Raw genomic sequence first — 55390 nt, forward strand, 5'->3', positions numbered from 1 at the left:
ACTGCGGGTCAGTCGACCGGATCGAGAAAGGCGCTCACCAGCTTCACCCAGTAGCTGGCGCCGTAAGGCAGGCAGGCGTCATTGAAGTCATAGGCCGGGTTATGCAACAGGCAGCCGCCCGCCGTCCCTTCGCCGTTGCCCATGATCAGGTAGCTGCCGGGACAGGCTTGCAGCATGAAAGAGAAATCCTCGCTGCAGGTCATCGGCTGCATATCGGCGACCAGCCCCTCCTCGCCCAGCCACTCCAGGGCCACCGTCCGGGCCAGGGCGGTTTCCCGCGGGTGGTTGTAGAGCACCGGGAACGCGTTGGCGCTGACCGTGACCTCGGCAGTCGCGCCGAATGCCTGGGCCTGGGCGTGGGCCAGCGCCTCGATGCGCTGTAGCAACAGCTCACGGGTCGCCTCTTTCAATGCCCTGACCGTCACCGCCAGCTCGACGCGGGTGGGAACCACTGACGAACTGCTGCCGCCGTGAATCGCCCCGACCCCGACCACGCCCATTTCCAGGGGCGGCAGGTTGCGCGCCACCACGGTCTGCAACGCCATGACCAGCGAGGCCGCGGCGACTATCGGGTCGACCGTGTCCTGGGGCATGGCGCCGTGACCGCCACGGCCGTTGATGCCAATCGTCACGGTGTCGGCCGAGGCCATGAACGGCCCGGGGAGAAAACCGAACTTACCCACCGGCAACCCCGGCCAATTGTGCATGGCAAAGACCGCATCGCAGGGAAACAGCTGAAACAGCCCATCCTCGATCATCTTTCGCGCGCCCACATGCCCTTCCTCGGCGGGCTGGAAGATCAGGCGCACGGTGCCATCGAAGTCGATGCTCTGGGCCAGGCACTGGCCGGCGGCCAGCAGCATCGCGGTATGCCCGTCATGGCCACAGGCATGCATCTTGCCGTCATGCCGGCTGGCATAGGGCAAGCCGCTGGTTTCCAGGATCGGCAAGGCGTCCATGTCCGCGCGCAGGCCGATGACCCGGTTGCCCCGGCCCTTGCGCAACGACGCCACGACGCCGGTGCCGGCCAGCCCGTGGTGAACCTCATAACCCCAGCCGCGCAGCTTGTCGGCGACCAGGCGGCTGGTTTCGAACTCCTCGTAGCTCAGTTCAGGATGGGCGTGCAGATGCTGGCGCAGCGCAACCATGGGCGTCGTCAGCTCGCGTATCTCAGGCAGGATCGTTGGGCTCGGCATGGGTTTCTCCTCAGCAGTGATAGATGGCCTGATCGTCGGCTGAGACGCTGTCAGGCTCTTGTAGGTCTTTCAGGCAGATCAGGCTGGCGGCCAGATCTGTGGGAACCAGTCCTGGCGCAGGCGCTGGCCTGCTTGCATGCCGTGGTCAGGGTACGGCGGCGAGGTCCTGCCAGGGCGCTCGGCATAACGCACGTCCTCGCCCAGCCAGCGCAGCGACAGCACGCGCCGGCGGGCCTGGCTGAGATTGCCGCGTGCGCCGTGCACGGTGCGGAAGTCGAACAGCACCGCGTCCCCCGGCTCCATCTGCCACTCCAGCACCTGCATGCCGGGTTCGACATCCGGGTCCGGCACCGGCCGATAGCGGCTGACATCCTCGTAAAAGCTGCTGTCGTCCTTCCAGCGCAGCGGCAGCACCCATTGCGGCCAGAGGTGGGAGCCGGCGATCAGGCGCAAGGTCGCCTCGCGCACCGGGTCCACCGGGATCCACAGGCTGACGGTCTGCTCGCCATCGAGAAAGTAATAGGGAATGTCCTGGTGCCAGGGCGTCGGCTTCTGGGTGCCCGGCTCCTTGACCAGTACATGATCGTGAAAGAACTGCGCACTGGGCGACTGCATCACCGCTGCCGCAATCGCCGCCGCGGGCGACTCACGGACCATGGCAACGAATTCGGGAATGCGCTCCCAGTTGCAGTAATCGTCGAAAAACCCACCCGGCTCGCCGGCCGCCACCACGTTGGTGGCATAGGGGCCCGGCTCGCGCTGGTTACGCTCGATACCTGCGGCGATCGACCCGACCCAGTCCTTGAACACACCACGTAGACAAATGGCGCCATCGCGTTGAAAAGCTGCGATATCCGCCGCTGATACCAAAGGGCTGACTGACCTGTTCATAGGGGCTCCTGCGTGACGGCCGCCATGATCGCGGCGACCACGGCCAGACTATTGCCCCAGGCTCATCCAAAAATAAAATAATATGATCCGATCTGGCTCCTCGGAATTTCTTATGAAGATCAGTCTGCGCCACCTGCGCTGCGCCCTGGCGGTCACCCGCCACGGCAACATCACTCAGGCCGCCGAGCACCTGAACGTATCGCAGCCGGCGGTCTCCGCCGCCCTCAGCGAACTGGAAGGACACCTGGGGCAAGTGCTGTTCATTCGCCAGCGCGGACAGGGAGTGACGCTGACGCCGTTCGGCCGCCTGGCGATGGACAAGGCCCAGCAGATAGTGGCCGGCGTGCATGAGCTGGAACGCCTGGCGGACCACGACGACACCTTGTCCGGCGAACTGATGCTGGCCTGCTTCGAGGACCTGGCGCCCTATTGCCTGCCGCAGCTGTTGCGCGGCCTCAAGGAACGCCACCCGGCGATCGAGGTGACGATTCGCGAATACGGCTTCGACCAGATCGGCAAGCAACTGAGCAACGGCAGCCTGGACGCCGCGCTGAGCTATGACCTGGGCTTGCCGGATGGGGTACAGAGCACGGTGCTGTGCGAACTGTCGGCCCATGCGCTATTGCCGGCCGAGCATCCCCTGGCCGGTCACCGCGAGGTCAGCCTGCGCCAGCTCTGCGATTATCCCCTGGTGCTGACCGAACAGGCCTACAGCTGGCAGCATTTCCTCGACCTGTTCCGCTTCCATGGCTTGCAGCCGCAGAACTTCAGCAAGACCTATTCTTTCGAACTGCAGCGCGGGCTGGTGGCCAACGGCTTTGGCGTGGCCGTGGCCTATACCCGGCCTTTCGGCGACCACAGCTATGACGGGCGGCCGCTGGCGATCCGGCCGATTGCCGAACCGCTGCCGCTGCAACGCATCGTGCTCGCCCAGTCCCGGGCCCGCAGCCATTCGCCGCTGGTCAACGCCCTGCGGGAACAGGCCCTGCAATGGTTCGGCGAAAGCCCGGGGTTTGGCTGGCACCCATAAGCGGCGCCGCGGCTCGACGGCGTTCCACACAACACTCGATCGTTCACACACAAGGAGTCCCAATGGACCGGCTGGCAGCCATGCAAACCTTCGTTCATGTGGTGGAAAGCGGGTCCTTTTCCGCCGCCGCCCGGCTTCTGGATATCGGCCAGCCGGCCGTATCGAAAACCATCGCCCAGCTCGAGGCGCGGCTGGCGGTACGGCTGTTGCTGCGCTCGACCCGCGGCCTGACGCCCACCGAGGCCGGCATGGCGTTTTTCGAGCGGGCCAGACGGGCCCTCGAAGAGGCCGACGAAGCCGATCTCGCGGCGCGCGGGGCCGGTACAGGGCTGCGCGGCACGCTGCGAGTCTGCGCCGCGGTGACCTTCGCCCGCCTGCACATCGTGCCGCACCTGGGGACCTTTCTCGAGCGCCACCCCGAGCTCGACATCGACGTGGTGCTGGATGACCGCAATATCAATCTGGTGGAGGCCGGCATCGACGTCGCCCTGCGCATGGGCCCCTTGAGCGACTCCAGGCTGACCGCGCGGCGGATCGGTGAATGCCGGCGCGTGGTATTGGCCACCCCGGACTACTTCGCCCGCCACGGCGAACCCGCCTGCCCCGCTGACCTGAGCAAGCACCAGGCGATCGTCTACAGCCTCGGCGGCGGTGCCCACTGGCGCTTCGAACGGGGCGACGAACAGCAATCGGTGACGGTCCGCGGGCGGATTCGCATCAGCGCCGCGGAGGGGTTGCGCGAGTCGGTGCTGGCCCACCAGGGGCTGACCATGGCCTCGCAATGGATGTTCGCCCCCGAGCTGGCCAGTGGCACGGTGCGCGAAGTGATGTCGGACTGGACGCTGCCCCGCCAGGAGCTATGGGCGGTGTTCCCTACCGGGCGGCTGACCAGCGCCAAGGCCCGGGCCTTCGTCGACTTTGTCCAGCAGCTGCTGGCGCGCCCGGATGCCACTCAAGGTTGAGCGACGTCAGATTCGCCCACGTATCAGCACTTCAACCTTGGCCGCCTCGCCCCAGCGTTGGATCCGTTCGATCAGCGCAGGGTCGGTTTCGCCCACCAGATACAAGGTTTCGATCGATTGGGCAGCCGCCCACTCGACAAACCCGCACTGCTCGAAGGTGTCGATAGCCGCCAGCTGGAACTCGTTTTCGTAGAAGCCGGGCACCACGGCGACCTGGGCATCGACGGCACTGACTTCAGGCAGGAACGGACAGGCCAGGTGCACCACGTCCCACTTCGCCACGCGCCAGTTACTCAGCGCTTCGTCGAAGCGGCTGCGGGCGCCGCGGACAAACCCCAGGCCATCGATCACCATGCGCCGGTTGATGATCATCCACACCTTGCGCTTGCGCGGGGCCTTGAGCAGCACCTCGCCGGTGACCTTCGAGGCACGCAGGGCCAGGGCGAACACCAGCAATACTGGAACGAAGTAGCGATAAACGGTCTCGGCGTTGGTGGCGCGGGTCAGCTCATACAGCCTGGAAACCTCGCCCCGGGCCTTGCGCTGGTCGCCCAGGGTTTCATCGAGGCGGCCGAGCCAGGCCAATATGGGCGGCGCCGAATACCGGGCGCGAAGCTCATCCAGCGCCTGGACCACCGTCCCCACCGAGAGCGCCGTCAGCCGCCCCTGCGCCGTTCTCTCTAGCGTGGCAAAACGCTGACAGAGCTCGCTCACCTGCGCGGCATCGGCGGCGCTATAGAGAGTCGCGGCGGCACGGCAATGATCCGGGCCCAGCAGATCGTCGATCTCGGCCTTGAGGCGACTCTGGGTCGCGGCTTCATGGGATTCGGCCAGCCGATAGTCGCTCTGGAACCATTCGGTCCTGACGCTCTGGGTCTCGCCGATCAGCGCCAGCGACGCCAGCAACAGCCAGCCGTAGTCCACGCGCTTCCAGCCGATCTCGCCCAGGGGAAAGACCGAGATGAAGCTCCAGCAGAAGAAGTAGTAGAGGAAGATAAACAGCACCAGCAAATACACCGGTGCCAGGGAGAAGTAGATCAGCTGCGGCACTTCGACATCGGCGAAGCCATGCAGGGCGAGCAGCACAGCGACAACACAGAGCCAGAAGGCCATGGGCGCAAAATAGGGTTTGTTCAGGCTTTTCTTCATCGGGCGCTCGGATGGCGATACTCAGGAACACCCTGGGGTATCGGCCATCCAACCGGCTGCTTGAACCGGACCCGCCCGCGGTCCGCTCAGTGGTAAACGCTTCCTGGTAACTGTTTACTGGAACTGGCGCCCCAGGCCCGACGGCACACCGTGGATATCGGTCTCTTCCCATGGCCCGTCGGGGCTGATGGAGCGGCTCCAGCCGTTGTTCCAGCGATAGTAGGTGCGCTGGCGGTAGAAGGTGTTGGTCTGGTTATCCAGCACATAGACGCCCAGGCGCGGATCCCAGTGGCTGTTGCCGCCCGGTGGCGGCGCGAAGCTCGCGGAAGTGCGCGGCAACGGCTTGGCCGGCTTGATCGGCGTGGCGGGTTTGCTCGGGGTGCCGGGCGTCGGCTTGGTAGTGGGTTGCGCGGGCGGAATCGGTGGCAGCGTCTCGGGCGGCGTCGGCTGCTGGACCGCACAGGCGCTCAACCCCAGGACCAGTGTTAACAGGGTGATGCGGGCAATGGCGGTCATGGCGGCTTCTCTTATTTATCCGGGCTGTCGATGGTCAGTTGTTGCGGCGCGGTGGTGCTGCTGGCCAGGGGCTTGCTGCGACCGACCCACTCGCCGGCAGTCGGTTGGCCGGCGCGGGAAATGCGTGCAACCAGTTGGACTTCCGGGAAGTTCGACAGTTTCAACTGCGGCATCATCGCGTCGGCATCCCCCAGCTCCACCGTCACCGGCAGGTCGGCCACGGTCAGGCGCTTGGCCGCCAGCGGCGCCGGCGGCCCGGAAGTGGCACGGGCAAAGATGAACACGCTGTCGCCCGGCTGTACCTTGGCTTTCAGCTCGGCGGCCAGGTCGACACGCACCTTGAGCAGCGCGGCGGCCTTGGGCGCGGGCGCCTGGGCCACTTTGCCGCCGCTGGCCAGCAGCTTCTCGGTGGCCCGGTCGATACCGCCCTGCAGCGCGGCGCGCGAGTTGTCGTCCGCCGGCAATTGCGCCAGCAGGCGGTTCCAGTAATCGATGGCTTCTTGATAACGCTCGCCTTCGAAGGCGGCGATGCCCAGCAGGCCGAGACTGGTGACTTCCTTCGGATCGGCATTCAGCGCTTCGTCGGTCAGGGCCTGGACCTTGTCCGACCACCGCTTGCCGTCGGCGAAATACTGCGCCTGGGCCCACTGGCCGAGCAGTTCTGGCTGGCGCCCGGCCAGGGCCACGGTGCGCTCGAAGATCTTCGCCGCGTCCGCCGGGCGGTCCTGGGCCATGTAGGTACGGCCGAGGAAGTACAGGCCCTCGGCGGAATCCGGCTGGGCGGCGACCGCGCGCTCGAGGCGGCGGGTCATCTCTTCCATGGATTGCGGGGCCTGGGCGAATTCACGGGTCAGCTCGACCTTGTCGCTGGCGCCGAAATGCAGGTACAGGCCCAGGCCCAATAGCGGCACCAGCAGCGCCGCTAGCAACGGCAGCGGCTTGCCCAGGCGCGATACCCCAGCCAGTTCCGCGCCCTCGGTGTCGGCCAGCAGTTCGCGCGCGGCTTCGGCGCGGCCGCTGTCCATCTGCTCGGCGCTGAGCACGCCTTCGGCCTGCTGGCCTTGCAGCTCGGCCACGCGTTCTTGATAAAGCGCCACGTTCAGCGCGGTACGATCCTCTTCACGCTGGGCACGACGGCCGCGTAGAACCGGGATCAGCAGAAAACTCAGGGCTACCAGGAGCAGCAGGCCTGCGGCGAGCCAGAAATCAATCATTCGCGGTCTTTATCCAACAGTTGGTCGAGGCGCTGACGCTCCTCGGCGGAAAGTGTGCTCGGGCTGTCGCTGCGCTGCACGCGCCGACGCCGGACGATCACGGCGATGATCACCACGCCCCCCAACAGCAGGCCGGCGGGGCCGAACCAGAGCAAGGCGGTCTTGCCGGTCAGCGCCGGCTTGTAGCGCACGAAGTCGCCATAGCGGTCGACCATGAAGTCGATGATCTGCTGGTTGTCCTTGCCTTCGCCGAGCATGCGGAAGATCTCCTTGCGCAAGTCCGCGGCGATCGGCGCATTGGAGTCGGCGATGTCCTGGTTCTGGCACTTGGGGCACCGCAGCTCTTTGGTCAACTCGCGAAAGCGCTCGCGCTCGGCGTCGTTGGCGAATTCGTAGGTATCGATCGCGGCGTGGGCCACGCCAGCGATACTCAGGCCCAGGACGGCCGCGGCCAGCCAACGCTTCATGGCTTGGCCTCGTCGGCCAGGGCCTGATACTTGGCGGCCAGCTTCTCGCGCCACACCGTTTCGTCGATCACCCCGACGTATTTGTCGCGGATGATGCCCTTGGCGTCGATGAAGAAGGTTTCCGGCGCGCCGTACACCCCGAGGTTCAGGCCCAGGGTGCCCTCCTCGTCGCGAATATCCAGCTGGTAAGGGTTGTGGAATTCGACCAGCCACTTCAGGGCGTCGGCGTTGACGTCCTTGTAGTTGACGCCGTAGATGGTCACGCCCTGCTGCGCCAGCTTGTTCAGCACCGGGTGCTCGACCCGGCAGGAAATGCACCAGGTGCCCCAGACGTTGACCAGCGCCGGCTTGCCCAGCAGGTCGGCACGGGTCAGGGTCTTGTCGCCCTGCACCGACGGCAGGGAGAACTCCGGGAACGGCTTGCCGATCATCGCCGACGGCAGCTCGGCCGGGTCCAGGTACAACCCGCGGTACAGGAACACCGCCACCAGCAGGAACAGCGCCAGCGGCAACAACATTATCCAGCGTCTCATGCAGTGGCTCCTGTCATGCCCAGGGCTTCGCGCACCCGGGTCTTCACCTTGACCCGGTAACGCCGGTCGAGGGCCGCCAGCAGGCCGCCGAAACCGGTGAGCAGGCCGCCGAACCAGATCCAGCGCACGAACGGCTTCACGTGCACCCGCACGGCCCAGGCGCCATCGCCCAGCGGCTCGCCGAGGGCGACGTAGAGGTCACGGGTGAAACCGGCGTCGATGCCGGCTTCGGTCATCACCGAGTTCTGTACCGTGTAGAGGCGTTTTTCCGGGTGCAGCACAGCAACCTCCTTGCCGTCGCGGACCACTCGCACCGTGCCCTTGTCGGAGGTGAAGTTGGGGCCTTCGAAATGCTTGGCGCCCTCGAAGATGAAGTGATAACCGGCCAGGTCCATGGACTCGCCCGGCTCCAGGCGCAGGTCGCGCTCGGCGCTGTTCTGGCTCGACAGCACCACGCCCAGGGCGCAGACCGCGATGCCCAGGTGCGCCAGTTGCATGCCCCAGTAGCTGCGGGTCAGGCCCGGCAGGCCCTTGACCAGGCCTTTGTGGCGGGTCTTGTCGAAGATGTCGCGGACCCCGGCGAGCAACACCCAGGCCGCCAGCATGAAGGTCGCCAGCACTGCCCAGTTGAAGTCGCCGTAGACGATACCGGCCACCACCGCCAGCGCGGCGCTGCCCAGCAGCACCGGGGTCAGCATGCTCACCAGCCATTTCACCGGAGTGTCTTTCCAACGCACCACCACGCCCACCGCCATCACCACCATCAGCAGCGCCATCAGTGGAATGAACAGCGCATTGAAGTACGGCGGGCCGACCGACAGCTTGGCCCCGGTCAGGGCGTCCAGTACCAGCGGGTACAGGGTACCCAGCAGGATCATCGAGGCCGCCACCACCAGCACCAGGTTGTTGCCCAGCAGCAGGGTTTCCCGCGACCACAGGTTGAAGCCGACCTGACTCTTGACCACCGGCGCGCGCAGGGCGAACAGGGTCAGCGAACCGCCGACCACGAACAGCAAGAAGATCAGGATGAACACGCCGCGCTCGGGGTCCGAGGCGAAGGCGTGGACCGAGGTCAGCACCCCGGAACGCACCAGGAAGGTCCCCAGCAGGCTCAGGGAGAACGCGGCGATGGCCAGCAGCACGGTCCAGCTCTTGAACACGCCGCGCTTTTCGGTGACCGCCAGCGAGTGGATCAACGCGGTGCCCACCAGCCACGGCATGAACGAGGCGTTTTCCACTGGGTCCCAGAACCACCAGCCACCCCAGCCGAGTTCGTAGTAGGCCCACCAGGAGCCGAGGGTGATACCGATGCCGAGGAATGCCCAGGCGACTATGGTCCAGGGCCGCGACCAGCGCGCCCAGGCCGCGTCCAGGCGACCGCCGAGCAAGGCTGCGATGGCGAAGGCGAAAGCCACGGAGAAACCGACATAGCCCATGTAGAGCATCGGCGGGTGCACGATCAGGCCGATGTCCTGCAGCAGCGGGTTGAGGTCGCGGCCGTCGCCGGGCACCTGCGGCAGAATCCGCGCGAAGGGGTTGGAGGTAACGATCAGGAACAGCAGGAAGCCGGTGCTGATCATGCCCATCACCGCCAGCACCCGCGCCAGCATCACTTGCGGCAACTGCCGGGAGAACACCGACACGGCGAAGGTCCAGCCCCCGAGGATCAGCGCCCAGAGCAGCAACGAGCCCTCGTGGGCACCCCATACCGCGCTGAACTTGTAGTACCAGGGCAAGGCGCTGTTGGAGTTGCTGGCGACATAGGCCACCGAGAAATCATCGACCATGAAGGCGTAGGTCAGGCAGCCGAAGGCAAATGCGAGAAAGGTAAACTGCCCCCAGGCCGCGGGCTGCGCCAGGCCCATCCACAGACGGTCGCCGCGCCAGGCGCCGAGCAGCGGCACCACGGCCTGGACCAGGGCAAAACACAGGGCCAGGATCATCGCCAGATGGCCGAGTTCGGGAATGAAGAGTGCGGATGTCATCGCTCAGCCCTCCTTGGCCGGAGCCGGCGCCATTTGCCCACTGTCTTTCAGGGCCTTGGTCACTTCCGGCGGCATGTACTTCTCATCGTGCTTGGCCAGCACTTCGTCGGCCACCACCACGCCGTCGGCGTTGAGCTTGCCCAGGGCGACGATGCCCTGCCCTTCACGGAACAGGTCCGGGAGGATGCCGCGGTAAGTGATGGTCACGGCCTTGTTGAAGTCGGTGACCACGAAGCGCACGTCCAGCGAATCCGCCGAGCGTTGCAGCGAGCCCATCTGCACCATGCCGCCGGCGCGGATCCGCGTGTCATGGGGGGCTTCGCCGTTGGCGATCTGGGTCGGGGTGTAGAACAGATTGATGTTCTGTTGCAGGGCGCTCAGCGCCAGGCCGACGGCAACGCCCACGCCGCCCAGCACACCGAGGATGATCAACAGACGCTTTTTACGCAGCGGATTCACTGATTGTTCTCCCGGCGCAGACGACGCGCCTCTTGTTGCAGGTAACGCTTGCGGGCCAGCAACGGCACCGCCACGTTGAGGATCAGCACCACCAGGCAGATGCCGTAGGCTGACCAGACATACAGGCCATGATGGCCCATGGCGAGAAAGTCGGCGAAGGAAGAAAAACTCATGATGCCGCCTCCAGGCTGTTCTGCACTTCGGCCCTGACCCAGCTGGCGCGGGCTTCGCGCTTGAGCACTTCGAGACGCATGCGCAGCAACAGCACGGCGCCGAAGAAACAATAGAAGCCCAGCACCGTCAGCAACAGCGGCAGCCACATCTCGACGGGCATCGCCGGCTTTTCGGTGAGGGTGAAGGTCGCGCCCTGGTGCAGGGTGTTCCACCACTCCACCGAGTATTTGATGATCGGGATGTTGATCACCCCGACGATGGCCAGCACCGCGCAGGCCTTGGCCGCACTGTCGCGATTGCTGATGGCGTTGCCCAGGGCAATCAGGCCGAAATACAGGAACAGCAGGATCAGCATGGAGGTCAGGCGCGCGTCCCAGACCCACCACGAGCCCCAGGTCGGCTTGCCCCAGATGGCCCCGGTGACCAGCGCCACGGCGGTCATCCAGGCCCCGATGGGCGCCGCGCATTGCAGGGCGACGTCGGCCAGTTTCATCTTCCACACCAGGCCCACCACCCCGCACACCGCCAGCATCACGTAGATGGACTGGGCCAACATGGCGGCGGGAACGTGGATGTAGATGATGCGAAAGCTGTTGCCTTGCTGATAGTCCGGCGGCGCGAAGGCCAGGCCCCAAACGACGCCGACGGTGATCAGCAGCAAGGCTGCGATGCTCAGCCAGGGCAACAGCTTGCTGCTGATGCCGTAAAACCACTTGGGCGAGCCGAGCTTATGAAACCAGGTCCAGTTCATACTGTTTCCATCACGGGTGCCGTGCGTTGTCACGCACAGCCAGGGTCTTTACTGATCAAAATTTGATCAGACCTCATTATTCGCCGACGCTGATCTTCAGGCCAGCCGCTATTGCAAAAGGTGTCAGCGTTACTGCCAGGGCGGTCAGGCTCCCAAGCCACAGCAGGTAACCGGTCGCCGGCATCCCCTGCAAGGCCGCCTGCAAGGCGCCGCTGCCGAGAATCAATACCGGGATGTACAAAGGCAGGATCAGCAGCGCCAGCAACAGGCCGCCACGCTTGAGTCCCACCGTCAACGCCGCGCCCACCGCTCCCAGCAGGCTGAGCACCGGAGTGCCCAACAGAAGGGACAGCAACAGCACCGGCAGACAGGCTGTGGGCAGACCGAGCATCAGTGCCAACAGGGGCGCAAGCAATACCAGTGCCAGGCCGGAAAAGGCCCAGTGTGCCAGCACCTTGGCCAGAACCAGAAGAGGCAGGGGGTGCGGCGAAAGGACCCACTGCTCCAGGGATCCGTCCTCGAAATCACTGCGAAAAAGCCCGTCCAGCGAGAGCAAAACCGATAATAAAGCCGCTACCCAGACTAGCCCTGGAGACAAGGTTTGCAACAATTGTGTCTCAGGTCCCACCGCCAATGGGAACAGTGAGACAACGATGGCGAAAAACACCAGCGGGTTGGCCAGTTCGGCGGGACGGCGGAACAGCAGCCGGGATTCGCGGGCAACCAGCAGTCCGAAAACACTCATACGGCCCAATGCCCCAGATCGATGTCGCGATAGCCGGCCGGCAGGCGGCTCAGTGTGTGGTGGGTGGTGAGGATCACCATGCCGCCGCGTTCGCAGTGGCCGGCCAGGTGTTCTTCCAGTTGCGCCACGCCCTGTTTGTCCAGGGCGGTGAAGGGTTCGTCGAGAATCCACAGCGGCGGACTGTCCAGGTACAGCCGGGCCAGCGCCACCCGGCGCTGCTGGCCGGCGGACAGGGTGTGACAGGGCACATCCTCGAAACCGCGCAGGCCGACCGCCGCCAGGGCCTGCCAGATCGCCTCGCGATCGGCAGGCTGATGCAGGGCGCAGAGCCAGCTGAGGTTTTCCTCGGGGGTCAACAGGTCCTTGATCCCCGCCGCATGGCCGATCCACAACAGGTTGCGCGCCAGCTCCGCGCGCTGGGCGTTGAGCGGCTGACCGTTGAGCAGCACCTGGCCGCTGGTCGGCTGCATCAGCCCTGCCAGCAGGCGCAACAGGCTGGTCTTGCCGCTGCCGTTGGGACCGCTGATCTGCAACATGTCGCCGCTGGCCAGACGCAGTTCGAGCTTTTCGAAGAGCAGCCGCAGGTCGCGCTCACAGGCAAGCGCTACGGCTTCTAGAAGAGGACTGGTCAAATGATCGCGGGCCTTTACGGTTCAAGTCGGCGGTGGAGCAGCCGTTAAAGAGATGCAGAATAAACGCATCGGCGGCCTGTTCCAGAGAGCTGCGTCAAACTTTTGCGATGTTTTCGCCACGCTCCCCGAAGACGGGCGGCATTATACATGCGATGCCCTACTCTCAAGAGGGCTTATTTCTCCACAGGTTGTGTCCAGATGACAGGCGAAATCACCCTTCCTCCGCTGCCCCAACTGACGCCGGGAACCGTGCGCGCGCTGCCGATCAGCGGTGAGCTGCTCAAGTTGCTGCAGCCCCTGGAAGGCCTGATCGCCGCCGGCCAATCGGCCAAGGCCGAAGTACTGTCGCTCAAGCAGGCGGACCAGACGTTCCAACTGTTGCTCAAGCTGACCCTCGACAGCGGCCGGCAGACCACCGTCCAGGCCACCAGCAACCAGCCGCTGCCCCTGGGCACCAGCCTGGCGGTGACCCAACCCTCGGCCGGCAACCTGGCCATCACCGTGCAGCAGGCGATTGCCGCCAGCGTCGCCACCCTGACCCGCCTCGACACCGCACAGCTTCCCGTGGGCACCCTGCTGCAGGGCAAGGTGCTGACCACCCAGCTACAACCCCAGGCAGCCGGACAACCGGCGGTCTACCGCTCGCTGGTGAGCCTGCTCAACACCGCCCTGAGCGGCAGCACCCTGAGCATCGACAGCCCGCAACCCCTGCGCATCGGCAGCCTGCTGAGCGCCCTGGTGCAAGGCTCGCAGAGCTTGAGCTTCGTGCCGCTGAGCGGGCGCCAGGAGCAACTGGCGATCGCCCAGCAACTGGCCGCCCAGCAAAGCCGCCAAGCCTCGCTGACGGGCCTGATCAATGCGTTGCAGAACCTGCCGCCCTCCGACGACACCTCCAGCGAACTGCGCGCCACGGTGGACAAGCTGCTCGCCGGCCTGCCCGACCTGCAGCAACTGAGCAATCCCAAGGCGCTGGCCCAGGCCCTGGGCAACAGCGGCGCCTTCCTCGAGTCGCGGCTGCTGGCCGGCGACAATCCGGCCCTGGCGGCTGACCTGAAAGGCAACCTGCTGCGCCTGATCGCCCAGATGACGCCGGGCCTGCCGGCCAGCACCAGCTTCAACGCGATCATTGCCGCCAACACCCTGGCCCAGGTGCTGCCGAGCTTCGTGCGCAGCGCCCTGGGGACCCTCGGCCAGGTCAGCGCCAAGCCCCAGCCCGGTGGCTTCCCCCTGCCCTCGCGGCTGCTGCAAAGCCTTGAGGAGGAAGGCGACCTGGAACACCTGCTGCGCCTGGCCGCGGCCGCTGTTTCACGCCTGCAGAGCCACCAGTTGGCGAGCCTGGAACAGAGCGGCCTGACCGATGACGGGCGGCTGCTGACCACCTGGCAACTGGAGATCCCGATGCGCACGATGCAGGATGTCGTGCCCCTGCAGGTCAAGTTCCAGCGCGAAGACCCGGCGGAAAAACCGCCCGAGGAAAAACGCGAGGAACGCGAACCGAAACAGCAGCTGTGGCGCGTCGAACTGGCGTTCGACCTCGAGCCCCTGGGCCCGCTGCAAGTGCAGGCGCAATTGCTCAAGGGCCGCCTGTCCAGCCAGCTCTGGGCGCAGCGGCCATTTACCGCGAGCCTGATCGAAAGCCATCTGGGCAGCCTGCGTGAACGGCTGCTGGCGTCCGGCCTGGATGTGGGCGATCTGGACTGCCATCTCGGCACACCGCCGCAGGGCCCGAAAACCCGACTGGAACAACGCTGGGTCGATGAAACCGCATGAATAATCCCAACCCGCCACGCCAGGCCATCGCCCTCAAGTACGACGGCCAGCACGCCCCCACGCTGACCGCCAAGGGCGACGACGAACTGGCCGAAGCCATCCTGAAAATCGCCCGCGACTGTGAAGTGCCGATCTATGAGAACGCCGAGCTGGTGAAACTGCTGGCGCGCATGGAACTGGGCGACAGCATTCCCGAGGAGTTGTACCGGACCATTGCCGAAATCATCGCCTTCGCCTGGAACCTCAAGGGCAAGTTCCCGGCCGGGCATGAGCCGCAGGAAGCGGCGCTGGAGAAGGATGTGACGGAAAGCGGGGAGGATTACTGAAGAGCTACAAGCTACAAGCTACAAGCTACAAGATTCCAGCTTGAAGCTTGCGGCTTGTAGCTTGCAGCTAGCTTCTATGTAACTTACTCATCAACTCAGCCTCGGCCTGGGTCAAGCCGCAGGACTGAGTCAGTTCGTCGACGCTGGCGCCCATGCCCACCAGGCGCGCGGCCTGGGCGAAGGACAAGCTCGACGGATCGCGCTGCTCCAACTGGGCCAGCTTGTCCGGCAACGGGCCGACCACCGCGCGCAGCTCATGCAGGTCTTCGCCCATGCGCACCGTACCGTTCTGGTAATCGTCGACGCGCTTGGCCAGGTCCTTGATGCGCTGATCGCGCAGCGCATCGCCCTGGGCCTGCTGGGCGGCGATCTGCCGCTGAGCGCGGATATAGGCCAGGAACATCGCCAGTGTGCCTGCCCAAAAGAGGAACAGGACAATAACCGCAACCTCGAGAATCAATCAGATACTCTCCAGTTCCGACCACTCTTCTTCGCTCATCATCTTGTCCAGCTCAACCAGAATCAGCAGCTCGCCGTTCTTGTTGCACACGCCCTGGATGAACTTGGCCGACTCTTCGTTACCGACATTCGGCGCGGTCTCGACTTCCGACTGACGCAGGTAAACCACTTCCGCCACGCTGTCGACCATGATCCCGACCACTTGCTTGTCGGCTTCGATGATCACGATACGGGTGTTGTCATTGACCTCGGTGGGCACCAGGCCAAAACGCTGGCGGGTGTCGATCACGGTCACCACGTTGCCGCGCAGGTTGATGATGCCCAGCACGTAGCTCGGGGCACCCGGTACCGGTGCGATCTCGGTGTAGCGCAAGACTTCCTGCACGCGCATCACGTTGATGCCGTAGGACTCGTTATCCAGCTTGAAGGTTACCCATTGCAGGATCGGATCTTCGGAACTCTGTGCAGACGACGACTTATTCATACCCCTGACCCCTTAAAAAACCGTTGGAAACGGTGTGTGTTCTGTGTGACCGCGCCGTCGGCGCAGCCTGTTGTTGGTCTATATCGGCTTCGGCGCCGGTTTACTGATAGCCATATGTTTCGCACCGCCGCTGGCGATCAGCTCGGCCAGCTCGGAAACGTCCAGCAGCGCGCACATATGCTCGATGACCGTGCCCGCGAGCCATGGCCGCTGGCCACGGTGGCTGCGCCATTTGATTTCGTTCGGGTCCAGGCGCAACGAGCGGCTGACCTGATGCACCGCCAGCCCCCACTCGTAGCCTTGGACCGAGATCACGTATTGCAGGCCCTGGCGGAAGTCGTCGCGGTAGCGGTCCGGCATCACCCAGCGCGCGGTATCCAGCACCTTCAGGTTGCCGGCCTGGCTCGGCAGGATCCCGAGGAACCACTCCGGCTGACCGAACAGCGGCGTCAGTTCATGCCCCGCCAGGGAGTAGATCGACCCCAGGCAGACCAGCGGCACCGCCAGGGTCAACCCGGCGACATCGAACAGCAGGCACTCGAAGGGTTCCGCCGCCCAGCTCGGCCGGTCGTCACCCGCCACCGGTGGCGGCGTGCTGCTGGGTGGCCGATGCACTTCGACCACCGGTTCGACCAGGCCCTGCAGCAAGGGCGCAACGGTCGACAAGGTGGCCGGCAATGGCGCGGGCGCCTCCAGCACGGGAGCGACCACCGCTTCCTCGACCCGCACTACCGGCGCGACAACCGCAGCCGGCGCACGCTGGACCTGGGCATCGCGAGCCTGTTCTTCGAGCACCGCGGCCTGGAACTCATCCAGGACCTCGCTCGACACCACCACTTCTGCAACGGCTGCCTGAACCTGCGGCAGCGCCTCGGGAACCGCGAATTCTTCTTCGGTGGCGTCCTGCAGCAACGCGTCCAGGTAGGACTGCAGCGCCAACTGCGGCCGGGACGTGACGTCGACAGGACGGTTCATAAGGATGCCCACGGATAAAGCCCAGCACAGTGACCTGTAGGGTTTATCGGCCAGACCGGCAGCAGACTTGAATGCTCCGCCACGTCAGGCCACCTGCGGGACAAGTTGCTGGGCCAGCAGGTGCTTGAGCAAGGCGCGATAGGCCAGTACGCCGCGGCTCTTGCCGTCGAATTGCGAAGGCGTCAACCCGGCCCGGCTGGCATCGCGCAGGCGCGTGTCGACCGGGATGTAGCCCTGCCAGATCTCATCCGGGAACTTGTCGCGCAGCACCCGCAAGGTGCCCAGGGACGCCTGGGTGCGGCGGTCGAACAGGGTCGGCACGATGCTGAACGGCAGCGCCTGTTTGCGCGAGCGGTTGATCATCGCCAAGGTATTGACCATGCGCTCCAGGCCCTTGACCGCCAGGTGCTCGGTCTGCACCGGGATCACCAGTTGCTGGCTCGCCGCCAAGGCATTGACCATCAGCACGCCAAGCAATGGCGGGCTGTCGATCACCGCATAGTCGAAATCCTGCCACAGCTGCGCCAGGCTCTTGGCGATCACCAGGCCCAGGCCGCTCTGCCCCGGCGACTGGCGCTCCAGGGTAGCCAGCGCGGTACTCGAGGGCAGCAGGGAAATACGTTCGTCGCTGGTCGACAGCAGCAACTGCCCGGGCAAGCCCTCGGGGACGCTGCCCTTGTGCAGGAACAGGTCGTAGTTACTGTGTTCCAGGCTGTCGGGGTCATAGCCGAAGTAGCTGGTCATGGAGCCGTGGGGGTCGAGATCGACCACGACCACGCGCTTGCCCGCCTCGGCCAGCAACCCGGCTAAAGCGATGGAACTGGTGGTCTTACCGACGCCACCCTTTTGATTGGCAACTGCCCAGACTCTCATTCAGATTGTTCCTCCCGGCAGGCACGGGCCCACCGAGAAATAGCACCCAGTTATAAAGCCGGTGACGGAGAATTGACGGCACTCTCGCGTCCCGGCGTCTTGACTGACGTAGGTGCAGTTTGTGTGCCAGCCCGCTTCAATGCCGCATCCGGTGTCGCATGAGCGGTGCCGGTGCCTGTCAGGCTGCGGCGTACGTCGAGATTGCGCGACACCACCAGCACCACCCGACGGTTGCGGGCACGGCCATCGGCCGTCGCGTTATTGGCTACCGGCTGGAACTCGCCGTAGCCCACCGATGCCAGGCGCTGCGGATTGACCCCCTGCATCGCCAACATCCGCACGATGCTCGCCGAGCGGGCCGACGACAGCTCCCAGTTGGTCGGATACTGCGCGGTCTGGATCGGCTGGTTGTCGGTAAAGCCCTCGACGTGAATCGGGTTGTCGAAGGGTTTGAGGATCGCCGCCACCTTGTCGATGATGTTGAACGCCAGGTCGCTGGGCATGGCATCGCCGCTGCCGAACAACAGGCTGGAGTTGAGTTCGATCTCGACCCACAGCTCGTTGCCGCGCACGGTCATCTGGTTGGAACTGATCAGGTCGCCAAAAGCCGCGCTGATATCGTCGGCGATGCTTTTCAGCGGATCGCTGGCACCGGCGATACCGGCGTCGGTCTGCTCGCTGTCCTTGACCAGCGGCTTGGCCGGGGTCACGGTCTGGGGCCGCTCCTCACCGATGGGAATCGGCTTGAGGGCGCGGTCCGAATCGGTGAACACGCCGATCAGCGCTTCGGAAATGACCTTGTACTTGCCCTCGTTGATCGAGGAGATCGAGTACATGACCACGAAAAAGGCGAACAGCAAGGTGATGAAGTCCGCGTAGGACACTAGCCAACGCTCGTGGTTGACGTGTTCTTCATGCCGGCGACGACGGGACATAGTCCATTACCCCCATCAATCCATGAAGCCTTGCAGCTTCAACTCAATGGAACGAGGGTTTTCACCTTCGGCAATCGACAGGATTCCTTCAAGCAACATTTCGCGATAACGCGACTGGCGCAAGGCTATGGACTTAAGCTTGGCGGCGATCGGCAGCAACACCAGGTTGGCGCTGGCCACGCCGTAGATGGTCGCGACGAAGGCCACGGCGATACCGCTGCCCAGCTGCGAAGGGTCGGCCAGGTTGCCCATCACATGGATCAGGCCCATGACCGCACCGATAATACCGATGGTCGGCGCGTAGCCGCCCATGCTTTCAAAGACCTTGGCCGCCTCAATGTCGCGGCTTTCCTGGGTGTAGAAATCCACCTCCAGGATACTGCGGATGGATTCCGGCTCGGCACCGTCCACCAGCAGTTGCAGGCCCTTGCGCGAATAGGTGTCGGGCTCGGCATCGGCCACGCCTTCCAGGCCCAGCAGGCCTTCCTTGCGGGCGGTCAGGCTCCAGTTGACGACACGGTCGATGCCCCCGGGCAGGTCGACCCGCGGCGGAAACAGGATCCAGCCGAGGATCTGCATGGCGCGCTTGAAGGCGCTCAGCGGCGATTGCAGCAACGCCGCACCGATGGTCCCACCCAGCACGATCAGCGCCGCCGGACCATTGGCCAGGGCCGACAGATGACCGCCTTCCAGGTAGTTGCCACCGATGATGGCGACGAACGCCATGATGATCCCGATGAGGCTTAGAACATCCATCAGAGACAGGCCTCGACCAGATGCTTGCCGATGTCGTCCAGGCCGTACACCGCATCCGCCAGCTCCGCCTTGACGATCGCCATCGGCATCCCGTAGATCACACAGCTCGCCTCATCCTGGGCCCAGACCGCGCTACCGCCCTGTTTGAGCAGGCGCGCGCCTTCGCGACCGTCGGCGCCCATGCCGGTGAGGACCACCGCCAGAACTTTGTCGCCGTAGGACTTGGCCGCCGAACCGAAGGTGATGTCCACGCACGGCTTGTAGTTCAGGCGCTCGTCGCCCGGGAGGATTTTCACCGCGCCACGGCCGTCGACCATCATCTGCTTGCCGCCCGGTGCCAGCAGCGCCAGGCCCGGACGCAGGATGTCGCCGTCCTCGGCTTCCTTGACGCTGATCCGGCAAAGCTTGTCCAGGCGCTCGGCGAACGCCTTGGTGAAGGCCGCCGGCATGTGCTGGATCAGCACGATCGGCGCCGGGAAGTTGCCCGGCAACTGGGTCAGCACCCGCTGCAGCGCCACCGGACCACCGGTGGAGGTACCGATGGCCACCAGTTTGTAGGCCTTGCGCTTGGGCGCCGGCGACGACGCGCCAGCGGCCGGCGTACGGGCGGGAATCGGCGTTGCAGCAGGGCGCGCCGGGGCCGTGCCGCCGAAACTGCTGGTGCTCGTTGGCGCAGGCTTCGGTGCCGCCGCCGGTTGTGGCGCAGGCACACTGTAGCTGCTGAAACGACGGTTACTGCGCGAGATGCTATGGACCTTCTCGCACAGCAGTTGCTTGACCTTCTCGGGATTGCGCGAGATGTCTTCGAAGTTCTTCGGCAGGAAATCCACCGCGCCGGCATCCAGCGCATCCAGGGTTACCCGGGCGCCTTCATGGGTCAGCGAGGAAAACATCAATACCGGCGTCGGGCAGCGCTGCATGATGTGCCGCACGGCCGTGATGCCATCCATCATCGGCATCTCGTAGTCCATGGTGATCACGTCCGGCTTGAGCGCCAGCGCCTGATCGATCGCCTCTTTGCCGTTGGTCGCGGTACCGACGACCTGGATATTGATATCCGCTGAAAGAATTTCCGAGACGCGGCGGCGGAAAAAACCCGAATCATCCACCACCAGGACCTTGACTGCCATAAACACTCCGTTAGGCGGGGCAAGGCAAATGGCCCCGCCCCTCCGGTATTCAAATACGCCGTGCGGCGTAACGCTTGAGCATGCTCGGAACATCGAGAATCAGGGCGATGCGGCCGTCACCGGTAATGGTGGCGCCCGACATGCCTGGAGTCCCCTGGAGCATCTTGCCCAATGGCTTGATGACGACTTCTTCCTGGCCGACCAGTTGATCGACGACGAAGCCGATCCGCTGGGTGCCGACCGAAAGGATCACCACATGGCCTTCGCGCTGCTCTTCGTGAGCGGCGGAACTGACCAGCCAGCGCTTGAGGTAGAACAGTGGCAGCGCCTTGTCGCGGACGATCACCACCTCCTGGCCGTCGACCACGTTGGTGCGCGACAGGTCCAGGTGGAAGATTTCGTTGACGTTGACCAGCGGGAAGGCGAATGCCTGGTTGCCCAGCATCACCATCAGGGTCGGCATGATCGCCAGGGTCAGCGGCACCTTGATGACGATCTTCGAACCCTGGCCCTTGGTCGAGTAGATGTTGATCGAACCGTTGAGCTGGGAAATCTTGGTCTTCACCACGTCCATGCCCACGCCGCGGCCGGACACGTCGGAGATCTCGGTCTTGGTCGAGAAGCCCGGGGCGAAGATCAGGTTGTAGCACTCGGTGTCGCTCAGGCGATCGGCGGCATCCTTGTCCATAACCCCACGCTTGACCGCAATCGCGCGCAGGACGTTCGGGTCCATGCCTTTGCCGTCGTCGGAGATCGACAGCAGGATATGGTCGCCTTCCTGCTCGGCCGCCAGCACCACCTTGCCGCCACGGGACTTGCCCGCTTCCTCGCGCTCTTCCGGCGACTCGATACCGTGGTCGACGGCGTTGCGCACCAAGTGCACCAGCGGGTCGGCCAGGGCCTCGACGAGGTTCTTGTCGAGGTCGGTCTCTTCGCCGACCAGCTCCAGGTTGATCTCTTTCTTGAGCTGGCGGGCCAGGTCGCGAACCAGGCGCGGGAAGCGCCCGAAGACCTTCTTGATCGGCTGCATCCGGGTCTTCATCACCGCGGTCTGCAAGTCGGCCGTGACCACGTCGAGGTTCGACACGGCCTTGGACATGGCTTCGTCGCCGCTGTTGAGCCCCAGGCGCACCAGGCGGTTACGCACCAGCACCAGCTCGCCGACCATGTTCATGATTTCGTCCAGCCGCGCGGTATCGACCCGCACGGTGGTTTCGGCTTCGCTGACCGGTTTTTCCGCCGGGGCGGCAGCCGGAGCACGAGCAGGCGCCGGAGCAGCGGCCGGAGCCGGTTTTGGCGTTTCGGCCTTGGCTTCGGGCTTCTTCACCGCTGGCTTGGCGACGGCGGCAGGCGACGGAGCCGTGGCGGCCGTTGCGCTACCCACGGTCGCCGCGGCAGCGGGCACTTCAGAGAACTTGCCCTTGCCATGCAGCTCGTCGAGCAGGGATTCGAATTCCTGGTCGGTGATCAGGTCGCCACCGGCGGCGGCCGCGCTTGGCGCAGCCGGCGGTACCGCCGCTGCCACCGCGGAGTCCAGCGCATCGACCGCAAAGTTGCCTTTGCCATGCAGCTGATCCAGCAGGGCTTCGAATTCGTCATCGGTGATTTCGTCGCTGGCCGCGGCTTTTTCCGCAGCCGGCGCCGTGGCCGAAGGGGCCACCGCATCCGGTGCGAACTGGCCCTTGCCGTGCAATTGATCGAGCAACGACTCGAACTCGGCATCGGTGATTTCGTCGCTGGCCGCTTCGCTGCCGGCGGTGGGCGCCGCGGGAGCAACAGCAGCCGGGGCTTCGGCCTCGGCCTTGGCGGCATTGAGCGAATCGAGCAGCTGCTCGAACTCGCTGTCGGTGATATCGCCGGACTCGCTTTCGGTCGACTCGGCGACCGGCTCGGCAACGGCTTCAACAACTGCCTCAGCGTCGGCCACCGGCGCGGCGACCTCCTCGGCCCCCGCAGGCTCGGCCAGGCGGGCCAGGGCAGCCAGCAGCTCCGGAGTGGCGGCGGTGATCTCGGTACGCTCGCGCACCTGGCCGAACATGCCGTTCACCGCGTCCAGCGCTTCGAGCACTACGTCCATCAGTTCCGCGTCGACGCGACGCTCACCCTTGCGCAGGATGTCGAACACGTTCTCGGCGATGTGGCAGCACTCCACCAGCTCGTTGAGCTGGAGGAAGCCGGCGCCCCCTTTTACAGTGTGAAAACCGCGAAAAATTGCGTTGAGCAGATCCGCATCGTCCGGCCGGCTTTCCAGCTCGACCAGTTGTTCGGACAGTTGCTCTAGAATCTCGCCGGCCTCAACCAGAAAATCCTGAAGGATTTCTTCATCGGCGCCGAAGCTCATGTATGGGTGCTCCTAGAATCCAAGGCTGGAAAGCAAATCGTCGACATCGTCCTGACCGGATACAACGTCTTCACGTTTATCGGCATGAATCTGCGGACCTTCACCCTTGGCCAGATGTTTTTGCGGATCTTTTTCAGCGAGGATCGATTCACGGTCATGTTCGATGCCGGCAAAACGATCGACCTGGCTGGCCATCAGGACCAGTTTGAGCAGGTTGCTCTCGACTTCGGTGACCAACTGGGTCACGCGCTTGATCACCTGACCGGTCAGGTCCTGGTAGTCCTGCGCCAACAGAATGTCGTTGAGATTGCTCGATACCGCGCGCGTGTCTTGCTCGCTGCGGGTCAGGAAACCGTCCACCCGGCGGGCCAGGTCGCGGAACTCCTCGGCGCCCAGTTCGCGGCGCATGAAACGCCCCCAATCGGCGCTCAGGGCCTGGGCTTCGCTGCTCAGGCCATTGACCAGCGGGGTGGCGCTCTCGACCAGATCCATGGTGCGGTTGGCCGCGGCCTCGGTCAGCCTGACCACATAGGACAGGCGCTCGGTGGCATCCGTGATCTGTGAAACTTCCTCGGCTTGCGGCATATGCGGGTCAATCTGGAAATTGACGATGGCGCTATGCAGCTCGCGGGTGAGCTTGCCGACCTCCTGGTACAGGCCGCGGTCACGGGTCTGGTTGAGCTCATGGATCAGTTGCACGGCTTCGCCGAACTTGCCTTTTTCAAGGCTGTCGACCAGTTCGAGTGCGTGTTTTTTCAGGGTCGATTCGAAATCGCCCAATGAAGATTCGTTGTGCTCCATAGCTCCCCCGTGGCGGAATGATTCCACTCTCAACCGATGCGTTCGAAGATCTTCTCGATCTTCTCTTTCAACGCCTGGGCCGTGAAGGGCTTGACCACATAACCGTTTACGCCGGCCTGGGCAGCTTCGATGATCTGTTCGCGCTTGGCTTCAGCAGTCACCATGAGTACCGGCAGGTGCTTGAGTTTTTCATCGGCGCGCACATGGCGCAGCAGATCGATACCGGTCATGCCGGGCATGTTCCAGTCCGTTACCAGAAAGTCGATGCTCCCACTGTTGAGGACCGGAATGGCGGTGGTGCCATCGTCAGCCTCGACCGTGTTGGTGAAACCCAGGTCACGCAACAGGTTTTTTATGATCCGCCGCATCGTTGAGAAGTCATCAACGATGAGGATTTTCATGTTCTTGTCCAATTCGACCTCCAAGCAGTCTTAAACGCGTCCAGCACCTGAACGCGCCATTCAATCAATCAGGCAGAGCACTCAACGACTGCATGGAATACACACCGCAAGTCCGGCCACGTCGTGCCAGTCTCGCCCGCAGTGTCCCCCACACTGCCTGTCAGCGCGCTCGCCACTCTCCCAAACGCCCCCGCAAACGGGCCGCGCACTGGCTGTGTAACTGGCTGACCCGCGATTCGCTGACCCCCAGGACCTCACCGATTTCCTTGAGGTTCAGCTCTTCGTCGTAGTACAGCGCCAAGACCAGTCGCTCACGCTCCGGCAAATTGGCAATCGCGTCCGCCAGCGCGGCCTGGAAACGTTCGTCCTCCAGGTCGCGCGACGGCTCGAGATGAGCACTCGCGCCATCCTCATGCAGCCCTTCATGCTCGCCGTCCTGCAACAGGTCGTCGAAGCTGAACAGGCGACTGCCCAAGGTGTCGTTCAAAATCCCGTAATAATCGTCGAGACTCAATTGAAGTTCGGCCGCAACTTCATGATCTTTAGCGTCACGACCGGTTTTAGCTTCAATTGCGCGAATGGCATCGCTCACCATCCGGGTATTGCGATGTACCGAACGCGGCGCCCAGTCACCTTTACGGACCTCATCGAGCATCGCACCACGGATACGGATACCCGCGTAGGTCTCGAAACTCGCGCCCTTGCTCGCGTCGTACTTGGTCGACACTTCGAGCAGACCGATCATCCCGGCCTGGATCAGGTCTTCGACCTGGACACTGGCCGGCAGGCGCGCCAGCAAGTGATAGGCAATACGCTTGACCAGCGGCGCATAGCGCTCGATCAATTCGTACTGGCTGTCACGTGCCGACTTTTTGTAAAGGTTGTAGCCGCTGGCGCTCATAGCACCGGTCCCGCTGTCTGATGCACGAGCCGCTCGACGAAAAATTCCAGATGTCCACGTGGGTTGGCCGGCAACGGCCAGGTATCGACCTTCTGCGCGATGGCCTTGAACGCCAGCGCGCATTTCGAACGCGGAAACGCCTCATAGACCGCACGCTGCTTTTGCACGGCCTTGCGCACGCATTCGTCGTAAGGCACGGCGCCGACATATTGTAGGGCCACATCCAGGAAGCGATCCGTGACCTTGGTCAACTTGGCGAACAGATTGCGCCCTTCCTGCGGGCTCTGCGCCATGTTGGCGAGCACGCGGAAGCGGTTCATGCCGTAGTCGCGGTTGAGCAGCTTGATCAGCGCGTAGGCGTCGGTGATCGAGGTCGGCTCGTCGCAGACCACCAGCAACACTTCCTGGGCCGCGCGGACGAAGCTGACCACCGAGTCGCCGATGCCGGCGGCGGTGTCGATCACCAGCACATCGAGGTTGTCGCCGATGTCGCTGAAAGCCTGGATCAGGCCGGCATGCTGCGCCGGGCTCAGATGAACCATGCTCTGGGTGCCGGACGCCGCCGGCACGATACGGATTCCACCCGGCCCCTGCAGCAGCACATCGCGCAGCTCGCAGCGGCCTTCGATCACGTCGGCGAGGGTCCGTTTGGGGGTCAGCCCCAATAGCACGTCGACGTTGGCCAGGCCCAGGTCGGCGTCCAGCAGCATGACGCGCCGGCCGAGCTCCGCTAGGGCCAGGGACAAGTTCACTGACACGTTAGTCTTGCCGACGCCACCTTTGCCGCCGGTCACCGCGATCACCTGTACGGGATGCATGCTGCCCATGTTCGTTCTTTACCTTGTCTTACTTAGACGGGGCCACATAACTGGCTGCGCGTTCACCAACGGAACAATGCCTGGCAGACCATCGATGTAGGTACATTGCAATCTTTTCATGATTCCCTCAGCCAACCCGCTTGGTCGGGTTGTGGTAGAGGTCAGCGAACATGTCAGCCATGGCTTCTTCGCTGGGTTCTTCCTGCATCTGCACGCTCACCGCACGACTGACCAGCTGGTGACGGCGCGGCAAGTGCAGATCGTCCGGAATCCGCGGGCCATCGGTCAGATAGGCAACGGGGAGTTCATGACTGATCGCCAGGCTCAACACCTCACCAAGGCTGGCGGTTTCATCCAGTTTAGTCAGGATGCAGCCGGCCAGCCCGCAACGCTTGTAGCTGTGGTATGCGGCGGTTAGAACCTGTTTCTGGCTGGTGGTTGCCAAGACCAGATAATTTTTTGCCCGGATGCCACGTCCGGCCAGGCTTTCCAGCTGCATGCGCAGGGCCGGGTCGCTGGCTTGCAGGCCGGCGGTGTCGATCAGCACCACACGCTTGCGCAGCAGCGGATCGAGGGCTTGCGCCAGGGACTGGCCCGGGTCGACATGGGTCACCGAGACGTTGAGGATCCGGCCCAGGGTCTTGAGCTGTTCCTGGGCGCCGATGCGGTAGCTGTCCATGCTCACCAGCGCGATGTTCTGCGCGCCGTACTTGAGTACATAACGCGCGGCCAGCTTGGCCAGGGTGGTGGTCTTGCCCATGCCGGCGGGGCCGACCATGGCGATCACACCGCCCTCCTCCAGTGGCTCGACTTCCGGGGTCACGATCATCCGCGCCAGGTGGGCCAGGAGCATGCGCCAGGCCTGGCGGGGTTCGTCGATTTCAGTGATCAGCGCCAGCAGGTCGCGGGCCAGCGGACCGGACAAGCCGATACGCTGCAGGCGCCGCCACAGGTTGGCCTGTTCGGGCCGGCTGCCTTGCAGCTGGCTCCAGGCCAGGGAGCCGAGCTGGACTTCCAGCAGCTCGCGCAGGCCGTTGAGTTCAAAACGCATCGAGTCCAGTGCCCGCTGATCGACAGCCGGTGCGGCGACTACCGGGACCGGGCGCTGGGGCTCGTTGAATGTAGGTTCGATCAGCGGCTCGGCGGCGGTCAGCGGCAGGCCGGCGAACAGCTGGCGATTGGTGCTGGCATCGCCGTCGCCACGCAGGCTCAGCTCGGCCTGGGCGGTGACGATGCGCGACTGAGTCTTGCGCAGTTCGTCCTCGAGCTCCATGTTCGGCACCCGCGGCGCCAGCGCCGATAGCTTGTAATCCAGGGCAGCCGTCAGCTCGACACCGCCGGCGATGCGGCGATTGCCAATGATGGCAGCGTCGGCGCCCAGCTCATCACGAACCAGCTTCATGGCCTGACGCATATCGGCGGCGAAAAAACGCTTAACTTGCATAACCCACTACCTCAGCCGTTGGGCCCTACTGTCGCAACGATGGTCACTTGCTTGTTGTCAGGGATTTCCTGGTACGCCAACACGTGCAAGCCCGGGACCGCCAGGCGTCCGAACCGCGAGAGCATCGCGCGGACCGGACCGGCTACCAGCAGAATCACCGGTTGACCTTGCATTTCCTGGCGCTGCGCGGCTTCGATCAACGAACGCTGCAGCTTCTCAGCCATGCTTGGCTCCAACAGGACACCCTCTTCCGAGCCTTGTCCTGCCTTCTGCAGACTATTGAGCAAAATCTGTTCCAACCTGGGTTCCAAGGTGATCACAGGCAGCTCGGACTCAGTGCCTACAATGCTTTGCACGATGGCGCGCGACAATCCGACACGCACCGCGGCCACCAAAGCGGCAGTATCTTGACTCTTGGCGGCATTGTTCGCGATGGCCTCGGCAATGCTGCGGATATCGCGCACCGGCACCTGTTCGGCCAGCAGCGCCTGCAGCACCTTGAGCAGTTGGGACAACGAAAGCACGCCCGGCACCAGCTCTTCCGCCAGCTTCGGCGAACCCTTGGCCAGCAATTGCAAGAGCTGCTGGACTTCTTCGTGACCGATCAGCTCGCTGGAGTGCTTGTACAGAATCTGGTTGAGGTGGGTGGCGACCACGGTGCTGGCGTCGACCACGGTGTAGCCCAGCGACTGCGCCTGGGCGCGCTGGCTGATCTCGATCCACACCGCCTCCAGGCCGAAGGCCGGATCTTTGGCGTTGATGCCGTTGAGCGTGCCATAGACCTGCCCCGGGTTGATCGCCAGCTCGCGATCCGGGTAAATCTCGGCCTCGGCCAGGATCACCCCCATCAGCGTCAGCCGGTAGGCGCTGGGCGCCAGGTCGAGGTTGTCGCGAATATGCACGGTGGGCATGAGGAAGCCCAGGTCCTGGGACAGCTTCTTGCGCACGCCCTTGATCCGCGCCAGCAATTGCCCACCCTGGTTGCGGTCCACCAGGGGAATCAGGCGGTAACCGACTTCCAGGCCGATCATGTCGATCTGGGTCACGTCGTCCCAGCCCAGCTCCTTGGTTTCCAGGGCGCGGGCCGGCGAAGGCAGCAGTTCCTGCTGGCGCTTGACCTCTTCCAGCGCCTTGACCTTGACCACGTTCTGGCGCTTCCAGAACAGGTATGCGGCGCCGGCCGCCAGGGCCGCCATGCTCAGGAAGGAAAAGTGCGGCATGCCCGGCACCAGGCCCATCACCGCCATCAGGCCAGCGGCGACAGCCAGGGCCCGGGGCGAAGCGAACATCTGCCGGTTGATCTGCTTGCCCATGTCTTCGGAACCGGAAGCACGGGTCACCATGATCGCGGCCGCGGTGGACAGCAGCAGCGATGGCAATTGCGCCACCAAACCGTCACCGATGGTCAGCAAGGCGTAGACCCGGCCGGCATCGCCGAAGGACATGTGGTGCTGGAAGATACCGACCGCCATGCCGCCGATCAGGTTGATGAACAGGATCAGCAGGCCGGCGATGGCGTCACCGCGGACGAACTTGCTGGCACCGTCCATGGAACCGTAGAACTCGGCCTCCTGGGCCACTTCCGAGCGGCGGGCCTTGGCCTGGGCCTGGTCGATCAGGCCGGCGTTGAGGTCGGCGTCGATGGCCATCTGCTTGCCCGGCATCGCATCGAGGGTGAAACGTGCGCTCACCTCGGAAATCCGCCCGGCACCCTTGGTCACCACCACGAAGTTGATGATCATCAGGATCGCGAACACCACGATACCGACCACATAGTTACCGCCGATAACCACCTCGCCGAAGGCCTGGATCACTTTACCGGCGGCGGCGTGACCGTCCTGGCCGTGGAGCATCACCACCCGCGTGGAGGCCACGTTCAGCGCCAGGCGCAATAGGGTCGCCACCAGCAGGATGGTCGGGAACACCGCGAAATCCAGCGGCCGCAGGGCATACACGCAGACCAGCAGCACGACGATCGACAGAGCGATGTTGAAGGTGAAGAACACGTCCAGCAGGAACGGCGGCACCGGCAGCATCATCATGGCCAGCATGACCAGCAGCAACAGCGGCACCCCCAGGTTCCCTCGACTGAGGTCGGCCAGGTTAGTGCGAGCCGTACTGATTAACTGAGAGCGATCCACCGGTATTCCCCGTTCCCTTGAAGCAAACTTTTGACGCCTGGAGGCGGCGCAGGGCGGGTATTGCAAGAAGCCTTCCAACTTTGGCCTGGAAGGCAAACTGATTTATGGCGTTGCGCCATCACCGGCTAACAAGGGTGACTCCAGCGCCATCGACGCCAAGGCGCAGATCAAGAATCGCGACGCAAATCCGGCGGAATCGGCAGATCCTTGAGCGGATCGGGACGCTTGCCCTTGCCAGCCTGGTGCTGGCGAATCTGATAGACATACGCCAGCACCTGGGCCACCGCCAGATAAAGCCCGGCGGGGATTTCCTGCTCCAGCTCGGTGGAGTAGTAGATCGAACGCGCCAGCGCCGGCGACTCCAGCAACAGCACCTCGTTGGCCACGGCGATCTCGCGGATCTTCAGCGCCAGGAAATCGCTGCCCTTGGCCAGCAACACCGGCGCCCCGCCCTTCTCGGCGTCGTACTTGAGCGCCACGGCGTAGTGGGTCGGGTTGGTGATCACCACATCCGCCTCGGGAATCGCCGCCATCATCCGCCGCTGCGACATCTCGCGCTGGACCTGGCGAATCCGCTGCTTGACCTCCGGACGCCCCTCCTGATCCTTGTGCTCGTCACGCACTTCCTGCTTGGTCATCAGCAGCTTCTTGTAGCTCTGGTACAGCTGCACCGGCACGTCCACTGCGGCGATCAGGATCAGCCCGCAAGCCATCCACAAGGTGCTCCAGGCCACCACTTGCACACTGTGGATAATCGCCTGCTCCAGCGGCTCGTGGGCGATCCGCAGCAGGTCGTCGATGTCCGAAGACAGCACCGACAAGGCCACGATCAGGATCACCACGAACTTGGCGAAGGCCTTGAGCAACTCGATCAGCGAAGTCGGGGACACCATGCGCTTCATGCCGCTGAGCGGGTTCATGCGGCTGAACTTGGGCGCCAGGCTCTTGGTGGAAAACAGCCAGCCGCCCAGGGAGATCGGACCGATCAGCGCCGCCAGCACCAGGGGCAGCAGGATCGGCATCGCGGCGATAATCGCGATCTTGCCCGAATGCAGCAGGTACAGGCCCATGGCACCGGGGCTGAGCAGCACCTCGCGCGGCAGGGAGAAGTTCAGGCGCATGATTTCCAGCAGGTCCCGGGCCACTCCCGCGCCGTAGATCAGCAGGCCGGCGGCGCCGATCATGGTGATCGCCAGGGTATTGAGTTCCTTGGAGCGGGCAATCTCGCCCTTTTCCCGGGAGTCCTTCTTGCGTTTCTCCGTGGGGTCTTCTGTCTTGTCCTGACCGCTCTCACTCTCAGCCATGGTTCAACGCGCCTGCGCCAGGTTGCGCAGCAACTGCAAGGCCTCGACGGCCAGCGGTTGGTACTGGTTGAGAATGTCGCCCAGGCTGACCCAGAAAATCACCAGGCCCAGCACCAGGGTCAGCGGAAAGCCGATGGAGAAAATGTTCAACTGCGGCGCCGCGCGGGTCATCACGCCAAAGGCGATGTTCACCACCAGCAACGCGGTGATCGCCGGCAATACCAGCAACAGCGCGGCGCCCAGCACCCAACCCAGCTTGCCGGCGATGTCCCAGAAATGGTTGACCAGCAGCGCGCTGCCCACCGGCAAGGTGGTGAAGCTCTCGGTCAGCACCTCGAAGACCACCAGATGCCCATTCATGCCGAGGAACAGCAAGGTCACCAGCATGGTCAGGAACTGCCCGATCACCGCCGCCGAAACACCGTTGGTGGGGTCGACCATGGACGCGAAGCCCATGCCCATCTGCGTCGAAACAATCTGCCCAGCGATCACGAAAGCCTGAAAGAACAACTGCAGGGAGAAACCGAACAAGGCACCGATGATGATCTGCTCGGCAATCAGCAGCAGCCCGCCGAGATCCAGTGCATTGACCGCCGGCATGGGCGGCAGCCCCGGCACCACCACGACCGTGATGGCCAGGGTGAAATACAGGCGGATACGGGTCGGCACCAGGGTCGTGCCGAAGACCGGCATGGTCATCAACACGGCGCCGATACGAAACAGCGGCAGCATGAAGCTCGCGACCCAGGTGCTGATCTGCGTATCGGTAAGCGCCAGCAGAGACATGATTCAGCCGATCAACTGCGGAATACTGCCGTACAACTGCAGGATGTATTCCATGAAGGTCTGCACCAGCCAGGGACCGGCGACGATCAGCGTCACCAGCATCACCAGCAGGCGCGGCAGGAAGCTCAGGGTCTGTTCGTTGATCTGGGTGGCAGCCTGGAACATCGCCACCAGCAAGCCCACCAGCAGGCTGGGGATCACCAGGATGGCGACCATCATGGTGGTCAGCCACAGCGCTTCGCGAAACAGGTCTACCGCGACTTCAGGCGTCATAACGCGTCACCCGCCAACAAGGTTCTAAACACCACCGAAACTGCCCGCCAGGGTGCCGATGATCAGGGCCCAGCCATCCACCAGCACGAACAGCATGATCTTGAACGGCAGAGAAATGATCAGTGGCGACAGCATCATCATGCCCATGGCCATCAGCACACTGGCGACCACCAGGTCGATGATCAGGAACGGAATGAAGATCATGAAACCGATCTGGAACGCGGTCTTCAGCTCCGAGGTGACGAAGGCCGGCACCAGGATCGTCAGCGGCGCCTGGTCCGGCGTCGCGATATCAGTGCGTTTGGACAGGCGCATGAACAGCTCCAGGTCGCTGCTGCGAGTCTGGGCCAGCATGAAATCCTTGATCGGCACCTGGGCCTTGGCCACCGCGTCCTGGGCGCTGAGCTTCTCCGCCAGGTACGGCTGCAGGGCATCCTGGTTCACCCGGTCGAACACCGGGGCCATGATGAACATCGTCAGGAACAGCGCCATGCCGGTGAGGATCTGGTTCGACGGCGTCTGCTGCAGGCCCAGGGCCTGACGCAGGATCGAGAACACGATGATGATCCGGGTAAAGCTGGTCATCAGCATGACGAACGCCGGAATGAAGCTCAGCGCGGTCATGATCAACAGGATCTGCAGGCTGACCGAGTATTCCTGCTGGCCGTCGGCATTGGTGCCGAGGGTGATCGCCGGGATCGACAACGGGTCGGCCGCCAGCGCCAGCGGCGCCGCCAGCATCAGGGCCAACATCAAGAGGAGGCGCAACGGCATTACTTCTTATCCTTCTGATCCTTGCCCAGCAGCTCCATCAGGCGCTGGGCAAACTCCGGAGTCGCCTGCTCGGTGCTCGGCACCTGCACCGGCTCCTTGAGCACATGCAACGCAGTGATGGTGCCCGGCGTCAGGCCGAGCAGAATCTGTTCGTTGCCAACCTGCACCAGCACCAGCCGGTCCCGCGGGCCAAGCGCCCGCGAACCGATCAGCTCGATGACCTGCCCCTTGCCGGCCGGTCCGGCCTGCTGCACCCGGCGCAACAGCCAGGCGAGGAAGAAGATCAGCCCCACCACCAGCAACAGGCCCAGCACCAGCTGGGTCAGCTGCCCGGCCACGCCGCTGCTGCCAACCGCTGGCGCGGCGGTACCGGCCACCGGCTCGGCGGCCAGGGCCCAGAGCGGCCAGGCCAGGAACAGCGCGAGTGCCTTTCTCACTTAGCGCAGCTTCTTGATGCGTTCGCTCGGGCTGATCACGTCGGTCAGGCGGATGCCGAACTTCTCGTTGACCACCACCACTTCGCCATGGGCGATCAGCGTGCCGTTGACCAGCACGTCCAGCGGCTCGCCGGCCAGGCGATCGAGTTCGATTACCGACCCCTGGTTGAGTTGCAGCAAGTTGCGAATATTGATGTCGGTGCTGCCGACCTCCATGGAGATCGATACCGGGATATCCAGGATCACGTCCAGGTTCGGACCGTCGAGGGTCACCGGCTCGTTGTTCTTCGGCACGCTGCCGAACTCTTCCATCGGCAGGCGATTGGACGCCGGCGCGCTGGCCGCATCGGCCGCCAGCAAGGCATCAATATCGTCTTGCCCGGCGTCGCCGGTTTCCTGCAGGGCAGCCACCCACTCATCAGCCAGGGCCTGGTCTTCTGCGGAAGTCATTTCGTGTTCGTCAGCCATGTTGTCCTCGGCGGGCAAAAAATCATTAACAAAGCGAATTCATAACAACGCCGCTCAACGGCGCTCGATCGGCTCGATCACTTGCAGGGCCAGGTTGCCCTTGTGCGAACCGAGCTTGACCTTGAACGCCGGTACGCCGTTGGCGCGCATGATCATGTCTTCAGGCAGCTCCACCGGGATCACATCCCCTGGCTGCATGTGCAGGATGTCGCGCAGGCGCAACTGCCGGCGGGCGACCGTGGCGCTCAAAGGCACATCCACGTCCAGCACGTCTTCGCGCAGGGCCTTGCTCCAGCGCTCGTCCTGGTCGTCCAGGTCCGACTGGAAGCCGGCGTCGAGCATTTCCCGCACCGGCTCGATCATCGAGTACGGCATGGTCACGTGCAGGTCGCCGCCACCGCCATCGAGCTCGATGTGGAAGGTCGAGACCACGATCGCTTCGCTCGGGCCGACGATGTTGGCCATGGCCGGGTTCACTTCGGAGTTGATGTACTCGAAGTTGACTTCCATGATCGCCTGCCAGGCTTCCTTCAGGTCGACGAAAGCCTGCTCCAGCACCATGCGCACCACGCGCAATTCGGTCGGGGTGAATTCACGACCTTCGATCTTGGCGTGACGACCGTCGCCGCCGAAGAAGTTGTCCACCAGCTTGAACACCAGCTTGGCGTCGAGGATGAACAGCGCGGTACCGCGCAGCGGCTTGATCTTCACCAGGTTGAGGCTGGTCGGCACGTACAGCGAGTGCACGTATTCGCCGAACTTCATCACCTGCACGCCGCCCACCGCCACGTCCGCCGAACGGCGCAGCATGTTGAACATGCTGATACGGGTGTAGCGGGCAAAGCGCTCGTTGATCATCTCCAGGGTCGGCATGCGTCCGCGGACGATGCGATCCTGGCTGGTCAGGTCGTAGCTTTTGACGCTGCCGGGCTCGGCGGCGTGTTCGGTCTGTACCAGACCGTCATCGACGCCATGCAGCAGCGCGTCGATCTCATCCTGGGACAGCAGGTCCTGCACGGCCATGTCGTGTTCCTACTGCAGTACGAAGTTAGTAAAGAGCAACTGCTCGACCACCACTTTGCCGACCTCTTTCTGCGCCACTTCCTGCACGCTGGCGGTGGCCTTCTGACGCAGCATTTCCTGACCGACCGGAGTCGCCAGGGTGTCGAAGCTCTGGCCGGAGAAGAGCATGACCAGATTGTTGCGGATCACCGGCATATGCACTTTCAGCGCGTCCAGATCGGCCTGGTTGCGCGCCAGCAGGGTGATGCTCACCTGCATGTAGCGCTGGCGGCCGTTCTGTGTGTAGTTGGCCACGAAGGCCGGTGCCATGGGCTCATAGATGGCCGCCGGCTTGACGCTGCTGGTCGCCTCGGCCGTCTCGGCAGGCTTGCTCTGGGCACTGCTGTGCATGAAGTACCAGGTCGCCCCGACGGACAAACCGATCGCCAGCAACAAGGCCAGAACAATCAAGAGGATAAGCTTGAGTTTGCCTTTCCCGGCGGGTGTTTTCTCTGCTGCTTCGCTCTTCGCCATGCCAATAATCCGTCACTAATCGGGTTTTCACAGTCGCACGGCAAGGCAAGAGCAAGTGTTATGCCAGATTTGTCTGAACTGAGATGAACTGAAGGGATAGGGGAAGCGCAAAGCAGAAGATCGCCAGCCGCGGAGTCACACGGCTGGCGATCTTCTGTTCAATGACGCCCGAAGCGGGTCAGGCGTAATAGTCGACGGCGCTGCTGCCGATGACCGTGCTGGTGCTGGCGGCGACTTCGGCGACGCTCGGCGGCAACTCTTCATCCACGCCATCCAGACGCCCGCCGCTGGCGCTGGTGCCGTTGCTGCGATGCTGCCCCTGCTGGGCCTGCTCCTGGCCACCCTGCCAGTTGCGCGACTGGTCGGAGACGTTGACGTCCACCTGCCCCATGCCTTGCTGGTGGAACATGTCGCGCAGGCGATGCATCTGCCCTTCGAGGGCCTCGCGCACGCCGACATGGGCACTCATGAAGGCCACCTGGGTCTGCTGGTCCGGCACCATGTTCACGCGAATGTCCAGGCGCCCCAGCTCGGCCGGCTGCAACTGGATCTCGGCCGACTTCAGATTGACGCTGGACAGGTACATGACCCGGTTGACCACTTCTTCGGTCCAGCCGCTCTGATGCATGGCCAGCGGCTGGTTCACCGGGACGGCATTGGCGGTCTTGGGCGTGGCCGCCTGGGTCAGGGCCGCCAGGCGGTTGGCGAAATCGTCGACGCGGGTGTCGCTGGCAGCGCCCTTGAGGTCCTTGAGACCGTCATCGAGCAGGCCGCTGAAGGCCTTTTCGCCGCCCTGCTCGGTGCTGTCCTTGTCCACCTGTAGGTCCAGCATGTTGGCCATGCCGCTGGCGAAGGTCTGGGCCGAAGTCGGTCCGTCATCGGCCACCACGGTCGGCGCCGCCTTACTCTGCGCCTGGCTGGAAGCCGAGACATGGCCGCTCTGCTCCATGGCCAGGCGCACCACCGGCAGCGCATCCAGCGGATCGGCTTCAGGGTCGAATTCCGGATCGACCGGCACCGGCGTCGCAATGCTGGTCACCACCGGTATAACCGGCTGCGTTTGCGGCTGCACTTGCGGCTGTGCCGGAACCGGTGCGGCCGCCACTTCCGGCTCAGGCGCCGGCAACGGCACCGGCTGGGTCGCCTGCATCAGCGCCGGATCGAGGGTCGGGTCGACCGGCGTGCTCTCGGCCAGCGGCTGATCGCTGCTCGCGGCCTGGTCATCGGCGACTTTTTCGCCACTGGCAACAGCCTTGTCGGCAGGCAAGGTTTTGCCGCTATCGGCAACCGCAGGCTCAGGGGCGGCAGTCTTGCCCTTGCCCGGATCCACCTTGGCAGCGCTTTCGCCCCCCTTGTCGCGAGCCGGCTTGATCGGGCCGTCGGCAGCCGCTACCGGCTTGCCGAGTGCCTCCTTGGCGAACACCCGGGCAAAGCTTGCGCCTTTATCCCCGGGCTCGGCGGCGCTGGCCTGGGGGGTGGCGGAAGCCGCTTGAGTCTTGGCCTGGGAAGCGGCCTGAAGAAGCATGTTCGGGGTAAGGGGCATGAAAACGGTCTCCGCTGCACTGGGATCGTAGGTACAGTTGGGAGACTTGAGTGCAAAGGTCGAGCCAGCTTTGCTGGCTCGCGGGAAAAAGCCTGGGTTGCAGCGGTTTTTCAGCAGTGAAAACGCTGGCGTTCCTGCTCGCACAGCTGCCGGACAATAGCGAATTCGCCATCGATCTCGCCGACCAGCTGCTCGATACCGCGCAACGACGAGCCCTGGGCACGCTGCTCCAACTGATGACAGAGCTCGGCCAGGCGAATCGCCCCCATATTGCTGCTGCTGCCCTTGAAGCTATGGGCAGTGGCGACAAGTTGACGGGGGTCGTCGACCTTGTGCAACTGACGCAAACGCTCTTCGGAATCACAGAGGAAGGTGTCGAGCAACAGCGGATACTCATCCTCCATGACTTCCTGCAATGCGTTCAGCACCTCGTGATCCAGATGAATCTCAGACACTTGCTCACTCCTTGATCAAGAATCGGCGAATTATGCCAGAGGCTCCCAAGAAAACTCCACGCAGGCACTACGACCATCGTCAGACCAGCTGGCACGCCGGCTGAGCTGACGGATCAGGCTGACGCCGCGCCCGGAAAGACGGTCGCCATCGACGGGCCGCGCCATTACCCGCCCGACATCGAAACCACTGCCACTGTCCTCGACCCGGATCAGCAAACGACCGCCAGCCCCTTGAGGTTCCACTTGCAGGTGCACCCGCACAAACCCCTCCTCCAAGGCTTCGAGGCGTACCGCGCGCTCCCGGTAATAGCGGGAAAACCCCTGGGCATCGCGCTTGAGACTCGAGTCCAGGCCCAATACGCCATGCTCCAGGGCATTGGAATACAACTCGGCCAGCACACTGTAGAGCGCCCCGCTCTGCGCCCGCAGGCCATGCACTTCCAGCAGCAGCTGCAACAGGTAGGGCAAAGGGTTGAAACGTTTGAGGGTCGCGGCGCGGTACTCGAAACTCACCGACCAGTCCAACGGGCAGGACTGACCGCTGTCGGAGTACACCAGTGCCGGCGGCGTCAGTTGCCGGGCCTCGAGGAGGCTGACCTCGACCATGCTCACGTCGTCCCGCGCATCCCCGCCAAACTCGCTCAGGGCCCGCTGGATCTCCTCGAACAACAGGTCCGGCTCGCGGTTGGCGGCAAACACCCGCTGCAGGCGCTCGACACCGAACAGTTGCTCGTTGGCGTCGCAGGTGTCGATCACCCCATCGGACAACAGAAAAACCCGGTCGCCCAGGGCCATGGGAAAGACTTCGGTGCGGTCGTCGAATGCCTCGGCGCCCAGCACACCCAGCGGCAGATGGTGCGCCACCAGCGGCACCCGCTCCCCGCTTGCCAGGCGATGCAGGTAGCCATCCGGCATGCCGCCGTTCCACACCTCCACCGCCCGCCGCTGGAAACTCAGGCACAGCAGCGTCGCACAACAGAACATGCCGACCGGCAGGATGCGCTTGAGCTTGGCATTCATCTCGCGCAGGGTTTCGGGCAGCCCGTAACCCTTGGCCGTCATACCGTAAAACACCTCGGCCAGGGGCATCGCGCCCACCGCCGCCGGCAAGCCGTGGCCAGTGAAATCCCCCAACAGCACATGCATGTCGCCCGTCGGGGTAAAGGCAGCCAGCAGCAAATCGCCGTTGAACAGCGCGTACGGCGACTGCAGGTAGCGGATATTCGGCGCGTTCAGGCAGCCGGAATGCGCCACCTTGTCGAACACCGCCTTGGCCACCCGCTGCTCGTTGAGCAGGTAGTCATGGTGCTGGGTGATCTGGTCGCGCTGCTGCAGCACGGTTTCCTGCAGGCGCCGCAAGCGATCCATGGCCTTGATCTTGGCGGCCAGGATCACCGGGCTGTAGGGTTTTGCCAGAAAATCGTCGCCACCGGCCTCCAGGCAGCGCGCCAACGCCTCGCTCTGGGTGAGCGAGGTCAGGAAAATGATCGGCACCAGCGCTTCGCCAGCCAGATGCTTGATCTGCCGGGCGGCCTCGAAACCGTCCATCACCGGCATCATCGCGTCCATCAACACCAGGTGCGGGCGCTGCTGGATGAACAGCTCCACCGCCTCGGCGCCGTTACTCGCCGTCAGCACTTTGTGCCCCTGGCGCCGGACGATGCTCGACAGCAACATGCGGTCGCTGGTGCCGTCCTCGGCGATCAGCACGCACAGAGGTGCCTCACTCGACTGCATGTCGATCAACTGATGTCGAACAGCTTGTCGAAATTGGAAATGGCGAGAATCTTGCGCACGTCCGAGTTGCTGTTGATCACTCGCACGTCGGAATCGTCGCCGCCGGCGTGATCGCGCAGCAACAGGAGCATGCCCAGGGCGGAACTGTCGAGGTAGGTGGCGTCTTTCAGGTCCACCACTATGGAGTCGGGCCTTTTGTTGAGGCGCTCGTAGGACTCGCGAAACTCTTGATGACGGCCGAAATCGAAACGCCCCTTGATCGAAATCGTCAGCTTGTGCCCGTCCGGTGAAACTTCAGTAACGACTGACATGATTCGCTTCCTTGTGATTGGCAATCTGTACAAGGTTTAGCACCCCGTACAAGCCTGGGCAACCCGAACCGCCGAAGCGTCGCTGACGAGCGCCTGGCGGCGACGAATGGGGTGGCGCTCAGTACGGATCCTGGCGCGGCAGGCGCTGGGACAGCTCGTCGAGCAGCTTCTGCTCGCGCTTGTCTTCCAGTTGGCGGGCTTCATCGATGTAGCGTTGCACCAGCTTGCGCAAACCCTCGACCCGGGCATAGGCCTGCTGCCAGGCTTCCCGGGCGCGGTTGAGGTTGTTCTGGTGCCAGGCCAGGCTTTGCCGCTGCTGGCCCACGGCGGTTTCCAGCTGATTGAGGAAGTGCTGGTAGTTCATCAGCCACTGGCCGGAAACCCCAGCACTGCCCCGCTCGATCCACTGTTGCTGGTATTCGGCACGAAAGCGTTCCAGGTCCCCCAGCTTGCTTTCCGCCAGGCGCACCTGGCCCTGGAAATGCCCCAGGCGCTGGGCGGCGGTGCGCTCGGCGCTTTCGGCCATGTCGACCACCGGCGCCAGACGCGCGGCACGGCTGTTGGCCATGACGGATTAACCGCCCGGCGCCGGAGCGAAAACCATCTCCAGATGGGCTTCGCTTTCACCCAGGCTGATGCTGTCGTTGAGCCCCTGGCGCAGGTAGGTGACCATCGACGGCTGCAGCGAGATGGCGGCGTCGGTTTCGCGATCGCCGCCCGGTACGTAAGCGCCGACGCTGATCAGGTCGCGCGCCTGTTGGTAACGCGACCACAGCTGCTTGAAATACTGGGCGCGGGTCATGTGATCCGGGGTCACCACCGCCGGCATGACCCGGCTGATGGACGCCTCGATATCGATCGCCGGGTAATGCCCCTCTTCCGCCAGGCGCCGCGACAGCACGATATGCCCGTCGAGCACACCTCGCGCCGAGTCGGCGATCGGGTCCTGCTGGTCGTCGCCTTCGGACAACACGGTATAGAACGCGGTGATCGAGCCGCCACCGGCCTCGGCGTTGCCCGCGCGCTCCACCAGCTTCGGCAGCTTGGCGAAGACCGACGGCGGATAGCCCTTGGTCGCGGGCGGCTCGCCGATGGCCAGGGCGATTTCCCGCTGGGCCTGGGCGAAACGGGTCAGGGAATCCATCAGCAACAGGACGTTCTTGCCCTTGTCGCGAAAATATTCGGCGATACGCGTGCAGTACATGGCCGCGCGCAGGCGCATCAGCGGCGCATCGTCCGCCGGCGACGCCACCACCACGGAGCGCTTGAGCCCCTCCTCACCGAGGATGTGCTCGATGAACTCCTTGACCTCGCGCCCCCGCTCACCGATCAGCCCGACCACGATGATGTCGGCCTCGGTAAAGCGGGTCATCATGCCCAGCAGCACACTCTTGCCCACACCGGTACCGGCGAACAGGCCGAGACGCTGGCCGCGGCCCACCGTCAATAATCCGTTGATGCAGCGAATGCCCACGTCCAGCGGTCGACTGATGGGGTCGCGCTTGAGCGGGTTGATGGTCGGACCGTCCATCGGCACCCAGTCCTCGGCCTTCATCCCGCCCTTGCCGTCCAACGCACGGCCAGCACCGTCGAGGACCCGCCCGAGCATGCTCATGCCCATCGGCAGGCGACCAGTATCGGCCAGCGGCACGACCCGGGCGCCGGGCGCGATGCCGGCGACGCTGCCGACCGGCATCAGGAATACCTTGCTGCCGGAGAAGCCCATCACCTCGGCCTCGACCTGCACCGGGTGATAGCTGTCGTCGTTGATCACCATGCAGCGCGTGCCCATGGCCGCCCGCAGGCCTTCGGCCTCCAGGGTCAGGCCGACCATGCGCAGCAGGCGGCCTTCGAGAATCGGCTGGTTCGGCAGTTCGGTGGCTTCGGCGTAGCTGCTCAGGCGCTTGCCGAAGCTAGTGCGGTCAAGGCGCATCGGCGGGGTCCTGCGCGGGGTCGACAGGGTCGACATCCGCGGCGGGCTTGCCGGTGGCGGCCCCCAGTTCGACGCTCAGGTCCGATTCGGCGGGATGCAAAGCCTGCTCATGAAGCTGGTCGGACAGCTTGTCCATGATCTTGGCGATCCGGGTTTCCATGGTCGCGTCGATCCGGCTGTGCTCGGTCTCGACCCGGCAGCCGCCCGGCAACATGGCTTCGTCCTCGACGATGCGCCAGCTTTCCTCGTGGCGCTCGCGCAGGCTTTTGACCTGGGCGAAATCCTGCGGATTGATGTACAGGCGCACATTGCCCACACCCAGCGGCAGCAACTTGAGGGCTTCGCGCATGACATGCTCGATCTGGCTGGAGTCGATGGCCAGCTCGCGCTGGATCACCTGGCGCGTCATGTGCTGCACCAGGTTGACCAGGGCCTTTTCAATCTGTGTGTCCTGCTCGGCGATGGGGTCGAACAGATTGCCCATCAGCGTTTCCAGCGCCTCCAGCTTGGCGCTCAGGGCCACTTCGGCTTCCTGGCGGACCTTCAGCGTGGTGCTGTGGAAACCTTCCTTTTCGCCCGTGGCGAAGCCTTCGTTATAGGCTTCCTGGCGAATGCTCTCGAGCTCTTCGAGGGTCAGTGGCTGGACTTCTTCCAGCGGCACTTCCTCGATCTGCGCCGGCGGCTCTTCCACCGGTTCCGGCTCGGGCTCGGGGACATGGGGGTCGAAACTGGGCAGCGCCCAGACGTCGAAACCACCGACGTCCCGAGCGCGAATCAGGTCGCTGTGGGATTCATCACTGCTGGACGACATAACGCGACCTTAGATCATTTCTTCGCCGCCCTTCCCGCCGAGAACGATTTCTCCGGCTTCGGCCATACGGCGGGCAATGGTGAGGATTTCCTTCTGCGCGGTTTCCACATCGCTGACGCGCACCGGGCCCTTGGCCTCGAGGTCGTCGCGCAGCAGTTCGGCAGCCCGCTTGGACATGTTCTTGAAGATCTTTTCCTTGACGCCTTCGTCCGACCCCTTGAGGGCCAGGACCAGCACGTCGGAAGACACTTCGCGCAGCAATGCCTGGATGCCGCGGTCGTCGACATCGGCAAGGTTGTTGAACACGAACATGAGGTCTTCGATCTGGCCGGACAGGTCTTCGTCGACTTCGCGGATCGAGTCCATCAACTGGCCTTCGATCGAGCTGTCGAGGAAGTTCATGATGTCGGCAGCGCGCTTGATACCACCCAGGGTGGTACGCGAGGCATTGGAGTTACCAGCGAACTGCTTCTCGAGAATCTGGTTGAGTTCTTTCAGGGCGGCCGGCTGCACGGTATTGAGCGAGGAAACCCGCAGGATGATGTCCAGGCGCGCCTTGTGGTCGAAGTTGCCAAGCACTTCGCCCGCCTGGTCCGGATCGAGGTACGCCACCACGATCGCCTGGATCTGCGGGTGCTCGTAACGGATCACGTCCGCCACGGCGCGCGGTTCCATCCACTTCAGGCTGTCCAGGCCGCTGGTGTTGCCGCCCAGCAGGATGCGGTCGATCAGGCCGTTGGCCTTGTCCTCGCCCAGGGCCTGGGTGAGCATCTTGCGCACATAGTCGTCGGAGCCCACGCCCAGGCTGGTCTGGTCGCCGACGATGTCGACGAACTCGCTCATCACCTGCTCGACCTGCTCGCGATGCACGTTGCCCATCTGCGCCATGGCCACGCCCACTCGCTGGACCTCTTTGGGGCCCATGTGGCGCAGCACCTGCGCGGCGTCGGTGGAACCCAGGGACAGCAGCAGAATCGCAGCCTTGTCGACCCGGGTCAGTTTGGCGGTAGCGGCTCGGTTATCACTCATCTGCGTTAATCCACTCTTTCACGACCTGGGCCACTCGACCCGGGTCTTCTGCCACCAGACTCTTGATTGCGTTCAACTGTGCGTCATAGCCTTCGCTCGGGCTAGGCAGCAGGATGCTTTGCGGGCCGCCGAGGCTGACGCGATCGTTGGCCAGCTCGCCATCCAGGCCGCCCATGCCGCCGAGTTCGACATCGCTGCCCAGACCCGCCAGTTGCTTGCCCTTGCCGCCACCGGTGATGTTGTTGAGCACCGGACGCAACACGCCGAACACCAGGACCAGGATAAACAGCACGCCCAGGACCTGCTTCACGATGTCCCAGAACCAGGGCTGCGAGTAGAACGGAATGTCGGCGATCACCTCGCCGCGATCGGCCGAGAACGGCACGTTGATCACGCTGACGCTGTCGCCACGGCTGACGTCGAAGCCCACGGCGTCCTGCACCAGGCGGGTAAAGCGCGCCAATTCGTCGGCGCTCCACGGCGCACGGCTGGTTTCGCCGTTGGCCGGATTGACCTTGACCTGATCGTCCACCACCACCGCCACCGACAGCCGGTTCAGACGACCCTGCTGTTGCTTGGTGTGGCTGATGGAACGATCCAGCTCGAAGTTCTTGGTGGATTGTTGACGCTTGTCGTTCGGGTACGGCGCCAGCATCGGCTGGCCGGTGGCCGGGTCCATGATCTGCTGGCCGTTGGCGTCCAGCAGCGGCTGGCCTGGCTGCACCATGCCGGCGGCAGCGGTGGCGCCACCGGTGGTCTGCGGTGCGCTGGCCGGCGATGGCGGCTGGTTGCTCAGGGCACCAGGAACACCTTGCGGGCCCAGGCTGCTGGAGCGTTGTTCGTTGACCGACTGCTCGCTGCGCAAGGCCGGCTGGTCCGGGTTGAACTGTTCGGAGGTCGACTCGACGGCACTGAAGTCCACATCGGCGGACACTTCAGCCTTGTAGCGGTCGTTGCCGAGGATCGGCTGCAGGATGTTGTGCACACGCTGGGTCAGCATGCTTTCCATGCGGCGGCTGTAGTCGAATTGCTTGCCGGCCATGGTCAGTTCGGAGTTTTCCGCCTGGTCGGAGAGCAGGTTGCCCTTCTGGTCGACCACGGTAATCTGCGACTTGCTCAGCTCGGGAACGCTGGTCGCCACCAGATTGACGATGGCCACCACCTGGCCCGGCTCCAGCGAACGGCCGGAATACAGCTCGACCAGTACCGAAGCGCTGGGCTTGCGCTCGTCGCGCACGAACACCGAGCTTTTCGGAATCGCCAGGTGCACGCGTGCGCCCTTGACGTTGTTCAGGCTGGAGATGGTCCGCGCCAGCTCGCCTTCCAGGCCGCGACGGTAACGGGTCGCCTCCATGAACTGGCTGGTGCCCAGGCCCTGCTCTTTATCGAGAATCTCGAAACCGATATTGCCGTCGCCCGGAGCCACGCCGGCAGCGGCCAGCTTGAGGCGCGCGCGCGACAGGTCGTCGGCCTTGACCAGCAAGGCACCGGAGTTGGGTTCGACGGTGTAGGGAATGTCGGCGGAGGCCAGGGTGTCCATGACCTGCTTGGCGTCCATGCCGGCAAGGCTGCCGTACAACGGACGGTAATCGGGTTGCTGGGACCACAACACCACGGCAAAACCAATCGCCACGCTGGCAGCCAGACCGACCATGAGGCCAACCTGACGCAACATGGTCATCTCGGAGAGGTTTTCCAGAAAGGACAACCCGAACAGCGGCGGCTTGCCTTCTGTCGGAGTGGCCTTGGCCGGTACGTTATCGGCGACTGCTTCTGCCATGACTCAATCTCGTCCTTAAACCGGCATCTGCATGATGTCTTGGTACGCCTGAACCAGCTTGTTGCGCACCTGGGTCAACGCCTGGAAGGACACACTGGCCTTCTGCGAGGAAATCATCACGTCGGTCAGGTCGACACCGCTCTTGCCGATCTCGAAGGCACTGGCCAGCTGGCTGGAGGCCTGCTGAGTGTCGTTGACCTTGTTCACCGCCTGCCCAAGCATGTCGGAAAAACTGCTGCCGCTCACCTGCGGCACCGCGGCCGATTTTGGCTGGGCCATGGCGTCCATTTGCATGGCCCGCATGTCCAACATCAACCGATTAAATTCAATACCTTGGCTCATGGTCTACTCTCTCCGACGACCCGCAATTTTTTGACACTCACGCAGCGGTTAGTGAGGTGTTAGCAACAAGGGTGCCAGCTCCGCGGCGACACCGAACAAAAGCCTGCATGGCTTCAGCCTTAAACGACTCATGTTGCAAACAGATACGCCTCGACATCCATTCCGGCATCGCGCATTTGCGCCAGCTTGTAGCGCAAGGTTCGCGGGCTGATACCCAGGCGCTCGGCCGCCTCCTTGCGTCGGCCGCGCTCGGTGCGCAAGGTGTCGATGATCATCTGGAACTCCCGACGCCGCAGATCGTCGCCCAAGGCCCCCGCCGACTCGGCTGGCGGCACCTCGGCCTCCACCGGCGCACTGCGCACCGTCGCCACCGTGGCGGGCGCCATGGCAGGCAGCGGCGCACAGGCCAGCGGTCCGCCCAGGCAGAAATCTTCCGGCTGGATCAGGCCGCCCTGCTGCAGGATCAGCGCGCGCTGGATGGCGTTGTCCAGTTCACGCACGTTGCCCGGCCATGGATAACCGAGCAGGCACGCCTGCGCTTCGGCCGACAGCCGCGCGGCAGCGTGTTTCATTTTATTGACGTGCTTGGCCAGCAGACGCTCGGCCAGCGGCAGGATATCGGCGGTACGCTCGCGCAGCGGACGCCAGGCCAGCGGGAATACCGACAGCCGATAGTAAAGGTCTTCCCGGAACCGCCCCGCCGCCACTTCGCCGGCCAGGTCGCGGTTGGTGGTCGCCACCACCCGGATATCCAGGGTGATGGGCTTGCGCGCCCCAACCCGCTCGACTTCGCGCTCCTGCAGCACCCGCAATAGCTTGGCCTGCAGGGCCAGGGGCATTTCGGAAATCTCGTCCAGCAGCAGAGTGCCGCCATCGGCCTGTTCGAACTTGCCGGGCTGGGCGGCGATGGCGCCGGTAAAGGCGCCCTTCTCGTGACCGAACAGCGTGGCTTCGAGCATGTTGTCCGGAATCGCTGCGCAGTTGATGGCGATAAAGGGCTGGCTGGAGCGATGGGACTGCTGGTGAATGTAGCGCGCCAACACCTCTTTGCCGGTGCCGGACTCGCCCGAGATCAACACGGTGGAATCGCTGCGAGCGACCCGCGCCGCCAGTTCGAGCAATTGAGCGCTGGCCGGCTCGAATGCCACCGGTCCTTCGCCCTCGGCAGCCCCAAGGCAACCCAGGGCATGTCGCGCCACCAGATCCAGCAGGGCCTTGGGCTCGAAGGGCTTGACCAGGTAGTCGGCGGCGCCTTGACGCATGGCCTCGACCGCACGCTCGACCGCGCCATGGGCGGTCATCAGCAATACCGGCAATTGCGGCTGGCGCGCACGCAGCACGCCCAGCAACTGATGACCGTCCATGCCCGGCATGTTGACGTCGCTGACCACCAGGCTGAATGACTCGCCAGACGCCGCCTCCAGCGCTTCCTCCGCACTGCCGACCGCCTTGTAGTCATGACCGGCCAACAGCAGCGTATCCGCCAGGGCTTCGCGCAGGGCGCGATCGTCTTCAACCAGTAGAACCTTGATTGCCATTACCTTCACTCCACTCCTTGAGCGCCGCAGAACAGTGGCAGAACCACCAGCGCACATGTACCGCGCCCAGGACGCGAGCGCAGCAGCAATTCTCCCTGGTGGGCACGCGCCACCGCCTTGACGACTGTCAGCCCCAGGCCGGTTCCCGTGGTCTTGGTGGTGAAAAACGGCTCCCCCAAACGCGCCAGTACCGCAGCGTCGATACCGCTACCGCTATCGCTGACGCACAACCGCAAGCTGTTGCCACGGGTATAAAGATGGACTTTCAGGCGCACCTGGCCGGCACTGGCCTGGATCGCGTTCTCGATCAGGTTGAGCACCGCCCCCACCAGCGTGTCGCGGCTGCACAGCAACTCGCCCGCATGGCTGTCGCACTGCCAGCGCACGGGCACGTCCTGCACATGGGTCAGGGCCGCCGCCTGCAGCGACTGCAACAACGCCTTGGGCGTCACGCGATCGGTCAGCGGCAACTCGCCCCGGGCAAACACCAGCATGTCGCGGACCTGATGCTCCAGCTCATGCAACCGCTCCTTCAGCCGCCCGGCAAAGCGCTGCTGGGTGGCGACAGGCAGTGCCTGCTCGGTTAGGTGACTGGCATACAGCAGTGCGGCGGACAGCGGCGTACGAATCTGATGCGCCAGGGACGCCACCATGCGTCCCAGGGACGACAGGCGCTCATGGCGGGCCAGTTGATCTTGCAGGTGACGGGTTTCAGTCAGGTCGTTGAGCAGCACCAATTGGCCCGGCTCGGCATCCAGCGAACGGGTGGCGATCGACAGCCGCCGCCCATCCTTCAACGAGATCTCATGGCCGTCGTCTTCCCGTGGCGCGAAACAACGGGCGATGACATGCCGCCAGAGCTCGCCCTCGAGAGGCAGGCCCAGCAGGTCGCAAGCGGCAGGATTGGCTTCGCGGACAATGCCCTGGGCGTCGATGACAATGACGCCGCCAGGCAGCAGATCGAGGAGATTTTGCAGACGGTTGGCCAGACGCTCTTTTTCCGCCAGCTCCTGCATGCGCTGGGCGCTGACCACGGCCAGTTCACCCTTGAGCTCGGTCACCCGAGCCTCAAGCATGCTGTAGGAGTCGGTAAGCTGGCTCGACATCTGGCTGAACAAGGCGAACGCCTGCTCAAGGCCAAGCCGGCTTGCCTGCTCTACGGACGACGTTTGCCCCTGGCTTTCAGGAACAGGAGACATCTGGGCGGCTTGGGGCATCGTGCTCTCTCGCGTGGCTGACCGTCAGTTAAACGGAACGTTGAGAGAGACTTAGCAATACCCGTGCCGGAAAAAAACCGCCCGGTTTTCAATAGGTTAAAAAACAGGCGTCAATCATCCGCCTGTTCATCACCCTCGCGACGGCTCATGCCGTACTTGCGCATTTTTTCCACCAGCGTGGTGCGGCGGATACGCAGGCGCTCCGCAGCCCGCGCGACAATGCCATTGGCGTCGTCGAGCGCCTGCTGGATCAGACCCTGCTCCAGACCACCGAGGTAGTCCTTCAGGTCCAGGCCTTCCGGCGGCAGCATGGCGGTGGCGGCGAAGTCCGGCGTATGACCATTGATCGCCACCCGCTCTTCCAGATCACTGCGCAGGCTGTCCACCAACTGCTCGTCTTCGTCGTCGACATAGCGGAATTTCTTCGGCAATTCGACCACGCCGATAACGCCGTAGGGATGCATGATCGCCATGCGCTCCACCAGGTTGGCCAACTCGCGGACGTTGCCCGGCCAGCCATGGCGGCAGAGCGACATGATCGCCGCGGAGTTGAAGCGGATCGAACCGCGCTTCTCATGCTCCATGCGCGAGATCAGCTCGTTCATCAGCAGCGGAATGTCTTCCACCCGCTCACGCAGCGGCGCCATCTCGATCGGGAACACGTTCAGGCGGTAGTACAGGTCTTCGCGGAAACTGCCGACCTCAATCATGCTCTCGAGGTTCTTGTGAGTCGCGGCGATAATCCGCACATCGACGCTCTGGGTCTTGTTGCTGCCCACGCGCTCGAAGGTACGCTCCTGCAGCACGCGCAACAGCTTGACCTGCATCGGCAGCGGCATATCGCCGATTTCGTCGAGGAACAGGGTGCCGCCGTTGGCCAGCTCGAAACGCCCGGCACGGCTGGTGATGGCCCCGGTGAAGGCGCCCTTCTCATGGCCGAACAGTTCGCTCTCCAGCAACTCGGCCGGAATCGCACCACAGTTGACGGGCACGAACGGCGCTTCGCGACGCTTGGAGTGATAGTGCAGGTTACGCGCCACCACTTCCTTGCCAGTCCCGGACTCGCCGAGGATCAGCACGCTGGCGTCGGTATCGGCCACTTGCTGCATCATCTGCCGGACATGCTGGATCGCCCGGCTGGTGCCGACCAGACTGCGAAAGAGGTTGGGTTCGCGATGGCGACCGCGCTCACGGGCCTGATCGTACATCTCACGATAGACCTGGGCGCGATGCAGAGAATCGAGCAACTTGCTGTAGCTGGGTGGCATTTCCAGGGTGGAAAGCACTCGACGACGCTGGTCTTCCGGCAAGTCAATGGAAGAATTATCGCCCATTAACAAAACTGGAAGGAACTCATCCCAGGTTGAGAGTGTCTTTAACAGGCCCAAAAGTGCACCAGGAGCATTTACAGTCCCGATGAGGACACAGATTACTTCACGACTGGATGACAATGAGCCGACAGCCTGCTGCCAGTCATGGCTACCGCAGGGTAAATTTTCTTCGCCAAGAAAATTTAAAATCACCGCCAGGTCGCGGCGGCGGACGCTATCGTCATCAATCAGCAGAATTTTGGTTTCACGCCACATGCAATAGCAACTTCCCTAGTCAACTCAATGCCCGGAATCAGGGCAAGCTAGACGCTTGTAGGCATTTTGAGCCTGATAGACGTCTGAAATCTGAAAACAGCCACTAGTTAAGTCAAAAAAGCGTGCACAGTCAAATTTATGGCGCACTGGATTCGGATTAACTTAGGGGTTAATTAACCGAACAGATGGTAAACCTTTGCCGCGTTCTGTGCTTGATGGATCTGCGACATCTCGTCGACTATCGCCTGACGCTCCCCTGTCGTCACCTCAAGAAGCTGCCGATAAACCCCCAACAGCTCCTGTAAATTCTCGCGCAACGCGGCTTCATCTTCCGGAGCTTCACTCAAGATGTCTTCCATGCAGGAACGGCAGGCCAGATCCAATTGGCCGATCGCTTCCCAGTTACGCTCGGCCAGGGCGGCAACCAGTGCTTCACGGGTTTCTTCGATGCGCTGCAATACAAGACTCATGGTGATCTCCTTAGAACTGCGGACCCGGCGCAGCGATGGCGTCCCAGCCTTCCTTGACGGTGCGCAGCAAATCGGCGACCTCGTCGAGAATCTTTGGATCGGTCTTGATGTTCGCCTCGGCGAGGCGCGTCATCATGTAGGTGTACAAGCCATCCAGATCGCCCAGGGTGTCGGGTGAGTTTTCCAGATCGAGCCCTTCACGCAAGCCGCCGATAATGCCGATCGCCTTGCTGATGAACACACCCTTGTTGGGAATATCCTTGCGCTCCATCGCCCCCTTGGCCTGGGCGATACGATCCAGGCCGCCTTCCATCAGCATCTGCACCAGACGATGGGGGCTGGCCTCGGAAGTCTGCGCCTGGGCACCAATCTTCTGGTATTGCCGAAGGGCTAACATCGGATTCATGTTCTACCTCATCAAAACTCAAGGGTTCGTATAACCAGCGTATCGACCTGGCGTCAAAAAACTTTAGATCAAAAGCCAAAAGCCCGGAACGCTACAAACGTTGCCGGGCTTTTGGCGCCTGGTATCAATCAGCCTTTCTGTTGCGCAGTCAACGCCTCGAACATCGAGGTAATGTTGCTGGCGGTGGCTTTCAACTTGCCCACCAGGGTGTCCATGTCGTTGTACTTCTTGGTCAGTACTGCCGTCAGGGTTTCGATACGGCGGTCCAGGGCCTCCTGATCCAAGGTCAGCTTGGCCTTGGTCTTGTTTAGCTCAGTCGTACGCTGATCGAGAACACCGCCGGTCTGGGCAAAAGGCTTGATGGCATTGTCCATGCGCTCCAACAGGCCCTTTTCACCGGTGAACAGGGCTTGCACCTCACCACCGAGCTTTTTGTCGTTCATCGCCGCGGTGAACTTGGTGGAGTCGAAGTCCAGGGCACCGGTCTTCTGGTTGGTGGTTATCCCCAACTGCGCCAGGACGGTCAGTTTGTCGCCAGATCCGACTTCCGACAGCGGCGCACGCATGGCCGCCAGGATCGAGCGCGGCAACGAGTCGCCGGTCAGCTGTGCCGGGATGGTCAGCTTGCCATCGTCATCCAGGGATGGCTTGGTCAGCGCGGTAACGCTGTTGGCTACTGCGTTGTAGGCATCGACGAACTTCTGGATCGACGCCTTCAAACCGTCGGTGTTGGCCGCGACGGTAATGGTCGAGGTACCCGGAGCGACCAGGTTGAAGGTCATCCCGGAAACCGCTTTATCCACCGCGTTGCTTTTGCTGGTCAGCGCCATGCCGTCGACGGTGAAGCTAGCATCCACTGCCAGGGCGCCAATGGAACCGGCAGAGGTCGCGGTCATCGGCGAACCAGAAGCACCAACGACAGTGCTGCCGTCAATTTCCAGACCGGCAATGCCACTGAGAGAAATATCGGAGCCTGCACCGGTAGTAGTCGAGCCCACAACCAGGCGCGAGCCAAAGGAGTCGGTCACGATGTTCGCGCTGATACCCGCGCCCTTGAGCGATGCGTCGGCGTTGATCGAGTCACGTACCGACTGCAAGGTAGCACCGGCTTTTATATCGAGATTGTAGTCAGTGCCATTTTGACTGATTTTCAGGGTACCAGTCGGAATAGCACTTGTAGTACCGCCAGCGAAGGCAGCACTGGTGACTTTCGAGGAAGTCGCGAGATTCTTGACATTGACAACATAGTTGCCATTGACTGCGGTATTGCCAGCGACCGCTGTTACATACTTGCTTTCGGAAGTAGTAGCGGCATAACCAGGGAATTGCGGGTTGGTCTTGCTGCTGAGCTCGGTAATGGTGGTCCGAAAGGTCGACAACAAAGACTTCAAGGTACCCATACCAGAGATGCTTGCGGTGTTGTTCGCGGTTCCCCGGTCGATCTGAGCTTGCTTGGGTGCTTTGTCAGCGTTCACCAAGGCTTTGACGATAGCACCGGTATCGAGGCCGGAGCCTAGACCGGTACCCGGTAGAATTGGACTTGCCATGGAGATCTCCCTTCAGTGTGTCGCCGGTCTTTTGACCATTACAACGCCCAAAAGAACATAACAACAAATTTCATGCCAGCTGTCAGACTTTAGCGCTGAACAACAGGCTGCTCGCATCATTCAAACTATTGGCCAACTTCAGGACTTCTTCGTTGGGGATCTGACGGATCACCTCACCGGAGTCACTGGCAATGACCTTGACGACGACCTTGCCGGAAGGCTCGTCAATTGAGAATTCCAGGTTACGTTTGACCGATTGCACAAACTTTTCAATTTCCTGGATGGCCATTTTCAGTTTGTCCTGCTCGGCTCGCGTGTCCTTACTCTCTTCCTTGACAGTCGACAGCGCCACAACGTCCGCTTGAGGCTTCTCCACAGGCTTGTCAGCAACAGGCGTTGCCGGCTTGGCTGTTGGATAAGACAAGTTCAGCTTCATGCTCATATCCATGTCCATCACCTCTTAAAGTAAAAAAGCGAGAGAGCACGACCAGCGCACTCCCCCGCCAAAGCTTAGTCAGCTATTACTGAAGCAGTTTCAGTACAGCGGATGGCAGTTGGTTGGCCTGGGCCAGAACTGCGGTGGAAGCTTGTTGCAGAGTTTGTTGCTTGGTCATCTGTGCAGTTTCAGCAGCGAAGTCGGTATCTTGTACGCGACCCAGTGCAGCACTGGCGTTTTCGTTGATGTTCTGCAGGTTGGAGATAGTGCTGGTCAGACGGTTTTGTGCAGCACCGAGGTCAGCACGGCTGGCGTTGATGGTCGACAGAGCCGCGGTGATTGCATCGATCGAAGCCTTGGAGCTGGCTTCAGCGGTGGCGCTGTTGTTACCGGTAATGGCGATGGCGCCGGAGTTGACAGCCAGGGTAGTAGCGTCGAAGCCGGTGGCCAGAGCGATGGTGATCTGGTTGGTAGCACCAGTGTTGGAACCGACCTGGAAGGTCATGGTGCCAGCGGAACCGTCGATCAGGTTCTTGCCGTTCAAGTTGGTCGACTGGGCGATACGAGTCAGCTCGTCCGACATCGAAGCGAATTCTTTGTTCAGCGCAACACGGTCAGCAGTGCCGTTCGAGTCGTTTCGTGCTTGAACAGCCAGTTCACGCATACGTTGCAGGATGTTGGTGGATTCCTGCAGAGCGCCTTCAGCGGTCTGAGCGATGGAGATACCGTCGTTGGCGTTTTTGATCGCCATGGTCTGACCACGGATCTGCGAAGTCATACGGGTAGCGATTTGCAGGCCGGCGGCGTCGTCTTTTGCACTGTTGATTTTCAGGCCGGAAGACAGGCGAGTCATCGAAGTCGACAGAGCGTCGGAAGCGCGGTTCAGGTTCTTCTGAACGTTCAACGATGTGACGTTAGTGTTTACTGTTAAAGCCATGACGAATTCCTCGTTGGTTGGGTACTGCGGCTTCCGGCCCTGGCAACCGCCGGGTATGGCCTAGAGAACCTTCGTAATAGTTATCGTCGGCAATGCAAGTTGCTTTAGGGGATTTTCAAAAAAATTTGCCATCAGCGTGCCACCCCTCGTAAATCAAGGGCTCGGCGTTTTTAAACCGTGGAAAAATGGCGCCAGGAAAATGCCGGAGAAGACCCAGGCGCAGAGATCGCCCGGGCAGGCAGGGAATGCTTCAGCCAGCAGAGAGGGAACGCAGCACTTCAACGCATTCGTATTGCAGGTAGTCGGCCAGGGCCAGCCAGTTTTGCCCTTGCTGACATTCGAACATCAGGCCAAGCAAAGTCTCCCAATCCTGGCGCTGCGCTGGCGGCGCGGTATCGATCAGCGGCTGGATCGCCCCCATCAACTGGACCATGGTCACGGCCGTCTCGACATCGTGCCCCAGGCGAAAATCCTCGGCGCATTGCTGCAAGCGGGCGATCAGCCCCTCGATCGCGCTCATTGGCTGAACTCCGGATGGTAGGTCGTCCCGGCAATCATCGCCCCGTCCCGACTGCTGTTATAGAAGCGCACCCGCGGATGACCGGCGATAAAACGCTCCAGCTCGCACAGGTAACTGCGGAAATTGAGTTGGGTCCTGACCCGCTGACCATGCCCGTCCAGCACCCAGTGCCGGGCCGCGCCCAACTGCGGCCCCAACTCACCGTCGAGCCAGCCGGCATGCGTCTTGTTCATCGGGAAGGCAAAGTCGGCACCGAACAAGGTGACCTGCTCGGCACCCATTTTTACCGCCAGGTCCACCGCAGGATGGATCACGCTGCCGCCAACATACAACTGCGCCTTGGGCAATTGCCCGCGCATCCGCGTGTAAATCGGGCTGGCGGAATACCCCACGTAACGCGGTCCCTGCCAGAGCGCCAGAATCCGCGGATCGACCATCGGCAGATAGACCAGGGTGATGGCTGCCGATTTTTCTGGTGGAAGGTGCAGGCTGGAAATCCGGTGATCGATGCTGACCACGATATCCGGCTCGATCCCCTGTTTGAGCAACGGCCGGTAGGCGGTATCGACACAGATAAACAGAGGCCGCCGGGCCTGGGCGCGAATCTCGCGCAAGCGTTCGAAATGCCGTTCCAGGCTCGGCCCGGTGGCAATCACAAAAATCTCGCGCCCCGGCTGGCTACCGAACAGCTGCGCCACGTCACTGTCGCTGGCCACCAGCTCGGCACTCGCTTGCAGGCGTTGGGCGACCTCTGGGGAATCGGCCACGAAGTCGCGGTTATTGAAGGCCAGGTGCACCTCACTGACCAGGCGATCGCGGATCTTGGCGTTGTAGTCATCCGCCAGCACCAGCTCGGAAGGCAAGGCGAAGAACGGCAGCTGGATTTCCGTCAGGTCGCCGGCATAACCCAGTTCGACTCGAGGATCGTTCAACCAGGCCTGCTGATCGAGCAATTGCAGCACCAGCGCAAACACCGCGCCGTTCAGGATGTGCACCTGCAAGCGTTGCAGCGCCGGGTTTTCCAGCAGTATCTGCTGCAAGTCGCCCAAGCCGGTACCGTACAGATGGATCACCGGGCTGTCGGCCGGCAGGCTCGCCGCCTGGATCCGAGCTTCCGCGGTGCGATCATGGCGGCTGGTGAGCTGAATGCCGGAAATACTCAAGGTCGAACCCAGGCCTTCGACCAGATCCGCCTGCAACCCAGCACTGTCTTCCGCCAGCAACCGCTCGAGCAGTCGCGGCCAGCGAGCCTGTATTGCCTGGGCATTGCCCTCGAAGCTTTCGCTCATGCTGTCTCGCCTATCTTCATGCAAAAAAATAGCGCTCAGGGTACACCCTGGGCGCTATTTTTGGATGCCGCGGGATCAACTCATGGGCGATAGATAATCGCCGAGCCCCAGGACAGCCCTACGCCGAAGCCACTCAGGGCTACACGTTGCCACTTCGACTCGAGCACGTGCTTTTCCAGCAGCAGCGGAATGCTCGACGATACGGTGTTACCGGTCTCGACCATGTCCTTGATGAATTTCTCCGGCTCGCCTTCGAAACGACGCGCCACGGCATCGACGATCGCCGCACTGCCCTGGTGGATACAGAACGCATCAATCTGCTCAGCCTTCAGGCCGGACTCATCCAGCAGCTCGTTCAAATGCGCCGGGACTTTCAGCAGGGCAAAGTTGAACACCTGGCGGCCATTCATGAAAAACACGCCATCAGTGACTTTCAGGTGCGGGGCGCCGGAACCGTCGGTGCCGAACTTGGCCTTGCCCAGCTGCCAGGGAGCGTCTTCGCCCATCCAGGTAGCGGTCGCCGCATCGCCGAACAGCATGGTGGTGTTGCGGTCTTGCGGATCGACGATCTTCGAGTAAGGGTCGGCGGTGACCAGCAGGCCGTTCTTCAGGCCCGCGGCTTCCATAAAGCCCTTGAGCGCGTAGATGCCATAGACATAACCGGAG

The 55390-nt window shown here is 63.1% G+C and carries 60 protein-coding genes (1 of these 60 cut by a window edge); 4 read left to right on the forward strand and 56 right to left on the reverse strand.

From position 1 onward, the window contains the following. Positions 1 to 8: 8 nt before the first annotated feature. Positions 9 to 1196: a M20 aminoacylase family protein gene (locus J4E58_RS05350; RefSeq protein ID WP_087088843.1), complete on the reverse strand. Its 1188-nt coding sequence runs from the start codon at positions 1194 to 1196 to the stop codon at positions 9 to 11. 78 nt (positions 1197 to 1274) lie between these two features. Further along, positions 1275 to 2087, reverse strand: coding sequence for a phytanoyl-CoA dioxygenase family protein (locus J4E58_RS05355; protein ID WP_087088845.1), 813 nt, complete (start codon positions 2085 to 2087; stop codon positions 1275 to 1277). A 112-nt stretch (positions 2088 to 2199) separates the two neighbouring features. Between J4E58_RS05355 and J4E58_RS05360 the strand changes: the two genes are divergently transcribed. After that, on the forward strand, positions 2200 to 3117 hold the full coding sequence (locus J4E58_RS05360; protein ID WP_087088847.1) for a LysR family transcriptional regulator: 918 nt from the start codon (positions 2200 to 2202) through the stop codon (positions 3115 to 3117). A gap of 62 nt (positions 3118 to 3179) precedes the next feature. Continuing rightward, on the forward strand, positions 3180 to 4079 hold the full coding sequence (locus J4E58_RS05365; RefSeq protein WP_087088849.1) for a LysR family transcriptional regulator: 900 nt from the start codon (positions 3180 to 3182) through the stop codon (positions 4077 to 4079). 6 nt (positions 4080 to 4085) lie between these two features. On the opposite strand, the gene J4E58_RS05370 is transcribed toward J4E58_RS05365, so the two are convergent. The 11 genes from J4E58_RS05370 to ccmA form a co-directional block, all read right to left on the reverse strand. Further along, positions 4086 to 5228: a hypothetical protein gene (locus J4E58_RS05370; protein WP_087088851.1), complete on the reverse strand. Its 1143-nt coding sequence runs from the start codon at positions 5226 to 5228 to the stop codon at positions 4086 to 4088. Positions 5229 to 5342: 114 nt separating this feature from the next. After that, positions 5343 to 5744 carry a hypothetical protein gene (locus tag J4E58_RS05375; protein WP_007922056.1) on the reverse strand — a complete coding sequence of 134 codons (402 nt, stop codon included), beginning with the start codon at positions 5742 to 5744 and terminating at the stop codon, positions 5343 to 5345. 11 nt (positions 5745 to 5755) lie between these two features. After that, positions 5756 to 6958: a c-type cytochrome biogenesis protein CcmI gene (gene ccmI / locus J4E58_RS05380; RefSeq protein ID WP_087088853.1), complete on the reverse strand. Its 1203-nt coding sequence runs from the start codon at positions 6956 to 6958 to the stop codon at positions 5756 to 5758. Next, complete coding sequence (locus tag J4E58_RS05385) at positions 6955 to 7425, reverse strand: cytochrome c-type biogenesis protein (RefSeq protein WP_053260137.1); 471 nt, start codon at positions 7423 to 7425, stop codon at positions 6955 to 6957. Before J4E58_RS05385 ends, ccmI begins: the two co-directional genes overlap by 4 nt. Continuing rightward, positions 7422 to 7958, reverse strand: a complete 537-nt coding sequence (locus J4E58_RS05390) for a DsbE family thiol:disulfide interchange protein (protein ID WP_007922047.1) — start codon at positions 7956 to 7958, stop codon at positions 7422 to 7424. The genes J4E58_RS05385 and J4E58_RS05390 overlap by 4 nt, the downstream gene beginning before the upstream one ends. Then, positions 7955 to 9943 carry a heme lyase CcmF/NrfE family subunit gene (locus tag J4E58_RS05395; protein ID WP_087088855.1) on the reverse strand — a complete coding sequence of 663 codons (1989 nt, stop codon included), beginning with the start codon at positions 9941 to 9943 and terminating at the stop codon, positions 7955 to 7957. Before J4E58_RS05395 ends, J4E58_RS05390 begins: the two co-directional genes overlap by 4 nt. Positions 9944 to 9946: 3 nt before the next feature. Continuing rightward, positions 9947 to 10402 (reverse strand): cytochrome c maturation protein CcmE, encoded by a 456-nt coding sequence (gene ccmE / locus J4E58_RS05400; protein WP_009047728.1) that lies wholly within the window; start codon positions 10400 to 10402, stop codon positions 9947 to 9949. Next, positions 10399 to 10575, reverse strand: coding sequence for a heme exporter protein CcmD (ccmD, locus tag J4E58_RS05405; RefSeq protein WP_007922041.1), 177 nt, complete (start codon positions 10573 to 10575; stop codon positions 10399 to 10401). Before ccmD ends, ccmE begins: the two co-directional genes overlap by 4 nt. After that, a complete protein-coding gene (locus tag J4E58_RS05410) occupies positions 10572 to 11327 on the reverse strand; it encodes a heme ABC transporter permease (protein WP_007922035.1) in 756 nt (251 codons plus the stop codon). Before J4E58_RS05410 ends, ccmD begins: the two co-directional genes overlap by 4 nt. A 76-nt stretch (positions 11328 to 11403) precedes the next feature. Next, positions 11404 to 12072 carry a heme exporter protein CcmB gene (ccmB, locus tag J4E58_RS05415; RefSeq protein WP_007922033.1) on the reverse strand — a complete coding sequence of 223 codons (669 nt, stop codon included), beginning with the start codon at positions 12070 to 12072 and terminating at the stop codon, positions 11404 to 11406. After that, the gene (gene ccmA, locus J4E58_RS05420; RefSeq protein ID WP_007922031.1) at positions 12069 to 12704 is read right to left on the reverse strand and encodes a cytochrome c biogenesis heme-transporting ATPase CcmA; all 636 of its coding nucleotides are present in this window, start codon (positions 12702 to 12704) and stop codon (positions 12069 to 12071) included. Before ccmA ends, ccmB begins: the two co-directional genes overlap by 4 nt. A gap of 198 nt (positions 12705 to 12902) precedes the next feature. Between ccmA and J4E58_RS05425 the strand changes: the two genes are divergently transcribed. Both J4E58_RS05425 and J4E58_RS05430 read left to right on the forward strand, forming a co-directional pair. Further along, on the forward strand, positions 12903 to 14474 hold the full coding sequence (locus tag J4E58_RS05425) for a flagellar hook-length control protein FliK (RefSeq protein ID WP_087088857.1): 1572 nt from the start codon (positions 12903 to 12905) through the stop codon (positions 14472 to 14474). Further along, positions 14471 to 14800 carry an EscU/YscU/HrcU family type III secretion system export apparatus switch protein gene (locus J4E58_RS05430; RefSeq protein ID WP_053260133.1) on the forward strand — a complete coding sequence of 110 codons (330 nt, stop codon included), beginning with the start codon at positions 14471 to 14473 and terminating at the stop codon, positions 14798 to 14800. The genes J4E58_RS05425 and J4E58_RS05430 overlap by 4 nt, the downstream gene beginning before the upstream one ends. A 67-nt stretch (positions 14801 to 14867) precedes the next feature. Here J4E58_RS05430 and J4E58_RS05435 read toward each other — a convergent pair whose 3' ends face one another. The 43 genes from J4E58_RS05435 to J4E58_RS05645 form a co-directional block, all read right to left on the reverse strand. After that, positions 14868 to 15260, reverse strand: coding sequence for a DUF2802 domain-containing protein (locus tag J4E58_RS05435; RefSeq protein ID WP_087088858.1), 393 nt, complete (start codon positions 15258 to 15260; stop codon positions 14868 to 14870). Further along, positions 15261 to 15743, reverse strand: a complete 483-nt coding sequence (locus J4E58_RS05440) for a chemotaxis protein CheW (RefSeq protein ID WP_007922496.1) — start codon at positions 15741 to 15743, stop codon at positions 15261 to 15263. A 78-nt stretch (positions 15744 to 15821) separates the two neighbouring features. Further along, positions 15822 to 16718, reverse strand: a complete 897-nt coding sequence (locus J4E58_RS05445) for a CheW domain-containing protein (protein WP_087088860.1) — start codon at positions 16716 to 16718, stop codon at positions 15822 to 15824. A gap of 84 nt (positions 16719 to 16802) precedes the next feature. Further along, positions 16803 to 17591 (reverse strand): ParA family protein, encoded by a 789-nt coding sequence (locus J4E58_RS05450; protein ID WP_007922498.1) that lies wholly within the window; start codon positions 17589 to 17591, stop codon positions 16803 to 16805. Positions 17592 to 17641: 50 nt separating this feature from the next. Next, complete coding sequence (gene motD / locus J4E58_RS05455; protein ID WP_007922499.1) at positions 17642 to 18526, reverse strand: flagellar motor protein MotD; 885 nt, start codon at positions 18524 to 18526, stop codon at positions 17642 to 17644. A gap of 15 nt (positions 18527 to 18541) precedes the next feature. Next, complete coding sequence (locus tag J4E58_RS05460) at positions 18542 to 19282, reverse strand: flagellar motor protein (protein WP_007922500.1); 741 nt, start codon at positions 19280 to 19282, stop codon at positions 18542 to 18544. Then, positions 19282 to 20412: a chemotaxis response regulator protein-glutamate methylesterase gene (locus J4E58_RS05465; RefSeq protein ID WP_087088862.1), complete on the reverse strand. Its 1131-nt coding sequence runs from the start codon at positions 20410 to 20412 to the stop codon at positions 19282 to 19284. Before J4E58_RS05465 ends, J4E58_RS05460 begins: the two co-directional genes overlap by 1 nt. A 49-nt stretch (positions 20413 to 20461) precedes the next feature. Further along, entirely contained in the window at positions 20462 to 22753 is a 2292-nt protein-coding gene (locus J4E58_RS05470) for a chemotaxis protein CheA (RefSeq protein WP_087088865.1), read from the reverse strand. A gap of 12 nt (positions 22754 to 22765) precedes the next feature. Further along, complete coding sequence (locus J4E58_RS05475) at positions 22766 to 23554, reverse strand: protein phosphatase CheZ (RefSeq protein WP_007922504.1); 789 nt, start codon at positions 23552 to 23554, stop codon at positions 22766 to 22768. A 29-nt stretch (positions 23555 to 23583) separates the two neighbouring features. Continuing rightward, positions 23584 to 23955 carry a chemotaxis response regulator CheY gene (locus tag J4E58_RS05480; RefSeq protein WP_003183998.1) on the reverse strand — a complete coding sequence of 124 codons (372 nt, stop codon included), beginning with the start codon at positions 23953 to 23955 and terminating at the stop codon, positions 23584 to 23586. A 160-nt stretch (positions 23956 to 24115) separates the two neighbouring features. After that, a complete protein-coding gene (fliA, locus tag J4E58_RS05485) occupies positions 24116 to 24856 on the reverse strand; it encodes an RNA polymerase sigma factor FliA (RefSeq protein ID WP_007922505.1) in 741 nt (246 codons plus the stop codon). Next, on the reverse strand, positions 24853 to 25683 hold the full coding sequence (fleN, locus tag J4E58_RS05490; RefSeq protein WP_007922506.1) for a flagellar synthesis regulator FleN: 831 nt from the start codon (positions 25681 to 25683) through the stop codon (positions 24853 to 24855). Before fleN ends, fliA begins: the two co-directional genes overlap by 4 nt. A gap of 118 nt (positions 25684 to 25801) precedes the next feature. Then, positions 25802 to 27118, reverse strand: coding sequence for a flagellar biosynthesis protein FlhF (gene flhF, locus J4E58_RS05495; RefSeq protein ID WP_087088867.1), 1317 nt, complete (start codon positions 27116 to 27118; stop codon positions 25802 to 25804). Positions 27119 to 27129: 11 nt separating this feature from the next. Next, positions 27130 to 29259: a flagellar biosynthesis protein FlhA gene (gene flhA / locus J4E58_RS05500; RefSeq protein WP_037033952.1), complete on the reverse strand. Its 2130-nt coding sequence runs from the start codon at positions 29257 to 29259 to the stop codon at positions 27130 to 27132. 167 nt (positions 29260 to 29426) lie between these two features. Further along, entirely contained in the window at positions 29427 to 30563 is a 1137-nt protein-coding gene (gene flhB / locus J4E58_RS05505; protein ID WP_087088869.1) for a flagellar biosynthesis protein FlhB, read from the reverse strand. A gap of 3 nt (positions 30564 to 30566) precedes the next feature. Continuing rightward, on the reverse strand, positions 30567 to 31349 hold the full coding sequence (fliR, locus tag J4E58_RS05510; RefSeq protein WP_087088871.1) for a flagellar biosynthetic protein FliR: 783 nt from the start codon (positions 31347 to 31349) through the stop codon (positions 30567 to 30569). A gap of 3 nt (positions 31350 to 31352) precedes the next feature. Then, positions 31353 to 31622: a flagellar biosynthesis protein FliQ gene (fliQ, locus tag J4E58_RS05515; RefSeq protein ID WP_003184009.1), complete on the reverse strand. Its 270-nt coding sequence runs from the start codon at positions 31620 to 31622 to the stop codon at positions 31353 to 31355. Between the two features lie 24 nt (positions 31623 to 31646). Further along, complete coding sequence (fliP, locus tag J4E58_RS05520; RefSeq protein ID WP_007922525.1) at positions 31647 to 32396, reverse strand: flagellar type III secretion system pore protein FliP; 750 nt, start codon at positions 32394 to 32396, stop codon at positions 31647 to 31649. Beyond that, positions 32396 to 32833, reverse strand: a complete 438-nt coding sequence (gene fliO, locus J4E58_RS05525; RefSeq protein WP_087088873.1) for a flagellar biosynthetic protein FliO — start codon at positions 32831 to 32833, stop codon at positions 32396 to 32398. Before fliO ends, fliP begins: the two co-directional genes overlap by 1 nt. Further along, positions 32834 to 33301, reverse strand: coding sequence for a flagellar motor switch protein FliN (fliN, locus tag J4E58_RS05530; RefSeq protein ID WP_087089317.1), 468 nt, complete (start codon positions 33299 to 33301; stop codon positions 32834 to 32836). 54 nt (positions 33302 to 33355) lie between these two features. Next, on the reverse strand, positions 33356 to 34324 hold the full coding sequence (gene fliM, locus J4E58_RS05535; RefSeq protein ID WP_009042741.1) for a flagellar motor switch protein FliM: 969 nt from the start codon (positions 34322 to 34324) through the stop codon (positions 33356 to 33358). Positions 34325 to 34333: 9 nt separating this feature from the next. Beyond that, complete coding sequence (gene fliL / locus J4E58_RS05540; RefSeq protein ID WP_053277964.1) at positions 34334 to 34837, reverse strand: flagellar basal body-associated protein FliL; 504 nt, start codon at positions 34835 to 34837, stop codon at positions 34334 to 34336. 178 nt (positions 34838 to 35015) lie between these two features. Continuing rightward, entirely contained in the window at positions 35016 to 36380 is a 1365-nt protein-coding gene (locus J4E58_RS05545; protein WP_087088875.1) for a flagellar hook-length control protein FliK, read from the reverse strand. 110 nt (positions 36381 to 36490) lie between these two features. Continuing rightward, entirely contained in the window at positions 36491 to 36835 is a 345-nt protein-coding gene (locus tag J4E58_RS05550) for an Hpt domain-containing protein (RefSeq protein WP_007922619.1), read from the reverse strand. Between the two features lie 30 nt (positions 36836 to 36865). Next, positions 36866 to 38572: a fused response regulator/phosphatase gene (locus J4E58_RS05555; protein WP_087088877.1), complete on the reverse strand. Its 1707-nt coding sequence runs from the start codon at positions 38570 to 38572 to the stop codon at positions 36866 to 36868. 5 nt (positions 38573 to 38577) lie between these two features. Then, positions 38578 to 38883, reverse strand: a complete 306-nt coding sequence (locus tag J4E58_RS05560) for an STAS domain-containing protein (protein WP_007922622.1) — start codon at positions 38881 to 38883, stop codon at positions 38578 to 38580. Positions 38884 to 39001: 118 nt separating this feature from the next. Then, positions 39002 to 39451, reverse strand: a complete 450-nt coding sequence (fliJ, locus tag J4E58_RS05565; RefSeq protein WP_053260124.1) for a flagellar export protein FliJ — start codon at positions 39449 to 39451, stop codon at positions 39002 to 39004. A 6-nt stretch (positions 39452 to 39457) separates the two neighbouring features. After that, positions 39458 to 40816 (reverse strand): flagellar protein export ATPase FliI, encoded by a 1359-nt coding sequence (fliI, locus tag J4E58_RS05570; protein WP_053260123.1) that lies wholly within the window; start codon positions 40814 to 40816, stop codon positions 39458 to 39460. Then, entirely contained in the window at positions 40806 to 41627 is an 822-nt protein-coding gene (gene fliH / locus J4E58_RS05575) for a flagellar assembly protein FliH (protein ID WP_087088879.1), read from the reverse strand. Before fliH ends, fliI begins: the two co-directional genes overlap by 11 nt. 9 nt (positions 41628 to 41636) lie before the next feature. Further along, positions 41637 to 42656, reverse strand: a complete 1020-nt coding sequence (gene fliG / locus J4E58_RS05580; RefSeq protein ID WP_007922630.1) for a flagellar motor switch protein FliG — start codon at positions 42654 to 42656, stop codon at positions 41637 to 41639. Next, on the reverse strand, positions 42649 to 44436 hold the full coding sequence (fliF, locus tag J4E58_RS05585) for a flagellar basal-body MS-ring/collar protein FliF (RefSeq protein ID WP_087088881.1): 1788 nt from the start codon (positions 44434 to 44436) through the stop codon (positions 42649 to 42651). The genes fliG and fliF overlap by 8 nt, the downstream gene beginning before the upstream one ends. A gap of 15 nt (positions 44437 to 44451) precedes the next feature. Continuing rightward, positions 44452 to 44778 (reverse strand): flagellar hook-basal body complex protein FliE, encoded by a 327-nt coding sequence (gene fliE / locus J4E58_RS05590; protein ID WP_007922633.1) that lies wholly within the window; start codon positions 44776 to 44778, stop codon positions 44452 to 44454. Between the two features lie 128 nt (positions 44779 to 44906). Beyond that, positions 44907 to 46316: a sigma-54-dependent response regulator transcription factor FleR gene (fleR, locus tag J4E58_RS05595; RefSeq protein WP_087088882.1), complete on the reverse strand. Its 1410-nt coding sequence runs from the start codon at positions 46314 to 46316 to the stop codon at positions 44907 to 44909. 5 nt (positions 46317 to 46321) lie between these two features. Further along, the gene (locus J4E58_RS05600) at positions 46322 to 47533 is read right to left on the reverse strand and encodes a PAS domain-containing sensor histidine kinase (protein ID WP_087088884.1); all 1212 of its coding nucleotides are present in this window, start codon (positions 47531 to 47533) and stop codon (positions 46322 to 46324) included. Between the two features lie 110 nt (positions 47534 to 47643). Next, on the reverse strand, positions 47644 to 49119 hold the full coding sequence (locus tag J4E58_RS05605) for a sigma-54 dependent transcriptional regulator (RefSeq protein WP_007922638.1): 1476 nt from the start codon (positions 49117 to 49119) through the stop codon (positions 47644 to 47646). 173 nt (positions 49120 to 49292) lie between these two features. Continuing rightward, complete coding sequence (gene fliT, locus J4E58_RS05610) at positions 49293 to 49589, reverse strand: flagellar protein FliT (protein WP_007922640.1); 297 nt, start codon at positions 49587 to 49589, stop codon at positions 49293 to 49295. Between the two features lie 10 nt (positions 49590 to 49599). Then, positions 49600 to 49995 (reverse strand): flagellar export chaperone FliS, encoded by a 396-nt coding sequence (gene fliS / locus J4E58_RS05615; protein ID WP_087088886.1) that lies wholly within the window; start codon positions 49993 to 49995, stop codon positions 49600 to 49602. Between the two features lie 128 nt (positions 49996 to 50123). Next, complete coding sequence (fliD, locus tag J4E58_RS05620; RefSeq protein WP_087088888.1) at positions 50124 to 51542, reverse strand: flagellar filament capping protein FliD; 1419 nt, start codon at positions 51540 to 51542, stop codon at positions 50124 to 50126. An 82-nt stretch (positions 51543 to 51624) separates the two neighbouring features. Further along, positions 51625 to 51990, reverse strand: a complete 366-nt coding sequence (locus tag J4E58_RS05625) for a flagellar protein FlaG (protein WP_087089319.1) — start codon at positions 51988 to 51990, stop codon at positions 51625 to 51627. A 73-nt stretch (positions 51991 to 52063) separates the two neighbouring features. Further along, positions 52064 to 52915 (reverse strand): flagellin domain-containing protein, encoded by an 852-nt coding sequence (locus J4E58_RS05630; RefSeq protein ID WP_087088890.1) that lies wholly within the window; start codon positions 52913 to 52915, stop codon positions 52064 to 52066. Between the two features lie 250 nt (positions 52916 to 53165). After that, entirely contained in the window at positions 53166 to 53435 is a 270-nt protein-coding gene (locus J4E58_RS05635) for a hypothetical protein (protein WP_087088892.1), read from the reverse strand. Continuing rightward, on the reverse strand, positions 53432 to 54724 hold the full coding sequence (locus tag J4E58_RS05640; protein ID WP_087088894.1) for a motility associated factor glycosyltransferase family protein: 1293 nt from the start codon (positions 54722 to 54724) through the stop codon (positions 53432 to 53434). The genes J4E58_RS05635 and J4E58_RS05640 overlap by 4 nt, the downstream gene beginning before the upstream one ends. A gap of 80 nt (positions 54725 to 54804) precedes the next feature. Continuing rightward, on the reverse strand, positions 54805 to 55390 hold the 3' portion of the coding sequence (locus J4E58_RS05645) for a ketoacyl-ACP synthase III (protein ID WP_009042726.1). 341 nt of this gene lie beyond the right edge of the window; only the last 586 of its 927 coding nucleotides appear in the window; its start codon lies beyond the right edge, outside the window; its stop codon occupies positions 54805 to 54807.

This window comes from Pseudomonas sp. FW305-25, from assembly GCF_017351415.1.
In the GTDB taxonomy this organism is placed as follows: Bacteria; Pseudomonadota; Gammaproteobacteria; order Pseudomonadales; family Pseudomonadaceae; genus Aquipseudomonas; species Aquipseudomonas chlororaphis.

What these genes read in the sequence shown, in the direction of transcription:
- J4E58_RS05350 (WP_087088843.1), bottom strand. Translation starts at nt 1,196, where the DNA reads ATGCCGAGCCCAACGATCCTGCCTGAGATACGCGAGCTGACGACGCCC.
- J4E58_RS05355 (WP_087088845.1), bottom strand. Translation starts at nt 2,087, where the DNA reads ATGAACAGGTCAGTCAGCCCTTTGGTATCAGCGGCGGATATCGCAGCT.
- J4E58_RS05360 (WP_087088847.1), top strand. Translation starts at nt 2,200, where the DNA reads ATGAAGATCAGTCTGCGCCACCTGCGCTGCGCCCTGGCGGTCACCCGC.
- J4E58_RS05365 (WP_087088849.1), top strand. Translation starts at nt 3,180, where the DNA reads ATGGACCGGCTGGCAGCCATGCAAACCTTCGTTCATGTGGTGGAAAGC.
- J4E58_RS05370 (WP_087088851.1), bottom strand. Translation starts at nt 5,228, where the DNA reads ATGAAGAAAAGCCTGAACAAACCCTATTTTGCGCCCATGGCCTTCTGG.
- J4E58_RS05375 (WP_007922056.1), bottom strand. Translation starts at nt 5,744, where the DNA reads ATGACCGCCATTGCCCGCATCACCCTGTTAACACTGGTCCTGGGGTTG.
- ccmI (WP_087088853.1), bottom strand. Translation starts at nt 6,958, where the DNA reads ATGATTGATTTCTGGCTCGCCGCAGGCCTGCTGCTCCTGGTAGCCCTG.
- J4E58_RS05385 (WP_053260137.1), bottom strand. Translation starts at nt 7,425, where the DNA reads ATGAAGCGTTGGCTGGCCGCGGCCGTCCTGGGCCTGAGTATCGCTGGC.
- J4E58_RS05390 (WP_007922047.1), bottom strand. Translation starts at nt 7,958, where the DNA reads ATGAGACGCTGGATAATGTTGTTGCCGCTGGCGCTGTTCCTGCTGGTG.
- J4E58_RS05395 (WP_087088855.1), bottom strand. Translation starts at nt 9,943, where the DNA reads ATGACATCCGCACTCTTCATTCCCGAACTCGGCCATCTGGCGATGATC.
- ccmD (WP_007922041.1), bottom strand. Translation starts at nt 10,575, where the DNA reads ATGAGTTTTTCTTCCTTCGCCGACTTTCTCGCCATGGGCCATCATGGC.
- J4E58_RS05410 (WP_007922035.1), bottom strand. Translation starts at nt 11,327, where the DNA reads ATGAACTGGACCTGGTTTCATAAGCTCGGCTCGCCCAAGTGGTTTTAC.
- ccmB (WP_007922033.1), bottom strand. Translation starts at nt 12,072, where the DNA reads ATGAGTGTTTTCGGACTGCTGGTTGCCCGCGAATCCCGGCTGCTGTTC.
- J4E58_RS05425 (WP_087088857.1), top strand. Translation starts at nt 12,903, where the DNA reads ATGACAGGCGAAATCACCCTTCCTCCGCTGCCCCAACTGACGCCGGGA.
- J4E58_RS05430 (WP_053260133.1), top strand. Translation starts at nt 14,471, where the DNA reads ATGAATAATCCCAACCCGCCACGCCAGGCCATCGCCCTCAAGTACGAC.
- J4E58_RS05440 (WP_007922496.1), bottom strand. Translation starts at nt 15,743, where the DNA reads ATGAATAAGTCGTCGTCTGCACAGAGTTCCGAAGATCCGATCCTGCAA.
- J4E58_RS05445 (WP_087088860.1), bottom strand. Translation starts at nt 16,718, where the DNA reads ATGAACCGTCCTGTCGACGTCACGTCCCGGCCGCAGTTGGCGCTGCAG.
- J4E58_RS05450 (WP_007922498.1), bottom strand. Translation starts at nt 17,591, where the DNA reads ATGAGAGTCTGGGCAGTTGCCAATCAAAAGGGTGGCGTCGGTAAGACC.
- motD (WP_007922499.1), bottom strand. Translation starts at nt 18,526, where the DNA reads ATGTCCCGTCGTCGCCGGCATGAAGAACACGTCAACCACGAGCGTTGG.
- J4E58_RS05460 (WP_007922500.1), bottom strand. Translation starts at nt 19,282, where the DNA reads ATGGATGTTCTAAGCCTCATCGGGATCATCATGGCGTTCGTCGCCATC.
- J4E58_RS05465 (WP_087088862.1), bottom strand. Translation starts at nt 20,412, where the DNA reads ATGGCAGTCAAGGTCCTGGTGGTGGATGATTCGGGTTTTTTCCGCCGC.
- J4E58_RS05470 (WP_087088865.1), bottom strand. Translation starts at nt 22,753, where the DNA reads ATGAGCTTCGGCGCCGATGAAGAAATCCTTCAGGATTTTCTGGTTGAG.
- J4E58_RS05475 (WP_007922504.1), bottom strand. Translation starts at nt 23,554, where the DNA reads ATGGAGCACAACGAATCTTCATTGGGCGATTTCGAATCGACCCTGAAA.
- J4E58_RS05480 (WP_003183998.1), bottom strand. Translation starts at nt 23,955, where the DNA reads ATGAAAATCCTCATCGTTGATGACTTCTCAACGATGCGGCGGATCATA.
- fliA (WP_007922505.1), bottom strand. Translation starts at nt 24,856, where the DNA reads ATGAGCGCCAGCGGCTACAACCTTTACAAAAAGTCGGCACGTGACAGC.
- fleN (WP_007922506.1), bottom strand. Translation starts at nt 25,683, where the DNA reads ATGGGCAGCATGCATCCCGTACAGGTGATCGCGGTGACCGGCGGCAAA.
- flhF (WP_087088867.1), bottom strand. Translation starts at nt 27,118, where the DNA reads ATGCAAGTTAAGCGTTTTTTCGCCGCCGATATGCGTCAGGCCATGAAG.
- flhB (WP_087088869.1), bottom strand. Translation starts at nt 30,563, where the DNA reads ATGGCTGAGAGTGAGAGCGGTCAGGACAAGACAGAAGACCCCACGGAG.
- fliR (WP_087088871.1), bottom strand. Translation starts at nt 31,349, where the DNA reads ATGTCTCTGCTGGCGCTTACCGATACGCAGATCAGCACCTGGGTCGCG.
- fliQ (WP_003184009.1), bottom strand. Translation starts at nt 31,622, where the DNA reads ATGACGCCTGAAGTCGCGGTAGACCTGTTTCGCGAAGCGCTGTGGCTG.
- fliP (WP_007922525.1), bottom strand. Translation starts at nt 32,396, where the DNA reads ATGCCGTTGCGCCTCCTCTTGATGTTGGCCCTGATGCTGGCGGCGCCG.
- fliN (WP_087089317.1), bottom strand. Translation starts at nt 33,301, where the DNA reads ATGGCTGACGAACACGAAATGACTTCCGCAGAAGACCAGGCCCTGGCT.
- fliM (WP_009042741.1), bottom strand. Translation starts at nt 34,324, where the DNA reads ATGGCCGTGCAGGACCTGCTGTCCCAGGATGAGATCGACGCGCTGCTG.
- fliL (WP_053277964.1), bottom strand. Translation starts at nt 34,837, where the DNA reads ATGGCGAAGAGCGAAGCAGCAGAGAAAACACCCGCCGGGAAAGGCAAA.
- J4E58_RS05545 (WP_087088875.1), bottom strand. Translation starts at nt 36,380, where the DNA reads ATGCCCCTTACCCCGAACATGCTTCTTCAGGCCGCTTCCCAGGCCAAG.
- J4E58_RS05555 (WP_087088877.1), bottom strand. Translation starts at nt 38,572, where the DNA reads ATGCAGTCGAGTGAGGCACCTCTGTGCGTGCTGATCGCCGAGGACGGC.
- J4E58_RS05560 (WP_007922622.1), bottom strand. Translation starts at nt 38,883, where the DNA reads ATGTCAGTCGTTACTGAAGTTTCACCGGACGGGCACAAGCTGACGATT.
- fliJ (WP_053260124.1), bottom strand. Translation starts at nt 39,451, where the DNA reads ATGGCCAACAGCCGTGCCGCGCGTCTGGCGCCGGTGGTCGACATGGCC.
- fliI (WP_053260123.1), bottom strand. Translation starts at nt 40,816, where the DNA reads ATGCGCCTTGACCGCACTAGCTTCGGCAAGCGCCTGAGCAGCTACGCC.
- fliH (WP_087088879.1), bottom strand. Translation starts at nt 41,627, where the DNA reads ATGTCGTCCAGCAGTGATGAATCCCACAGCGACCTGATTCGCGCTCGG.
- fliG (WP_007922630.1), bottom strand. Translation starts at nt 42,656, where the DNA reads ATGAGTGATAACCGAGCCGCTACCGCCAAACTGACCCGGGTCGACAAG.
- fliF (WP_087088881.1), bottom strand. Translation starts at nt 44,436, where the DNA reads ATGGCAGAAGCAGTCGCCGATAACGTACCGGCCAAGGCCACTCCGACA.
- fliE (WP_007922633.1), bottom strand. Translation starts at nt 44,778, where the DNA reads ATGAGCCAAGGTATTGAATTTAATCGGTTGATGTTGGACATGCGGGCC.
- fleR (WP_087088882.1), bottom strand. Translation starts at nt 46,316, where the DNA reads ATGGCAATCAAGGTTCTACTGGTTGAAGACGATCGCGCCCTGCGCGAA.
- J4E58_RS05600 (WP_087088884.1), bottom strand. Translation starts at nt 47,533, where the DNA reads ATGCCCCAAGCCGCCCAGATGTCTCCTGTTCCTGAAAGCCAGGGGCAA.
- J4E58_RS05605 (WP_007922638.1), bottom strand. Translation starts at nt 49,119, where the DNA reads ATGTGGCGTGAAACCAAAATTCTGCTGATTGATGACGATAGCGTCCGC.
- fliT (WP_007922640.1), bottom strand. Translation starts at nt 49,589, where the DNA reads ATGAGTCTTGTATTGCAGCGCATCGAAGAAACCCGTGAAGCACTGGTT.
- fliS (WP_087088886.1), bottom strand. Translation starts at nt 49,995, where the DNA reads ATGAATCCGATGTTAGCCCTTCGGCAATACCAGAAGATTGGTGCCCAG.
- fliD (WP_087088888.1), bottom strand. Translation starts at nt 51,542, where the DNA reads ATGGCAAGTCCAATTCTACCGGGTACCGGTCTAGGCTCCGGCCTCGAT.
- J4E58_RS05625 (WP_087089319.1), bottom strand. Translation starts at nt 51,990, where the DNA reads ATGGATATGAGCATGAAGCTGAACTTGTCTTATCCAACAGCCAAGCCG.
- J4E58_RS05630 (WP_087088890.1), bottom strand. Translation starts at nt 52,915, where the DNA reads ATGGCTTTAACAGTAAACACTAACGTCACATCGTTGAACGTTCAGAAG.
- J4E58_RS05635 (WP_087088892.1), bottom strand. Translation starts at nt 53,435, where the DNA reads ATGAGCGCGATCGAGGGGCTGATCGCCCGCTTGCAGCAATGCGCCGAG.
- J4E58_RS05640 (WP_087088894.1), bottom strand. Translation starts at nt 54,724, where the DNA reads ATGAGCGAAAGCTTCGAGGGCAATGCCCAGGCAATACAGGCTCGCTGG.